Raw genomic sequence first — 57,209 nt, 5'->3', positions numbered from 1 at the left:
GAGGAGATCGACGCCCTCGAGGCGATCGCGATCCGGCCGCTGCCGTACCTGGTCACCACCCGCATGCTGGCCGCGGTGCTCGCGATCATCCCGCTGTACTCGGTGTCGCTGGCCGCCAACTACCTTGCGTGCCAGTTCATGTTCATGGTCCAGAGCGGCCAGGGCGAGGGCACCTACCTGTACTACTTCAACCAGTTCATCGTGTCGTGGGACATGGTGTTCTCGTTCATCAAGGTGATCGTCTTCGTGCTGCTGACGACGTTCATCCAGTGCTACTACGGATACTTCGCCTCTGGGGGGCCCGAAGGTGTGGGAGTTGCTGCCGGACATGCCATCCGACTCGCGATCATCGTCATCGTGTTCGCGAATCTGATCATGACCCTCGTGTTCTGGGGCACCTCGCCCGGAATCAAGATCTCGGGCTGAGGGGGAGCCGGTGAACATCGCGACCGATGGGCGCAACCCATCGCTGCTGCAGTACGTGCTGCGGGGCGTCGCCTTCCTGCTGGTCCTGCTGGTGATCTTCGTGCTGCTGTTCATGCGGTACCAGGGCACATTCAGCAAGACGGTGGCCGTGACCGCCGACCTCGTCGATGTCGGTGACGGTCTGACGTCGGGTGCCGACGTCCGGTACAACGGGCTCATCGTCGGCTCGGTGAAGTCGATCTCGGTCGCCGACACCGGCGAGACCGACGCGACGAAGGTGATCAAGAAGGTCGAGATCGACATCGTGCCCGCGCAGGCCGAGGGCATCCCGGCATCGGTGACCGCGCGGACCGTGCCGTCGAACCTGTTCGGCGTCAACTCGGTCGAACTGGTGCGGCCCGCCGAACCGGGCACCGAGCGGCTGTCGTCGGGCGATTCCGTCCCCGCCGACAAGTCTCTCGAGACGATCAAACTGCAGGACGCGCAGAACGAGTTGAGTGCCATCCTCGACGCGGTGCCGCCGGAGGAACTCGCCCAGGTGCTCGGTGTCATCGCCGACGCCCTCAAGGGCGGCGGTTCGGTGTTCGGTTCGTTCGTCGGCGTGCTGCGCAACTACTTCGACTCGATCAACGCGCAGTTCCCGCCGGGTGCACCCCCGGGGTTCGACAACTTCGACGCCGCGATCAGCGGCCTCGCGGAGTCCGCGCCGGAACTGCTCGACACCCTGGGGCGCAGCGTGATACCGGCGGTGACGCTCGCCGAGAAGCAGCGCGACCTCGCAGCACTGCTCTCCGGCAGCCAGGGACTGCTCGACCAGACGCAGCTGATGTTCGCCCGCAACGGAAACGGCGGTCAGCGACTCGTCACCGACCTCAACCGCATGCTCGGTGCCACCGTCCTCGAACCGAACTCGCTGCCGCAGGCGGTCATCGCGCTCAACAACCTGGCCGCCCGGGTGCTCACGGTCTTCACCGGGACCAACGGACACGTCAAGCTCAACCTCGGTGTGAGCTTCGGTGCGTTCGTGCGCTACACCCGGCAGAACTGCCCGGTCTACAACGGCGGCCCGTACGGGACCTTGCGCGGCCCGGGATGTGTCGGGCCGGGAACCGGTACCGGACCGACGATGTCGGGTCCGCTGCAGATCTACCCGTCCGACGGCATGCGCAAGAACCGGCCGGTGGGCATGGTGACCACCGACTCCGACAACAAGACCCTCGGTGCGGTGCGGCGCCGGGAGCCGTCGGCCGCCGACACGGTCATGCTCGGACCGCTGGTCCAGTCGATCGACGCGCGTGATGCTGCCACCGACCACGGAGGGGGACGATGAGCGCGGCCTCGGATTCGATCCGAAAACCGTTGATCGGCTTCCCGATCTTCGCCATCGCCGCGTTGCTCGTGTCGTATGTGATCTTCTCGACCCTGGAACGATCGGTGTCGGGATCGACGAACAAGTACACGACGTTCTTCACCGACGCCTCGGGTCTCTCCAGCGGCGACGACGTCCGGATGGCCGGTGTCCGCGTCGGCCGCGTCGACAAGATCGAACTCGACAACGGCCGCGCCCGAGTCGAATTCGAGGTGCAGAACGACCAGCAGGTCTACACCAACACCCGTGCCGCGATCCGCTACCAGAACCTCATCGGTCAGCGGTACCTCAACCTGACGCTGGTGGAGGGCCGGGACAGCAAGCCGTTGTCGCCCGGGTCGACACTGGAGTTGCCGTCCGAGGACTCCTTCGACGTCACCAAGCTGCTCGCCGGGTTCCAGCCGGTGTTCGAGACACTCGACGCCGAGCAGGTCAACGCACTCTCGCAGGGTCTTCTCGAGGCCTTCCAGGGCAATTCGGTCTCGCTGAGCTACACGGTCGCCGAGGTGGGCAGGCTCGCCGAGGACACCGCCAACCGCGACATCGTGATCGGCGCGATCATCAACAACCTGAGCACCGTGATGCGTGACCTGTCCCGCCAGGGCGGTCAGCTCGGCACGGTCATCGGGTCGATGTCCGATCTGATCGCGAACCTCAACTCGAACTCGGCGGCGTTCGGCAGTGCGGTCTCCGACATCGGACGCACCGCAAGCGGTTTCGCCGACGTCCTGAGCCGCAGCCGGGACAGCCTCGCCGCCGCCGCGACCGACGGACGGATCGCCACCAAGACGCTCATCCAGAACGGCTCCAAGCTCGACCGGATGGCCGTCGACGCGCCGGTCTTCCTCGGTCACTTCCCGCTGGTACTCGGAGAGGGTGCGTACCTGAACATCTATGCCTGTGACCTCGACGTCGCGATCGGTGACGTCCTGCTGCCGCCGGGGATCTTCAACAAGATCGGTGGCACGAATCATTCGGTGGTGTGCCGATGAACTGGTTCCGTAAGAACTTCCGCAGCAACACCCGGATCTGGTACGGCGTGATCGGCGCGGTCGTCATCGTCGCCCTCCTGCTGGGCGTGACGGCACTGGCGGGCGCGCATCTCGGCAAGAAGACGCTCACCGCGGACTTCGCCCAGGCCGGCGGAATCCGGCCCGGGGACAAAGTGCGGGTGGCCGGCATCGACGTCGGTGAGGTCACCGAGACCGAACTCGCCGGGAACCACGTCGCGCTGACGATGAAGGTCGACACCGACGTGCGGGTGACGTCGAACGGTATGGCCGAGATCAAGATGTCGACGCTGCTGGGTCAGCGCTACGTCGATGTGTCGCTGGGCGATTCGCCCGAGGAGGCACCCGACGGTCACATCGAGCGGACCGCGGTGCCCTACGACCTCAACCGCACCATCGAGGAGGGGGCGCCGATCCTGACCGGCGTCGACGACAAGACCCTCTCGCAGAGCATCCGCACCCTCAACCGTCAGCTCGCCGGTGTTCCCGCGATCACCGAACCGACATTCGAGGCCCTGACGCAGATGTCCGAGGTGATCACCAACCGCAAGGACCAGATCAACCAGCTGATCGCCGACACCAAGACGATCACCATCATCGTCAACGACAATCAGGCGCAGCTCGCGGTGATCGTCGGCCAGGGTCGCGACCTGACCCAGAAGATCGTGGCCCGTGAGGAATTGGTCACCCGCCTGCTCGACGGCATCGCCGAACTGACCGAACAGGCCAGTGCGGTGGCGGGTGAGAACGCCAACCAGTTCGCCCCGATCATGGCGAACCTCAACACGATCACGCAGGGTCTCGAGAAGAACCGCAACAACCTGCGCAAGCTGCTGGAGATCCTGCCCGTGACGGCTCGACTGACCAACAACGTCATCGGCGACGGGCCGTACGTGAACGGCTACCTGCCCTGGGGCATCTTCCCCGACAACTGGTTGTGCCTGGCCCGGGTGGTGGACGGATGCTGAACCCGCAGAGACTGCGTCGTTCGACGCTCCTCGTGTGCGTCTCCCTGCTCGGCATCCTGGGGCTGTCGGGATGTTCGATGATCCCGGGAAGCTGGAAGGCCGCATTCGGGCAGGCGATCGAGGTCACCGCGTACTTCGACAACGTCGCCGGCCTCTACGTCAGCAACGACGTCGCGGTGCTCGGCATGCCGGTCGGTCAGGTGACCGCGGTGGAGCCGCAGGGTGACCGGGTCAAGGTCACCATGACCATCGACAACGACGTGCCGGTGCCCGCCGACGCCACGGCCGCCATCGTCAACACCTCCATCGTGACCACGCGCCACGTCGAGCTCACCCCCGCCTACGAGGGCGGACCCAGGCTGGAGGACGGTTCGGTGCTGAAGGAGACCAAGGCCCCGGTGTCCGTCGGGGAACTGTTCGACGCCATCGACGGTCTCGTCGTGTCCCTGAAGGGCGAGGGCCCGGGCTCCGGCCCGCTCGCGGACATGATCGACATCACCTCGGGGATCGCCACCGGCAACGGCGAGGAGATCCGCGCCGCCCTCGACCAGCTGGGCCAGGCGTCGAACGTGGTGTCGGGCAACAGCGATGCACTCGTCGACATCATCGAGACCATCGAGGGACTCACCACCACGCTGGTGAAGAACTACCCGAAGATGACCGCCTTCTCGAAGTCGGTCAACGAGGTGTCCGAGCTGCTCGGCAGCCAGTCACCCGGTCTCGTCGCCACGCTGCGCAACCTCAACCAGACCCTGCAGAACACCACGGCCTTCCTGCAGAACAACACCAACACGATCTCGGTCTCCTTCGACCGGCTCGCCGCGCTGACCGCGAACCTGAGCGACTACTCACGGCAGGTGGTGGAGACCATCGACGTCGGTCCGCTGCTCTTCCAGAACCTTGGCAACTCGATCTCCGCCGAGCAGGGCACCTGGCGCGCCCAGGTCCTGCTGGACAAGTCGCTCGTCGACAACGAGCTGCTCGCCGAGTTCTGTGAGGCGATCAACCTGCAGAAAGACGGCTGCCGCACCGGCAAGCTGAAGGACTTCGGTCCGGACATGGGCATCTACTCCGCGATGCTGGAGCTGACGAAATGAGAGCGGTGACAAGCGCTTCCCTGGGTCGCACGGTCGCTGAACCGGCACGACGCCGCTCCCGCATGCGACGCGGCGCGGTGACGGCGTTGCTCCTCAGCGCGCTGATGGGGCTCACCGGTTGTGGGGTGCTGCCCGGGCTGACCGTCGAGCAGATCCCGCTGCCGGCCCCCGGTGGCATCGGCGACTCCATCAGGCTGACGGCGAATTTCGACAACGCCCTGAACCTGCCGACGCGCGCGAAGGTGAAGCTCAACGGCACCGACGTGGGGCAGGTCGACACCATCGTCGCCAAGGACTACTCCGCGATCGTCACGATGGACGTCAGCAAGAAGACCAAGCTGCCCGTGGGCACGGGCGCCGAACTCCGACAGGCGACGCCGCTCGGAGACGTGTTCGTGGCCCTGCTGCCGCCGCCCAACGCGCCGAAGGGTTTCATGGTCGACGGGGACACCCTGACCGGACCCACCTCCGCGGCGGCGACGGTCGAGGACCTGCTCATCAGCATGAGCGGTGTGGTGGACAGCGGCTCGCTGAACTCGCTCACGGTCATCCTGACCGAACTGAGTGCCGCGGTCGCGACCAACCCGTCGGACCTCAACGGCGCGATCCGCGGACTGACGACCGGTATTCGCAAGCTCAACCAGAGTTCGGCGCAGGTCGACCGGTCACTGGCGAACACCCGGATCCTGACCGGACAACTGGCCGACGGTCGTGCCCAGATCATGGCGTCGATCAACAAGCTCGGCCCCGCCCTCGAGTCGCTGAACGGTCAGATCGGCTCGATCCTGACCGCGCTGGACAAGACCCAGCAGGTGACCTCGGCGACCAATGACTTCCTGCGTACCGACCAGGACAATTTCGTCGAGATGCTCGGTCATCTGTCGACCGTCCTGGCCGGTCTGCGACAGGCGGCGGGTCCGCTCGGTTCGCTGGCCGACAATCTGCACACGTTGACCCCCAAGTGGATCAAGTCCACACCGGGTAGCGCGGCCGCGGTGTCGTCGAAGGTCTACTGGCTCAACCCGGGCGTCGGGTTCGATTCGGCGAGCAGGCTTCCCGAGCTCGAGGACATCGACTCGGGCTCGGCAGCGCTCCAGCAGACCCTCACCCGGTTGCTGGCCCGACTCACCGGAACCAAGGGGTGCTGCGGATGAGCGGCGTATTCGGTTTCCTGCGTAGAAATTCGGTGCTCGTCGGGAACATCGGGCTCGTGCTGGTCATGGTCGTCGGACTCGGTTACCTGGCGCTCGGCACGTTGCGGTGGGAACCGTTCGCGGACAAGTACAAGCTGACCGTCGAGTTCCCGATCTCCGGTGGTCTGCAGGAGACCTCGGGTGTGACGCTGCGCGGTGCGCGTATCGGCGAGGTCGACACCATCCGCGTGGAACCGGATTCGGTGACGGTGAAGGTGACGGTCGACGACCGGTACAAGATCAACCGCGACAGCACCGTTGCGGCGCTGGGGTTGTCGGCGGCGGGCGAGCAGTACGTCGACTTCCAGCCGACCACCTCCGAGGGGCCGTACCTGAAGGACGGCGACGTGATCAAGGCCGGCCAGACCAAGGTCACCGTGCCGTTCTCCGACCTTCTCGAGTCCTCCCTGGATCTCATCCAGCAGATCGATCCGGCCGAACTCCGCTCGGCGGTGGACAATCTGAAGGTCGCGCTGTATTCCGAGGACGGCTCCAACGATCTGGAAGTGCTGTTCGACTCGGGCGGCACGATCTTCGCGCGGCTGTACACCGCATTGCCCGAGACCACGAGGCTGATCCAGAACGCGGGCACCATCTTCAAGACGACCGCCGACATCCAGCCCGACTTCGGGAACACGGTGTCGTCGCTGAGCGACCTGATCAACAACGCCGCCGCCTCCGACAGGGAACTGCGCACCCTGCTCGATCGCGGCCCGTCGCAGATGACCAGCCTCGCCGGTTCGATCAATCAGCTCACCGATCCGGTGACCGACGTGATGAAGCAGTTCCTCGACATCGCCGAGCAGGGCGCGCTGCGAGCACCGGCTCTGGCGACGCTGATGCCGTCGATCCGGGACGCGAGCATCAAGAGCCTCACCATGTTCCACGACGGCGCGTGGTGGACTTTCGGTTCGGTGTATCCGCGGCCGAGCTGCAACTACCCGGTCACCCCGCGTCGGCCGACCAAAGTCCTCGAGCTGACCATCCCGACCAATCTGTACTGTGTGACCGAGGATCCGAACCAGCAGATCCGTGGCTCGGCCAACGCACCACGACCGCCGGGCGACGACACTGCCGGGCCGCCACCGGGTTACGACCCGAATGCCCGCACAGTGCCGCTCGACAAATGACGACCAGACAAGTTGCGTGACCTGTAGATGACAGACCGTGAGAATCCAGATCTCGACAAGAACACCGACGTGACCGCGGACAGCGCCACCGGCGAGGAGAGCGGCACGGACGAACTCGGCGCCGGCGCATCGGGAGCCGAGGAGAAGACCACCGCAGCGCGGCAGACCACGGACGCTGCCACGACTCCGCGCGGAAAGTCGGCTCGTCGCACCGGTTCCGGAGCGGCGGTCAGCGAGCCCGATCCCGAGCCCGGCCCCGCGGCCGCCGGCAAGAGGGAGTTCTCGCTGACGGTCACCGCGAGCGGGATCAAGCGCGCACTCGGTGCGTTGGTGATCGTCGTGCTGATCGTGGCCGGCGTGTTCCTCGGCTGGCGGACCTACACGCTGCAGAGCGAGGCGAATGCCTTCGCCGACGCAAAGACCGCGTCGGCGGATTTCGTCACCAAGCTGGTGACGACCCTCAACGCAGACAATGCGGGCAACTCCAAGGAGCTACTCGGTCCGCTGTCGACCGGTGAGCTGCGTCAGCGTCTCGAGCAGGAGCGCGCGGACACCGAGCAGAACGTCGAGTCGCTCAAGATCGAGGTCTCGTCGAAGATCAGTGTCGTCGCGGTCGAGACCGTGGACACCGACGCCGCCCAGACGGTCGTGATGGCGGAGGTGACCGGACGCAGCGTCAAACTGCCCAGCGGGGGAACCAGTCTCATGGTGTTCCGGCTCGACCTGAGCAAGGAAGACGGCAAGTGGCTGGTCTCGAAGGTCGACGGTCCGCCCGGTAGCCCGAGCGGTCAGATCGACCCGTCGCAGTCGTTGCCGGGGGCCGGTGGGGCACCCGCACCTGCGCCGACTCCCGCGCCGGCTCCCGCTCCCGCCGGCTGACCGACCGCGGGTTGCACTCCAACCGTGCGGGAACTCAGTCCCGGACGAGGATCGCGACCGAATGGTCGGCCCTGGCCGTGGCCAGGTCGACGGTCTCGTCGTAGACCGCACCGGTGCGGACATCGCGCCAGTGCACCCCCGAGGGCAGTCCGATGACGGTGTCGACCGCCGCGTCCGGGTCGAGACTGTGCGTGAACCGTGCGGTGATCACGACGACCTCGGCGACCTCGCCGGAACCGCGGGTGAATGCGACGGTGCGGTCGGAGGCCGGACCGTCGACGGGAAGGCGGTCATAGGTGCTCGTGGCACCGAACGCGTCCGGGTATCGGGCACGGACACCGAGCGCGGTCCGTACCAGCTCCGCTTTCGGGTGATCCAGGGATTGACCGAAGTCCACGGGCCGCCGGTTGTCGGGGTCGACGAGCGAGTCCTCCCACCACTCGGTGCCCTGATAGATGTCCGGGACGCCGGGACCGAGTAGAGCTATCGCCTTGCGCGCGAGGCTTTCCTGCCGCCAGGCGGATTCGGTCCGGGCGACGAGTTCACCGACCGCGCTCGCGATCGGTTCGGTGGTGACCTGGGTGATCCAGCGTTCGATCGCGGCTTCGAAGTCCTCGTCGACCTCGGTCCAGGTGGTACGAAGACCGGCCTCACGGGCAGCCTTGCGGGCGTAATCGACGATGCGGGTGCGCAACTCGTCGGTGACCACCCCGTCGGCGAGTTCTGCGCCGGGCCGGGGCCCGACGGCCGGCCACACCCCGAAGATGTTCTGCAGCAGGAAATAGCACGTCAGGTTGTCCGGGATGTCCGTGCCCAGCCAGACGCGTTCGATGAGCAGGGACCACCGCTCGGGCACCTGGGCGAGGAGGGCGATACGAGCGCGGACGTCCTCACCGCGTTTGGTGTCGTGGGTCGACGTCGCGGTCATCGCGAGCGGCCAGCGGCGGGACCGATCGATGTTGTGATCGTGGAAAGCGTTGAGCGACACCGACGGGTTCGCCGGATCGCCGCCGACCTCCTGCGCCGACACCAGGCGCGCGGTGCGGTAGAAAAGGCTGTCCTCGACGCTCTTCGCGGTCACCGCACCGCAGGTCTGCGCCAGGCGTGAGGTGGCCGCGCCCGGACTGCGTGTCGCCCGCACGATCGTGTCGAGCGCTCGTGTCAGCGAAGGCTTCTCGGTCGCGATCCGTACGGCTGTGATCTCCAGTCGCGGCCGTAGCGACGGATAGTCCGCCCGGTAGACGCCGAGGGAGGCGATCAGCTCGGCGCACGCCTCGGCGATGGCGTCGGCGTCGGCGGCGGGGTCGGAGTGGGTGATCGCGCGGACGAGTCGCCGGAGTTCGGTGGGGAAGGATTCGCGCAGAGTCGTCAGCTTGCGCTGGTGTTCCACCGATGCCATCCACTGCGCATCGCCGGTGTCACCGGTGAGGTGCTCGTTGAGTTCGGTGAGCTGGACGACGCCTGACGGAGCGACGAACAGGGCGTCGATGACGCGCATCTGGTCGTAGCCAGTGGTGCCCTCGACGGGGAGGGTCGGTTCCAGGGGTTCGTCCGGAGCGAGGATCTTCTCGATGTAGAGCAGTCGGTCGTCGCCGACATCGGAGCGGAGTCGGTGGAGGTACTGCTGGGGGTCCCAGAGTCCGTCCGGATGGTCGACGCGGACACCGTCGATGAGGTCCTCGGCGAGGAGTTCGCGCAGCCACTCGTGCGTGGCGTCGTAGACCGCGGGGTCCTCCTGCCGAAGGCCCGCGAGCTCGTTGACGGTGAAGAATCGGCGGTACCCGATCAGGCCGCTGTTCCACGGCACGAGCTTGTAGTGCTGTCGCGCATGGATTTCCGCGGGGGTGCCGTCCTCGGTGCCGGGTGCCACCGGGAAAGCGTGGTCGTAGTAGCGCAGGTTGCCCTGCTCGTCGATCTCGAGCGGACTCAGGTCACCGTCGGCGGCGACGACCGGGAGTGCGATCTTGCCGCCGGCACCGTTGTCGTCGCTGAGGTCGATGTCGAAGAACGAGGCGTAGGGCGAATGGACGCCGTGACGCAACAGGTCCGCGAACCACGGGTTGGCTAGAGCATCCGCCACGCCGGTGTGGTTGGGGACGATGTCGATGATGAGGCCGAGGCCGCGGTCGGTTGCGGCCCTGCGAAGCGCACGCAGACCGTCGACACCGCCGAGGAGGTCGGACACGGCCGGTGGCGGGAGCCAGTCGTAGCCGTGGGTCGACCCGGCCGAGGCGGTGCCGATGGGAGAGAGGTAGACGTGACTGACCCCGAGCTCGACGAGATGGTCGAGCGTCTTCGCGACGTCGGCGAACCCGAAGTCGGCGTTGAGTTGGAAGCGGTACGTGGCCCGAGGCGTCGGACGTGTGCTCATCGTGTCAGGACGTCTTCCGCAGGACGAGTACGGACCGGCCGCCGACCGTCACCGAATCACCGGACGCGGCAGTCAGATCCGAGTCGCCGGTCGGGTGGGTGGTGTCGAGTTCACCGGACCATTCGAGCCCGTACTGCTCCGGCGGGAGGTGGAAGTCGATGGGCTCGTAATGGGCGTTGAAGCAGATGAAGAACGAGTCGTCGACGACCCACTCGCCTCGTTCGTCCTTCTCGCCGAGTCCCTTCCCGTTGAGGAACACCGCGAGACTCTTCCCGAATCCGCTGTCCCAGTCCGCGCTGGTCATCTCCACGCCGGCGGGGGTGAGCCACGCGATGTCGAGGGACTGGTCGCCCCACCGGATCGGCTTGCCGCCGAAGAAGCGGCGTCGACGGAACACCGGATGCGCGGTGCGCAGGGCGATGGCCTTGCGGGTGAACTCCAGCAGGTCGGCGTTCTCCTCGGCGAGTGACCAGTCCACCCAGGACAATTCGGAGTCCTGGCAGTACACGTTGTTGTTGCCCTGCTGGGTGCGGCCGATCTCGTCGCCGTGGGCCAGCATCGGTGTGCCCTGCGACAAGAACAGGGTCGCCAGGATGTTGCGCTGCTGCCGGGCGCGCAGCGCGTTGATCTCGGGGTCGTCGGTCGGACCCTCGACGCCGCAGTTCCAGGACCGGTTGTGGCTTTCGCCGTCGCGGTTGTCCTCGCCGTTGGCCATGTTGTGTTTCTCGTTGTACGACACCAGGTCGCGCAGCGTGAAGCCGTCGTGTGCGATCACGAAGTTGATGCTCGCCAGCGGTCGTCGGCCGGTCGCCTCGTAGAGATCCGACGACCCGGTGAGCCGGGACGCGAACTCGCCCAGCGTGGACGGTTCCCCGCGCCAGTAGTCGCGGACCGTGTCGCGGTACTTCCCGTTCCATTCGGTCCACAACGGCGGGAAGTTGCCGACCTGATAGCCGCCTTCGCCGATGTCCCACGGTTCGGCGATCAGCTTGACCTGGCTCACCACCGGATCCTGTTGCACCAGATCGAAGAACGCCGACAGACGGTCGACGTCGTGGAGTTCGCGGGCCAGCGTGGAGGCGAGGTCGAAGCGGAAACCGTCGACGTGCATCTCCAGGATCCAGTAGCGCAGCGAGTCCATGATGAGCTGCAGCGTGTGCGGATGCCGTCCGTTGAGACTGTTCCCGGTCCCCGTGTAATCCATGTACATCTCGGGGTCGTCGTCGACGAGTCGGTAGTAGGCCGCGTTGTCGATGCCGCGGAAGCTGATCGTCGGGCCGAGGTGGTTGCCCTCGGCGGTGTGGTTGTAGACCACGTCGAGGATGACCTCGATGTCCGCGTTGTGGAACTCCCGTACCATCGCCTTGAACTCGGTCACCGCACTCGCGGGCTGGTCGGGCGTCGAGGAGTACTCGATGTGCGGTGCCAGGAACCCGAAGGTGTTGTACCCCCAGTAGTTTCGCAGTCCCTTGTCGCGGAGGACGAAGTCCTGCATGAACTGGTGGACCGGCATCAGTTCGATCGCGGTGACACCCAACGACTTCAGGTGGTCGATGATCACCGGGTGGCAGAGACCGGCGTAGGTGCCGCGCAGATGCTCGGGCACCCCGGGATGGGTGGCGGTCATACCCTTGACGTGGGCCTCGTAGATGACCGTCTGGTGGTAGGGCCGGTTGGGCGACCGGTCGTTCTGCCAGTCGAAGTACGGGTTGATGACCACCGAGACCATCGTGTGTCCCAGCGAGTCGAGCGCGGGCATCGGGTTCTCGGGCGCGGGCTGGTTCTCCGGAAGTGGTTCCAGCACAGTCGCTTCTGGGGCCGGTGCGCCGTCGGCGCCGGAATCCTCAGCGTCGGAATCCTCAGCGCCGGAATCCTCAGCGCCGGAATCCTCAGCGCCGGAATCCTCCGTTCCCGAATCCTCGGCCCCCGAATCCTCTGCTCCGGTGTCCCCGGTGTCGGTGTCATCGGCTCCGGTGTCATCGGCTCCGGCGGCGTCCGCGTCCGACGCCTCGGGCGACTCCTCCGTGTCGTCGTGCGTCGGCAGGGGATAGGAGAAGAGCGAGGCGTCGCCGTCGAAGTCGCCGTGAAAAGCCTTGCCGTACGGGTCGAGAAGGAGTTTGCTCGGGTCACACCTCAGGCCGCGGGCGGGATCATAGGGGCCGTAGACGCGGAAACCGTAGAACTGTCCGGGCACCACATTCGGCAGATAGCAGTGCCAACAATAGCCGTCGACCTCTTCGAGGCGGATGCGCCGTTCTTTGCCCTCGCGGTCGATGAGGCACAGCTCGACGGCTTCGGCGACCTCGGAGAACAACGAGAAGTTCGTCCCCGCACCGTCGTAGGTCGCGCCGAGCGGGAACGGGGTGCCCGGCCAGACGGGGATCGGCGCGGGTTCGGGTTCGACGAGCGCGTCGGCCTGAACCGGATCCTCCGGCATGGGGACCGGCGGGGTGTCGGTCGTGCTCGGGTCCGGGTGTTCACCCGTGGTTGGCGAAGCGGTAGTGCCCACCTTCGGAGACGACGTCATGGGTCGACACTAGTCGTGTTGCGTCAGGCGGTCATCTCGGACAGGGCATCATCGGGCAAAGCGGTCACGTCCACCGTTCGCGTGTCCGCGGGTGGACCGCGATGCGGAAGACACAGGTCATGGAACCAGTGGGCCGGTCCACGGCAGTTGGGCCTCCATCTGCCGGCCGAGTTCGTCGGTGAGACTCCGGACATACGTCGCCGAGAGGTGATGGGGATCCTTGTACACGGTGATGTTGCCGACGATCGCCGGGCAGAAGTCGTCGGTGCAGATGCCGTTCGACATGTCCAGCGGGTGGAAGTCTCGGCGGGTGGCGGCGAGTTCGCGCGCCGGGTCCTCTGGAGCGAGGACGGCAGCGCGCCGCGAACCACAGCTCTCCGCGTCGCCGCCGTCGGCGAGGCAGATCGGGGTGTCGATGGTGCCCTTGCCGTTCTTCGGCCACGGGGTGTCCCGCATGCCGAGCACCGGGATGCCGGCGTCGAGGAAGCGATCGAAGATCGGGGAGTAGTCCGGCGGCATCCAGTCGCCGGGCTGGTAGTCGCGCGGACGCGTCGAATTGGTGAAGACGGCGTCGGGTTTCTCGGAGATCACCCGGTCGATGACCCGCTGGCCCCAGTCGTAGCACTCGGGATAGGGGACGCCGCGCTGCTTGGGGATCTTGTTGGTCGACAGCGGGCAACCCATCTTCAGATAGGTCTTGACCTTGAACCCGTTGCGCTTGCCGAGGGTGTCGAGCGCGGAGATCCACATCTCCGCGTGGGAACCGCCGGCCAGAGCGATCGTGCGGGTCGCATTCGGGTCGCCGTAGACGCCGACGTGGATCTCGTTGTCGGTGAAGTCGCTCATGTACCCGTCGGTCGAGGTCTCCGGGAAGTCCTGGATCACCTCCAGGGCCGACGGCTGCGGGTCGAGCGCGGGGACGGGCCACCCGTCGAGCAGTGCGCGCGCACCCGGGTACGACCGCGGGTCGAGATTCTTGGTGTCGACGACGATGTTGTCGACGTGGTTCTCCCACAGCTTAATACCGACGCCGGCCACGACGGTGCCGAGCAGCAGGATCGAGGTCACCACCGACGTGTAGGAGAGCCAGCGCGACCGGCCGTCGCGGGTGCCTCGAGTGAGGGCCGACCGGTCACCGCCGCGGAGCGGGTCCTCGATGTAGCGTTTCGTGAGCCAGGCCACACCGATCGAGAACCCGAGAATCCCGACGCCCTCGAGGAAGTTCGCGTGGTTCTTGTCACGCCAGGTGAGATAGAAGATCAGGAACGGCCAGTGCCACAGGTACAGCGAGTAGGCGATGGTTCCCAGCCACACCGGCCAGGTGCTCGCCAGTATCCGGTTGACCGCGGGCATCGTGTCCGGCGCCGCGTGACCGCCTCGCGCCGGCTTCTGCAGCGCGGTCGCGCCGGCCCAGATGATGAGCAGTGTCGCGCCGACCGGGACCAGCGCCATCGGACCCGGGTACTCGTCGACGCCGTCGATCCAGAAGCCGCAGGTGATGATCAGTGCCAGGGCCACGACGGTCGCGGCGTTGCGCACCCAGTTCGGCACCCGCAAACTCGGCAGCCAGATCGCCAGAAGGCCGCCGGCGAGCGGCTCCCAGAGCCGCGAGATCGTGGAGTAGTAGTTGTACGGCTGGTTGATGGCCATCCCACGATGTGCCCAGTAGAACGACCCCAGCGCGACCACGAACACCGCGGCGCCGACGAGGAACTTGATGACGCGAGAGTCGGCGAACGGACGCGCGAACCGGGCGGCGACTTTCAGGAACCCGGCGAAGGCCAGCGCGACGAGCAGGGTCAGAACGAAGAACTGTCCCTGCATCGACATCGACCAGATGTGCTGCAGCGGGCTGTTCGCCGAACTCGCGGCCAGGTAGTCCTGCGAATTCAACGCGAGATACCAGTTCTGGTAGTACAGCGCGCTCGCGACGACCTCCTGCCCGATGTTGGCCCAGCGCGTCTGCGGCAGGACCACGACGGTGAGGACGGTGACGGCCAGGAGCACGGTGACCAGCGCGGGCAGTAGGCGCTTCAGCAGTCGCTTCAGTCGCGGCCACGGGTTGAGGGTGTCGCGGAAGGTGACGTTCGGCTTCTGGACGTAGATCGCATGTCGCAGTAGTGAACCGAGGAAGAAGTACCCCGACAGGGTGAGGAAGACGTCGACGCCGCCGGAGACCTTGCCGAACCACACGTGAAAACAGGCCACGAGGGTGATCGCGATACCGCGCAGACCGTCGAGGTCGGTGCGGTAGGCAGGGGTCGTCGGCGTCGAGGGGGCCGACTCCGGCGCCACTACTCGGGTCGTCGATGCCACAGGGAAGTCTTTCGGGTCGGGGACGGGCGGTTCGGCCGCGTAGCAATCTACCCGTCGAACCTGTGATTTCTCGATTCGCACCGCCCGGGACGGTCGGTGGACTCGGTCACGGGTCGGGGGATCTCACCGACGCGCACGGGTGCGTGCCCCGTCGAGGATGATCGTCAGCCCGTCCACGAATTCGCCGTCGAAGTCCCGGCCCGACGGTCCGGTGACGCCGAGGCGTTCCATCTGCGCGCGGGTCTGTTCCTCGATGGTCAGACCGATGACGAGCTGACAGACGGCAGTGCTGACGGCCTCCGCGTCGCGGAGCGACAACCCGCCGGCATGTCCGGCCGAGACGATGTCGGCGGTGATCGCCTTCGTGGACAGGCCGCTCGCCCAGCTCGACGACACGACCTCGGCACTGTCGGGCACATCGAGCAGGGCGGCACGCATCCCGGTGGCGAGCAGACGTAGCCGCTCGTCCCACGCCAGGTCGGTGGCCGGAATCGAGACGGCACCCAGGATGTCGTCGGCAAGTGCGGCCAACAGGGTCTGTTTGTTGGGGAAATGCCAGTACAGGGCGTTGGGACGCACTCCGAGCTCGGTGGCGAGCCGGCGCATCGACAGGTCGGCCAGGCTGTGCTCGCGCAGGATGTCGCGGGCAGCGCGGAGGACGTCGGTCCGGCTGTTGCTCACGCGGTCAGCGTAGTCACCGGTTCGACGCCGGCCCGCGCGAGCCACCTGTACACCGTCCAGGCCTCCCTGTACGGTGTTCAGGAATCCTGGACGGTGTCCAGGTGATCCCCGGGGTTGAAGAAGGAGGAGCGCGCCGTGGACCAGGGCGAGATCAGCCGTGTCGACGCGGAGCACATCTGGCATCCCTACGGGGCGTTGCCCGCGACGACCGACCCCCTGGTGGTGTCGTCGGCGTCGGGAGTTCACCTCGAACTCGCCGACGGGCGCTCCGTCGTCGACGGCATGAGTTCCTGGTGGGCGGCGATCCACGGCTACCGGCACCCGCGCCTCGATGCCGCGGCCGCGGTTCAGATGGGACGGATGTCGCACGTGATGTTCGGTGGGCTCACCCACGAACCCGCCGCCCGGCTCGCACAACTCCTCGTCGAACTCACCCCCGAACCGCTGCAGAAGGTGTTCTTCTGCGACTCGGGCTCGGTCTCGGTGGAGGTCGCGGTGAAGATGGCGCTGCAGTACTGGCGCAGCCGCGGCCAGTCGCAGCGCACACGCCTGCTGACCTGGCGTGGTGGTTACCACGGCGACACCTTCACCCCGATGAGCGTCTGCGACCCCGAGGGCGGCATGCACTCGATGTGGTCGGCGGTCCTCACGCGGCAGGTTTTCGTCGACGCTCCGCCCGCCGAGTATCGACCCGAGTACGTCGCCACGCTGGAGGCCTCGATCCGCGAGCACCGCGACGAGCTCGCCGCCGTCATCGTCGAACCGGTCGTCCAGGGCGCCGGCGGCATGCGCTTCCACGACCCGGCATATCTGTCCGCCCTGCGCGACATCTGCGACCGCCACGGCGTCCTGCTGATCTTCGACGAGATCGCCACCGGTTTCGGTCGGACCGGGACGCTCTTCGCCGCCGACGCCGCGGACGTCGCCCCCGACATCATGTGCGTCGGCAAGGCGCTGACGGGCGGGTACATGACGCTTGCCGCCACACTCTGCACCTCACACCTCGCCGAGGTCATCAGTGCGGGGGAGGCCGGCGGACTCGCCCACGGCCCGACCTTCATGGCCAACCCGCTCGCCTGCGCGGTGGCGGTCGCCGCCATCGAGTTGTTGCTGGAGACGCCCTGGGCCGAACGCGTGGCGGAGATCGAGAGAGGTCTCTCCGACGGCCTGGCGCCACTGCAGGAGCTCGACGGCGTCGTCGACGTGCGGATCCACGGCGCGATCGGGGTCGTCGAACTCGACCGTCCCGTCGACATGTCCGCGGCCACCGCGGCCGCCGTCGACGCCGGTGCGTGGCTGCGGCCCTTCCGCAACCTCGTCTACACGATGCCGCCGTTCATCTCCACGCCCGACGACATCTCGACGATCGTTCGCGGTATCTCGGCCGCGGTGCGGGCGACCCTCGGCGACGAGAACTCGACGACCACCGAACTCGTGGGAGCACGGTCATGACCATCACCTCGGGACAGCCCACGACCGGCCAGGCCGACGACATCGCCTCGGGTGGGGTGGCTTCGGGCGAGGTCGGACTCGCCTGGCTTGCCGGGGCCGCACGCGACCGCGCCGCCGCCGGACTGCATCGCGAGCCGCACGTCCGCCGAGTCGGTGCCGACGCGATCAATCTCGGCTCCAACGACTACCTCGGTCTGTCGACGCACCCCGACGTCGTCGCCGGCGCGCGGGCCGCGGCCGCGCAGTGGGGTGGCGGATCGACGGCGTCGAGGCTGGTCGTCGGCACCACGCAGGCGCACGTCGACCTCGAGACGGAACTCGCCGACTTCCTCGGTTTCCCTGCCGCACTTGTCTTTTCCTCCGGCTATCTGGCCAATGTCGGCGCGGTCACCGCACTCGCTGGGCGCGGCGCCGGGAGCAGAGCGAGCGGGCCGGATGACTCCGGCGATCTCATCGTGAGTGACACCGGTTCGCATGCGTCGCTGATCGACGGGTGCCGGCTGTCACGGGCACGGGTCGTCGTGGTGGATCGTGGGGATCATGAGGGCGTGCGGGCCGCCCTCGCCGAACGCACCGAGGAACGCGCACTCGTCGTCACCGACTCGGTGTACAGCATCGACGGCGAACCGGCCCCCGTCGCCGATCTGTATGCGGCTGCTCGCGCGCACGGTGCGGTGCTGCTCGTCGACGAGGCCCATGCCGTCGGCGTCCGTGGTCCCGGCGGGCGTGGACTCGTTGCCGAACAAGGACTTTCCGGCGCGCCGGACCTCGTGGTCACCACCGTGCTGTCCAAGTCGTTCGGATCGCAGGGCGGAGTGGTCCTCGGGCCGGAGATCCTACGGTCACACCTGATCGACTGTGCGCGTCCGTTCATCTTCGACACCGGACTGAATCCGGCGGCGGTCGGCGCGGCTCGGGCCGCACTGCGTGTCCTGCGTTCCGATCCCGCGCTACCGGACCGATTGCGCGGCAACGCCCGTCGCCTGGCCCGCGCATGCGGCGCCGAGGAACCCGCCGCAGCGGTGATCTCGATCATCGTCGGCGACCCGCAACGCGCCGTCGACGCGGCTGCGGCCTGCCGTGACCGCGGAGTGCTCGTCGGGTGTTTTCGCCCGCCATCGGTCCCGCCGGGCACCTCCCGGCTGCGCATCACCGTGCGCGCCGACCTCGATGCCGCGACCCTCGACCACGTCGCCGAGGTCGTCGACGCCGCACTGCGTGAGGTGGGTGCACGATGAGCGCGACGACACCATCACCGGAACGCGGACGCGTTCTCGCCGTCACCGGCACCTCGACCGACGTCGGCAAGACGGTCGCGACGGCGGCCCTCGCCGCCGCCGTTTGTGCGAACAGCGCCGTCGCCGTCTGCAAACCCGTCCAAACCGGCGTCGCACCAGGCGAACCCGGCGATCTCGCCGAAGTCGCGCGTCTTGCGGGTGAGGTGACCACGGTCGAGTCCTACCGCTATCCCGAACCGCTCGCCCCGGACACCGCGGCGCGACGCGCGGGGATGCCGCTCGCCGATCCTGACGTCATCGTGCGGGCGGTCGACGACCTCGCGGCCAAGCATGACCTGACCCTCGTCGAAGGCGCCGGCGGTGTGCTGGTGCGACTGGGGGAGTCCGCTACGATCCTCGACGTCGCCGCAGCGACACTGGCACCCGGGACGAACGACGGCGTCGTCATCGTCGTCGCACCGGGCCTCGGTGCGCTCAACCATGCCGAGCTGACCGTGAACGCCGTGCGCGCTCGAGGCCTCCGGCCCGCCGGACTCGTCATCGGGTGGTGGCCGCCGGACCCCGACCTCGCCATGCGCTGCAACCGATCCGACCTGCCGCGGATCACCGGCGTCCCGGTGATCGGCGTGCTGCCCGCGGGTGCCGCCGCCCTCGATCCCGCCCGGTTCCGCCGGACCGCGCCGACCTGGTTCGACCCCGACTGGCTCGCCGGCTCCCTCACCAACCATCCGGCATCGCTCGCCGGGACCTCATAGACCGTTTTTTCCAGCCCGCCCAATCAGTTCCAGTACAAGGAGTTCAGCCCGTGACACAGGCAACCGTCGACACCGCCCGCGACGCACAGACGTCCGACGACATCCTCGCCATCGCCCGCGAGCAGGTGCTCGAGCGCGGTGAACCGCTCGACCGCGACCAGGTCCTGGCGGTGCTGCGCCTGGACGACGACCGGTTGACCGAGTTGCTGCAGTTGGCCCACGACGTCCGCATGCGCTGGTGCGGACCGGAGGTCGAGGTCGAGGGCATCATCTCGCTGAAGACCGGTGGCTGCCCCGAGGACTGCCATTTCTGTTCGCAGTCGGGTCTGTTCGCCTCGCCGGTGCGCAGTGCCTGGATCGACATCCCGTCGCTGGTGGAGGCCGCCAAGCAGACCGCCAAGACCGGTGCCACCGAGTTCTGCATCGTCGCCGCCGTCCGCGGACCCGACAAGCGTCTGCTGAGCCAGGTCGCCGCCGGCATCGAGGCCATCCGCAACGAGGTCGACATCCAGATCGCCTGCAGCCTCGGCATGCTCACCCAGGAGCAGGTCGACCAGCTCCGCGACATGGGCGTGCACCGCTACAACCACAACCTCGAGACGGCGCGCAGCCACTTCCCGAACGTCGTCACCACCCACACGTGGGAGGAGCGCTGGGACACGCTGCGCATGGTCCGCGAGGCCGGCATGGAGGTGTGCTGCGGCGGCATCCTCGGCATGGGTGAGAGCCTCGAGCAGCGCGCCGAATTCGCCGCCGACCTGGCCGCACTCGAGCCCGACGAAGTCCCGCTGAACTTCCTCAACCCGCGTCCGGGTACGCCCTTCGGTGACCTCGACGTGCTGCCCGCGTCCGAGGCGCTGAAGTCGGTGGCGGCCTTCCGCCTCGCTCTGCCGCGCACGATCCTGCGTTTCGCCGGCGGCCGCGAGATCACCCTGGGCGACCTCGGCGCCAAGCAGGGCATCCTCGGCGGCATCAACGCGGTCATCGTCGGCAACTACCTGACGACGCTCGGCCGGCCCGCGGAGGACGACCTCGACCTGCTCAGCGACCTGTCGATGCCGATCAAGTCACTCAACGACACCATCTGAGGGACGCGATCGACGCTGGTCCTCTCCTACATCCTCGCCACGATCGGTAGCGTGTTCTCTCATGATCGACACCGTCCCGGGGCCGCTCGCCGAACCGTGCAGGTACGGCGTGTACACGGGCCTCGAACTGGAACTGCAGGCACCCGACGCCATCCCGCCGGCCGCGCGTCTGGGGCTTGAACCTCCGCGCTTCTGCGGGCAGTGCGGGCGCCGCATGGTCGTGCAGGTCCGACCCGACGGCTGGAGCGCCAGGTGCTCCCGCCACGGGACGGTCGACTCGGCCGAACTGGGTCGTCGGTGAGCGGTCCGGCGTCCGGGCGGCATGTCGCCCGGCCGGTCGCGACACTGCTCACCGCGACCGCGGCGGTGATCGTGCTCGGCGCGGTCGCCGGCGCGATCTGGGCGCTGGTGACACCGCCCACGACCGGCGTCGTCGTCAAGGGCCTGACCCGTGAGGACATCCCGACTGGATTCGACGCTGTCGGCGCCTTCGCGCTGATCATGTTCGCCTACGGTGGCATCGCCGCACTCGTCGCATGGGCGGCGGCGCGGCCGTGGCGCGGCGTCACCGGATTCCTCGTCCCCGCGCTCGGTACGGTGGCCGGGTCCGCGATCGGTGCGCAGGTCGGAATGTGGTTGGCCGGCCTGCGATTCGACGACGACATCGCCGGGCTCCCGCTCGAATCGGTGTACCGCGTGCTGCCCGAACTCTGGCTCGACGGCGGTACGCGCGCCGGACACAGCGCACCCTGGACCCTGCTCATCTGCGCGCCGTTCGCCTTCGCGATGGTCTACCTGGTCTGCGTGTTGTCCTCACGCACGGCGGACCTCGGCGTCGGCGATCTCGACGTCGATCACCGTGCCGGTGACGATCCGTCAGGGTCCGAGGTCACATCGGTGGACGCAGTGTCGCGAACTCATCCGTGACGCGTAACTCGTTGTCGGCGAAGGCATAGAGCGCCGGCGGCCGCCCGCCGGATCGCCCGGTCTTGCCGACGGTGCCGGTCGACACCACCACGGCGCGTCGACTCAGGATGCGTAGCAGGTTGGTCGTGTCCACCGCGTAGCCGAGTGCGGCGCAATAGATCTCCGACAGCTCCGACATCGGGAACTGCTTCGGTGCCAGCGCGAAGGCGATGTTGGTGTAGGAGAGCTTGGCGGCCAGCCGGTGCCGGGCGGTGTCGATGATCTCGGCGTGGTCGAAGGCCACCGGGGGCAGTGCGTCCACGTCGAACCAGGCCGCGCCGTCGGGAAGGGTCACCGGGCTGTCCGAGCGGACGAGGCCCATGTACGTCGAGGCGATCGTGCGGATGCCGGGAACGCGTCCGGGATCGGAGAAGACCGACAGCTGTTCGAGGTGAGCGATGTCGCGGACGTCCATCTTGTCGGCGACGAGGCGTCGAGCGACGACCGACAGCTTCTCGTCACCGGCGACGTCGCCGCCCGGAAGAGACCACCGGCCGGGCTCGGCGTCGGTACCGGCCCGAGAGAGCAGGACGCAGAGCGCGGGGCGGACGTCGGAGCCGTCGGCAGAGGGCGGAGTGCGGACCTGGAAGACGACGCTGAGGACCTCGACCCGCAGAACGCCGGAGCCACTGAACGCTTCGGGGCCACTGAACGCTTCGGGGCCACTGAACGCTTCGGGGCCGTTGACCACTTCTGGGCCGTCGGAGCTGGAGGGGTCGGACCCGGCGGCTGGCATGGCGTCGATTGTATGGGTCAGACGCCCGGCGACCGGCCAATCGGAGACGTCAACACGCGCGCCGCGCCGTCGGTGATCGCGATGGTGTGTTCGCTGTGCGCGCCGCGAGAGCCGTCGAACGATCGGATCGTCCAGCCGTCGGCGTCGAACTTGACCCGCTCGGAGCCGAGCGTGAACCAGGGCTCGAGCGCCAGCGTCAACCCGGGCTGCAGTTTCATTCCGCGACCGGCCTTGCCGATGTTCGCGACATGCGGGTCCTCGTGCATCGTGCGGCCGAGTCCGTGGCCACCGAACTCGGTGTTGACGCGGTATCCGTACGACTTGGCGATGGCCCCGATCGCCGCGGAGATGTCGCCGAGCCGGGCGTCGGGCCGGGCGGCGTCGATGGCTGCTTCCAACGCTTCCTCGGTTGCCTGTACGAGTCGCCGGTCCTCGGGGCGGGGCGTGCCGACGATGACGCTGCGGGCCGAGTCGGCCACCCAACCGTCGATCGAGACCGCGATGTCCATGGACAGCAGATCGCCGTCGGCCAGGACGTAGTCGTGGGGCAGCCCGTGCAGCACGGCGTCGTTCACGGACAGGCAGATGACGTTGCGGAAGGGGCCGCGGCCGAAGGACGGGGAATAGTCCCAGTAGCAGGACTGCGCGCCGCGTTCGGCGATGAGGTCACGGGCGCGCTGCTCGAGATCGAGCAGGTTGACGCCGACATCGGCTCGTTCGGCGAGGTCGGCGAGCAGATCGGCGATGAACGCACCGGTCACCCCCATGGCACCTATCTCGGATGGTGACTTCAGCTCGACCATTCTCGTTCCCTTCGCGATCGGATGAGTGGACTGGTATAGAAATACCAGCAATCGGTATATGTATACCGGAGATCCGCTAGGCTCTGTGCATGGTCCGCAACCCGTTGACCCCGGAACAGATCGCCGCCGGCCGCCGTCTGGGCGCGCGGCTGCGCGAACTCCGCGCCGACCGGTCCCTCGGTGAGGTCGCCGTCAGCGCCGGCATCTCTCCGGAGACGCTGCGCAAGATCGAGACGGGCCGGATGCCGACTCCCGCGTTCGCCACGATCGCTGCACTCGCGCGGTCGCTGAACACCTCCCTCGACGACCTGGCCCTGGTGTTCACCGACACGGTCCTCGACGCCGCCGGACTCGACTCCGCGGTGGTGCGCGCCGGGTGACCCCGCGCCCGTCGGACCTCACCTACGAGGAGGTCGGTGCGACCGCCGGAGAGCTACCGGCGGGCTATCACCATCTGCGCCGCTCGCGTGTGATCGGTGCCGGCGAGGGATGTTTCGACCTGGCCGCGCAACGAATCCTGAACTGGGACATGCATCGTCGTGCCGGAGTGGGCGTCGATGCCTCGACCCCGCGTGCCGCGGTCGGCTCGGTGGTGACGATGCGTCTGGGGCTGGGTCCGGTGGGCATCTCCGCCGCGTGCCGGGTCATCGAGGTGATCGACTCGGTCTCGAGCGATGCGGGGACCGAACGCGGCTTCGCGTACGGCACCTTGTCGGGGCATCCCGAGATCGGGGAGGAGCGGTTCTGGGTTCAGCGACTTCCGGACGATTCCGTGATCGCGCACGTCGTCGCCTTCTCCCGGCCAGGTCGTTGGTTCACGCGGATCGGCGGCCCGATCGGGCGAGTGGTGCAGTCGCGGATCGCCGAACGCTACCTCGATGCCCTGATGTGCGCCTGAGGGTGCGTGATCTGCCGCGAGGGTGACGGGAATGAACCCGGTGTGGTGAATGTTACGATGCATAGTGTTTTCGACCATGAGTCGAAAACCATGCCTCGGACACACGGCCCGTGCTCCGGGGACCCGATGACCCGGGGTCGTAGACGCCCCCCGGGACAGCCAGAGGAGTGGCAATGAGCATCACCAGTGATCGCCCGGCGGCCGTGACCGCGCCAGCAGCCGGGCTCCTCGATGCCGAATGGTTCGACGCACCGGGTGGCTACGCCGGTGTGGAGCCGACTCAGGAGTGGGCGGACGAGGTCCGACGCCTCGCACGTGCCCGCAACGCGACCCTGCTCGCGCACAACTATCAGCTTCCCGCCATCCAGGATGTCGCCGACCACGTCGGTGACTCTCTCGCCCTGTCGCGTATTGCGGCCGAGGTCGACTCCGACGAGATCATCTTCTGCGGCGTCCACTTCATGGCGGAGACCGCCAAGATCCTCAGCCCCGAGAAACGCGTCCTCATCCCGGACGAGCGCGCCGGTTGCTCGCTGGCCGACTCGATCACCGCCGACGAACTGCGCGCCTGGAAGGCCGAGTTCCCCGATGCGGTCGTGGTGTCCTACGTGAACACCACCGCCGAGGTGAAGGGTCTGACCGACATCTGCTGCACCTCGTCGAACGCCGTCGACGTCGTCGCGTCGATCGACCCCGATCGCGACGTCCTGTTCCTTCCGGACCAGTTCCTCGGTGCGCACGTCAAGCGTGAGACCGGCCGCGACAACATCCACATCTGGGCGGGTGAGTGCCACGTGCACGCCGGCATCAACGGTGACGAGCTGGCCGATCAGGCCGCGTCGCACCCCGATGCCGACCTTTTCATCCACCCCGAATGCGGTTGTGCGACCTCGGCTCTCTACCTGGCGGGTGAGGGTGCCGTGCCCGAGGATCGAGTCAAGATCCTGTCGACCGGCGGCATGCTCGACGCTGCTCGCGAGACCGGCGCCAAGCAGGTTCTCGTCGCCACCGAGGTCGGCATGCTGCACCAGCTGCGCAAGGCCGCGCCCGGGGTCGACTTCCAGGCGGTGAACGACCGCGCGTCGTGCCCCTACATGAAGATGATCACGCCGGCTGCGCTGCTGCGGTGCCTGCGTGAGGGTCGCGACGAGGTGTTCGTCGACACCGACGTCGCGGAGAAGGCCCGGAAGAGCGTCGAGCGGATGATCGCGATCGGTAACCCGGGTTCGGGCGAGTGACCGGAAGCTCTGCGGTGAGTGACGGTTTCATCGGTCAGGCGTCGGCCGGCGGCGCGCTGGAACTGGTTGTCGACGACGAGATCCGTGCGCTGATCAGGACCGCGCTCGACGAGGACCTGCGGTACGGACCGGACATCACGACCGCGTCGACCGTCCCGGCCGGCTCCGTCGTCGACGCCGCGATCGTCAGTCGTGCACATGGCGTCATCGCCGGCGTTCCGGTGGTGATCGCGGTGTTCGACGAGGTCATCGGCGAGGGCAATTTCGAGGTGACGGACGTTGTCGCCGACGGCAGTGTCGTCCAACCCGGCGACACCGTCCTGCGCGTCCACGCTCCGACGGCCGCTCTGCTGACGGCCGAACGCACTGCGCTGAACCTCATCTGCCACCTGTCCGGGATCGCGACTGCGACCCGGGCGTGGGTCGATGCGGTCTCCGGTACGTCCGCTCAGATCCGTGACTCGCGTAAGACGCTGCCAGGTCTGCGTCTGCTGCAGAAGTACGCGGTGCGCGCCGGTGGCGGAGTCAACCACCGGATGGGTCTCGGCGATGCCGCCCTGATCAAGGACAACCACGTCGTCGCCGCCGGTTCGGTCGCGGCTGCGTTGGAAGCCGTTCGTGCGGCGGCTCCGGGTCTGCCCGTAGAGGTCGAGGTCGACTCGCTCGCCCAGCTCGACGAGGTCCTTCCCCTCGAACCGCAGCTGGTGCTTCTCGACAACTTCGAGCCGTGGGAAACCCAGATGGCCGTGCAGCGACGCAACACTCGTTCGCCGCATACCAAGCTGGAGAGCTCCGGCGGCCTGACCCTCGACGTCGCCGAGGACTATGCCCGTACCGGCGTCGACTACCTCGCCGTCGGTGCACTGACGCATTCGGTCACGGTGCTCGACCTCGGGCTGGACGTCCCCGCGCCGCAGGTCTGATCGACGGTCAGCCCGCGGCGTCGTAGGCCTCGCCGAGCCACCGGCGGACCTCCGCGTCCACGTCCGCCCTGGCACGCATCTCCAGATGATGCATCCACACGTGCGGTGACGGGTGCGCGACCTCCTTGAAACGAGCAGAGTCGACGCGGTGCCGAAGGGCGATCGACAACACCGCCGGCACATCGGATCGCACGTACATGCCGGGGCGCCACACGTAGGCGAAGCCGGTCCGGCGTCGGAAAGCTATCTGGCTCTTGGTGACTCGGACAGCGATGTCGTCTCCCAGATCACGGATGGCTTCCTCGACCGCGCCATGGATCGACAGGCCCTCCGGCGAGCCTGCGAAGAAGTCCTCGACGTCGTGCGGGGTGTCCGTGGTCATGCTTGCTCCAGAATCGCACGTGATCTTCGAAGGCGGTCCACCATTTCTTCCCGAGCGTGATTCTCAGGCGCGCGGGTATGCGGCGGCGAGCATTATCGAGGCGAGGGTGGCTTCGGCGTCGGAGGCGTTGCGTAGGTCGATGATCTGGCGCAGGTGCAGGCGCGGCTGATCGCCGGACGCCGTTGTGGGTCCGTGGATTTCGGTGCGCACCTGTTCAAGGTGCTCGGCGAACCGTCGGGGTAGGTCGGGTCGCCGGTTGATGCGTTCGGGATTCGGGGGTGCGCCGGGTTCGGCGTTGAGCCGCCAGACGCAGCGGCCCTCATCGGGTCCTTCCCGCACCATGCGGGTGGTGTATTGTCCGGGTTGATCGCCGACCATGCGGTTGTGTTTCGGGCATGCGGGGGCGAGGTCGGTGATGTCGGTGAGGCCACCGAGACCCCAATCCAGTTGCGCGTGGTGCATTTCCACGTGTGCGGCGGATAGGTCGCAGTCGGGTGTGGAGCAGGCCTCGCCGTCGGGACGGGCGAAGGACACCAGTCGCTGTTCGCGGGTGGCCAGGCGTTTGCCGCGCCCGAAGTACAGCGGGACGGCGGTGGCGTCTTTGAACACCGCCAGCCAGGATTGGGCGTCGGCGGCCATGTCGATTAGATCGGGGATGGGGATCAGGGTGCCGGTGGCGGTGGTGGCGAACCCGGCTTCGCGGATCAGATCGTTGAGGTCGGCTTTGACGATCACCTGTATCGGCAACCCGCGGTGACTCTTGCCGAGCAGGCCGTCCTCGAGCACAGCCTTCAGCAAGGCGTTGAACGCGTCGTGGTTGCGCTGCGCATCGCTGCGATCATCACGTGCGGCAGCGGCTTCGACCATCTCGGGGTCGGCATTCTCGATCGACCCGTGCGGTGATTCGGGGTCGTCGGGGTTGTTCATGCCGGGTTTGGCCCAGACCGCGAGCAGCATGGTGATCCGCGCGAGGAGTTCGGGGGTGAGGTCGGCGGACATCTTGGCGGTGCCGTCGGCGCGTTGCCGGTTGACCGACAGTTTGCGACGGCGTTTGCGGTCGGTGTCGTCGGCGAGTGTTCCGTCGGGGTCGAGGTGGGCCAACAGGCGGGCGCCGAGGGCGGTGATGTCGGCGGGGGTGTGGTCGACGGCGATTTCGGTCATCTGTCGTTCGGCGGCGAGCTTCACGTCGTGGTCGACGGCGTGCGGGATCTGGTCGAGCACGTCGAGTACCGCCCGGATGTGGGAGGTGTTGATCTTGCCGTCGGCCAATGCCTCTGCCAGAGCGGGGTGTTCGGGTTCGAGTGGTTCGCCGGTCGGGCTGAGGTGGGTGGCGGTTGCGTGGCGTTGTTTGGTGCGGCGCATGGGGTCGGCCACGCGCAGGCGGTGGGTCATGAACTGGGTGATGCTGCGGTGCCCGGTTTTGTGGGGCAGGTCGCGGTCGGCGATCTCGACGATCTGCCGGTCGCCGGCGAAAGTGAGTCGGGCGATGGCGCGTTCGGTGTCGGCGGCGACATCGACCAGTTCGGCATCCGAGCACTGCGTCAGGTCGACGGTCTGTAGTTCGGCGGTGATCCGATGGAGTTCACTCACCAGTTCCTTTGCGCGCGAGGGCGGGCCGTCGGCGACACCGGACTCGGAGATATCGGTCAAGACGGTCACCCCCGGAACTCGTTGATGCGAATGTGTGTTCGACTGTACGCGCAATCACGCTGCCGTGCAACGACTATCGCCGCCATTCCAGCCATCCCGCATTGTCGGTGGTGCGTGATATGGGCATCCCCATCCGGGTCGGAGGTGTCCGACCAGTGGCTCGAGAAAAATGACCCTTACGGTATACCGGTAGGGGGTATATAGTCGACGGCATGAGTGCAACGATGACCCATTCCGGGCGTGAAGCGAAGATGCACGAAGGTCACCAGCATGCTGGTGGCGAACACGGCGGTCACGCCGACCATGTCGGGCAGTTCCGCCGACTGTTCTGGATCATGCTGGTCCTCGCGGTACCGACGGTGGCGTTCAACGAGATGTTCGCCCATCTGATCGGCTACTCGTTACCGCATCACGGGTGGGTCATGTGGATCTCACCGGTGCTGGGCACGGTCATCTATCTCTGGGGCGGTCGCCCGTTCCTCATGGGCGCGGTAGGAGAGATACGTTCCCGCGCCCCGGGGATGATGCTGCTGATCGGGCTGGCCATCACCGTCGCGTTCGTGGCGTCGTGGGGTGCGAGTCTGGACCTGCTGTCCGCCGAGCTGAACTTCTGGTGGGAGTTGGCGCTCCTCGTCGTGATCATGCTGCTGGGGCATTGGGTCGAGATGCGTGCGCTGGCACAGACGACATCGGCTCTCGACTCGCTGGCCGCGTTGCTGCCCGACAAGGCAGAGAAGGTCGACGGCGCCGGAACGGTCGCCGTCGCCGTCGACGAGCTGGTGGTGGGCGATGTGGTGCTGGTCCGGCCGGGCGCTTCCATCCCGGCCGACGGTGAGATCCTCGACGGTGCCGCCGACATCGACGAGTCGATGATCACCGGTGAGTCGCGCCCGGTGCGACGATCGGTCGGGGAGCACGTGGTCGCCGGGACGGTAGCCACCGATTCGGCGGTTCGGGTGCAGGTCACCGCAATTGGTGACGACACGGCGCTGGCCGGGATCGAACGGCTCGTCGCTCTGGCCCAGGCCTCATCGTCGCGTGCCCAACGACTTGCCGATCGCGCCGCCGGGTGGCTTTTCTGGTTCGCCGTCGCGGCGGCGGCTGCCACCGCCGTGGTCTGGACCGCGGTCGGAATGCCGGACTCGGCGGTCGTACGTGTGATCACGGTGCTCGTCATCGCCTGTCCACACGCGCTGGGTCTTGCCATCCCCTTGGTGGTGTCGATCGCGACAGAGCGTGCCGCGCGTGGGGGAGTGCTGATCTCCGACCGGCTCGCCCTCGAGAGCATGCGGTCGGTCGACGCCGTTCTGTTCGACAAGACCGGGACCTTGACCCGCGGAACCCCGACGGTCCGCGACGTCGAACCCGCCGACGGCCGCACGGCCGACGAAGTCCTGGCGCTGGCCGCGTCGGCGGAGGCCGACAGTGAGCATCCGCTCGCTGTCGCGATCGTCAAGGCCGCACGAGATCGGGGATTGATCGTCTCGCCGGCACAGGATTTCGCTTCGTCACCGGCCGTGGGTGTCTCGGCACGAGTGGACGGAGTCGTCGTGGCGGTCGGCGGGCCGAGATTGCTCGACAGTTACGCGGCTGTGGAACTCCCGGTCGCCGGGACCTGGCGGAACGACGGGGCGATCATCCTGCACGTCGTCGCCGACGGTGAGGTTGTCGGCGCCCTCGCGCTGACCGACGAGGTGCGTCCGGAATCGCGGGACGCCGTCGACGGCCTGCGTCGGCGTGGGATCGAGGCGGTGATGGTCACCGGGGACGCCCGTGCCGTGGCCGACGACGTGGCTCGCCATCTGGGGATCGAGCGCGTCTACGCGGGTGTCCGGCCCGAGGACAAGGCCGAGAAGGTGGCCGAATTGCAGCGCGAGGGCAAGCGGGTCGCGATGGTCGGGGACGGGGTGAACGACGCTCCGGCACTTGCGCAGGCTGACGTGGGTATTGCCATCGGCGCGGGTACCGACGTCGCCATCGCCTCCGCGGGTGTGATCCTGGCGTCCTCGGACCCTCGGTCGGTGCTGTCGGTGATCGAACTGTCGCGGGCGAGCTACCGGAAGATGGTGCAGAACCTGTGGTGGGCAGCCGGGTACAACCTGATCTCGGTTCCGCTCGCCGCGGGCGTCCTCGCGCCGGTCGGATTCGTGCTGCCCATGGGCGTCGGCGCGATCCTGATGTCGGTGTCGACGGTCGTCGTCGCGCTCAACGCTCAATTGCTCCGCCGACTCGATCTGTCCCCAGGTGGGCAACCGTCCCGGTGAACTGCGACTGATGAACTGACCGAGCGCTTCCTCTGAGGGCCCGGACCCGCTGTCCACCGGCGGGATCCGGGCCCTTCGTCGTCGGCCGGGATGGCTCCGACCGCAGGTTCGCCATCCGAAATGACGAGATTACTCAAGTGATGTCACTCACATGGGGTCATTTGTCCAAGGTGTGCACCCGTTTAGTCGGTGATGAGACCCGTTGTGTGGCAGTGGGTTTCGATTTCATATATGACAGCGGGCGTTTCGGATGCCGAAACCGCAATTGTCGATTCCTGGAATCGTGCCGCAAGACGCGCAAATTGATATTTGCTGGCCGGTGACACGACGAGAAATAGGAGGTTGAAAATGTCTCGTCTTCGGGCACCCGCCCCGTTCCTACTCATCGATGCGAAGATTTGTGACATCTACTCATGAATTGCAGCTTCCCTACCCACGCCACACCTCACGCATGTGGCACATCAGCAAATGTGTCGCGGCGTCGTCGAGGCGGCACCATCAAACAATTGTCGTCGGCCTTGATCGGGGTGACCATGACCGCGAGCGTCGTGGTGACCGGATTCGGCGGCGTCGGCGCTGCGCTCGCGTCGCCGACCGTTCCCACTTTCAATCTGTTCATTCCCGGGACATGGGAAACGGATGCTGCTGCTGATCCGACCCGCGCCACCGGCGCGCTGGCAGCGGTCGCCGACTCGATCTCGCGCCGCCACGGCGACTCGGCCACCATCTACTTCCTGCCGTACATGGCGCGCGCCTTCGACAACGGGCGGACATACGGTGACAGCAAGGCCACGGCGATCGCGAATGCATCGCGGGTGCTCGCCGACCGTGCGGAGGCCGACCCGGATCTGAAGTTCACGATCAGCGGCTACAGCCAGGGTGCCGACGCCGCCGGCGACCTGGCCGAGGCCATCGGCAATGGCGAAGGACCGATCCCTGCCGACCGGGTTCTTGCAGTCGGTCTCCTGGCCGACCCGGGTAACGGAACCGCCGGTCAGGAGACGGTCGGCCCGACGGCTCGCGGCACGGGGATCGCCGACCCGCGCCCGAGAGGGATGGGGGACCTGTCCGGCAGGGTGACGAGTATCTGTGCCCCGGCCGACCTGTACTGCTCGATAGACAAGCGACGGCATCCCGTCCTGGGGAAGATCGGCACGGTTCTCAGTGAGGGGGCGGAGGAGGTTGCGGACGCGGTCGAGACCGCCATCGACGTCATCGGCACGATCACGAGGATCGACTACGCCGCACTCGGGGCCGAGATCGGCCGATTGCCGCAGCTCATCGGGATGGGAGACCTCCGTCGGGCCCACCGGGTGGCGGGCCGTCTGAATACTCGGATGCGTCCGTTCGTCAAGCTCGCGGACATGGTTGACTACGCGCGAACGGCACGGGTCCTCGACCTCATCCCGGACCAGACCGGTCTCGCGAAGGTCGGCGCCTCGATCTGCCGGGTGCTCGATCGCGTCGACTTCGTGCGTGCCGCGGACCTCGTCGGCGAGGTTCAGGAGCTCACCTGGACTGCGGCAGGGGCGGTGGGGGCACGAGTCGGTGCCGCGTCGCTGCCCACATCCGAGGTCTCGGTCGAGCAGGTCCTGGGCCTGGGGAAGGAGTTGGTGTCGCTGGTCTCGGACTCGTCGGTCGAGGTATCCGGCAACGGGGTGAACGACGGCGCGTCGGACACCGGGGTGTTGTCCGAGCTGATCTCGCCCGAGTTCAAGAAACTGGGTAAGGAGCTGGCCGCGATCATCACGAGGCAAGCTCTTACCGACCCGGCGTCGTTGATCCGTGACGCCGTCACGGCGAAGGACTTCTACTCGGGCAACGTGCACACGAACTACGCGAAGTTGGTCGTGGACGAGGTCGGTCGCAGCGCGATCGGTTGGCTCGGGGTATGGCTCGCGGAGGCCATCGACAAGGCCGGCTCGAAGTCGCGAGCCGGTTCCGGCTAGGGATCGGCACGGGCCGGAGGCGCCCGCGTGGGCCCTTCGGCCCGATCTTTCGGGGCCTTTGTCTCGATTTCACCCATGGTCACGGAGATGGATCACAACGTTTTATTGCCTCTTCTTCATTGTGCGTTGTCATCATTGCAATGGGTGTTGTCGCAAATTTTGGGCCACTGACGAACTGGGTCGAATGTCCATTGGGTGATTAGTTCGAACGATCTACAAAAAGGGCGACAGATGTATCCGAAATAGTGGAACGAATGACCTAGATGCGGTGATCGACTTCACGTGGCTATTGTCGAGAAACCGGCAATAACAATCGCCAGACGATCTAAATTTCTCCTCGGCAGCAATGGGCTGCCTTCCTGCAGAACGATGGACGGAAGATGACTGACAACCAGACCCCCACCAGTGCCCCTCTGGCCGACGAGCGCAACCGAAAGAACCGGAAGCGCAAGGCCATCCTCGCCTCGGGCGCGGTCCTCGGCATCGGCGCCGTGGTCACCCTCGCCGCGTGGAACGACACCGTGTTCAGCAACGGGACGTTCGGTATCGGCGACACCGCCTGGAACGTGCAGGGCAGCGTCAACGGGACGGACTTCCTGGAGTACGAGACCAGCCCCGGTGGCACCGTCGCGTTCCCGGTGGAGCTCGGGGTCGACCCGGCAAACCTGATGCCCGGTCAAACCACCAAGGGCAGCTTCTGGCTGAAGGAGACCAAGGGCAACCTGGCTGCCGACATCACCATCCATCCGTCCAACGCCACCAACACGCTCGGGCAGGCGTTGCGGGTGACCGTCAAGGACGGGACCACGAACTTGATCAGCGATCAGCCGCTGAGCAGCACCACGGCCGCGACCACCTTCCAGGTCGCGGCGGGCGCCACCAAGAAGATCGACTTCGAGGTGACCCTCCCGGCGAATGCCAACCCGAACGCCATCGCTGACACCAGCGTGAATGCGATCTGGGAAATGAGGGCACAGAGCGTCGGGGGCTGATGAACCGGCCCCGAGCCGGCGGAGCGCTCCCCCTCGGCCTCCGCCGGCCGGGGCCGACTCGCCCGCAACCGATCTCGGGTCGGCGCGACCCGCAAACACTTCAGAGAGACAGTCCGATGACGACGACCGCGACCCCACGACCCGACCAGTCCCCGGAGACCGGAATACGCGAGTCGTGGAACGTGACCGACCCGAGGCGGATCGGGACACCCGATTCGAACGCGGCCTGGCCGTCGACTCCTCGGATGTTCATCCCCGCGTCGGACGCGGTCACCCAGCCGCTTTCTCCCGTCACACCCCCGGCGACAGCGGTCCCGGGGGAGCCTGCCGAAACACCGGTCGCCGCATCCGTTCCCCGGCCCGGCGCGCACTCGGCGATCGCCAAGCTCGGAGATTGGGTGCTGAACATCCTCGCGGTCTTCGGCGTGCTGTGCATCGCGCTGACCATCCTCGCCTTCGTCGGCAATTACACGATCATCCTGTTCAAGACCGGCTCGATGGATCCGACGATCCCGCAGGGGTCGGTCGCTGTCGTCCACGAGATTCCGGCCACCGAGGTGAAGGTCGGCGACGTCATCACCGTCGATCGTGAACCCGGCCTGAAGCCGATCACCCACCGCGTCATCGCGGTAGAGCAACTGGGCGGCGGCGAGGCGCTCATCTCGATGCAGGGCGACGCCAATCCCAATCCTGATCCGGAGCCGTACCGCGAGAGCACGGTGCGCAAAGTCGTCTGGCACATACCGGGTCTCGCGAAGCAGGTCGTCTGGTTGTCGAATCCCTACGTTCTGGGCGGCATCACCCTGGGCGCCGCGCTCCTCGTGCTGTGGGCGTTCTGGCCGAGAGCCGAGACCGCTCGACGCAGACACTGACCGGCACCTCACCGGCACACCACAACCACGGAAACACAACGGCGTATGAGCATGCATCTCACCAAGCGCAGCAAGATCCTTGTCGCCACCGTCGGCGTCGTCGCGATCCTCGGCGTCATCGCGCAGGCCACCGGCGTGCTGGCCGCGTGGAACGACAAGGTCTGGGGGAACTCGAGTTTCACGCGGGCTGCCAATCTCGAGGGGTATGCCCGGTCGACGACCGCACACGCATACACCAATCGTGCGATCACCAGTGGCGAGTTCACGGCGACGAACGCCACCCACACCCACGTGAATCCCGGCTCCACCCTGATTCCCAGCGCGACCGGCTGGACCCATGCCTCGAGTACCGGAATCCTGCTGCTGGGAACGGTGGCGGCGGACGGCCGGTCGTCGGCGACGTACACGATGAACGGCAGTGTCGTGACGGCCACCGCTGCGTCGAACGCCAAGAACATCGAGCTCTTCCCGACCGGCTTTGCCTCTGTGCTGAACACCGACAACAGCCAGTATTCGGCCTCGGTGAGCTGCTCGTCCAGCAACTGGGGCGGGACCGTCTCCACCAATGCAGTGGCCCCGGCCGGAGGCAACTTCCGGGTCGGGCTCACCAACTCCTACGCTGTTCCGGCCGCGAACCAGACCACCACCATCGATTCGCTCGCCGTCGGGTTTCGAGTGCAGGGAACCCTCAAGAGCGTGGTGACCACTACCGCGAAACATGCACTGTCCACCCTGATCCTCGACGTGGACATCAAGACCGCGATCACACAGGCCACCGTGTGGACGGTCACTGTGCAGTTCGTCCGCGCCGAGTGCGGCATCGGTGAACCGCTTCCGAGCGCCGGCGTCCAGACTGCGGCGGCACGGATAGCCCGCCTCGCCCCGAGTTCGTCGAGCACAGCGCCCTCGGAGTCGGCGGTGAGTTCCAGTGCGGAGAGTTCGGAACCGGCGAGTCCCGACAGTGAATCTGCGTCCTCGGGGTCGGAGAGTTCCTCGGCAGCCGACTCGGAGTCCAAGGGTTCTTCGTCGGCGACACCCTCCGCCGGCGAGAGTGCAGATGCCCCGGTTCTGAAGGAGGGGCCGACGACACCGACCGACGTCGACGTAGGGAGTAGTTTCCCGGTGATCGCCACCGACGGCACCGATCTCGGTACGGCGACCTTCCAGAAGATAGAGTCCACCGCACCGTCGGACGGGGCCCGGGCGACGATCGCGGTCAAGATGACGGTCACGACATCCGACGCCGAGGGCGACGGACGGTTGTCGTCGATCGCCTGGGACGACTTCGCCCCGCTGGTCGGGGGAGTGCAACAGGCGGCCGGAGAAGCCGCTGCCGAGGGGCCGCCGCTACCGGCGCAACTCGAGCCGGGTGGGACCTACACCGGATGGGTGGCGTTCACGGTGCCGAGCGCTGCGGGTAGCGCCATCTGGAAGGTCTCGGGCACATCGGGATTCACGTTCGTCCTGCCGGAGCCCACGGTCCCGGTGACGTCGACGACCTCGCAGCCCGCACCCGTTGCCGAGGCACCGGAGACGGGCGCACCGGAAACGAGTGAGCCGGCCGCCGACGCACCGGAGGCCGACGCGTCCGTGCCCGAGGACTCCGACCCGGTACCCACCCCGGAGAAGACCAGCTCAGGGTCGGGTTTCGACGATTCGTCGGCCTCTTCCGGAAGTGAGTAGCCCGCCTCTGATCCCGTTGTGTCTTTGCCCGCCAAGCGGGCCGAAACACAACGGGATTCGCTATCACAATGAGTTGTCTCCAGGATGGTCTGTCTGCACCAACCCGGCGAGAGCGCTTGCCAGATAGTCGTCTTCGGCCTCGTTGCCGGGCAGGTCGAGTGCGCGTCGGTAGGCGTCGGCCGCACCGTCATGGTCGTCCAGCTCTTCGAGCGTGAGCGCGCGTGCGACGTGGAACGGGCGATACCGGTCGAGAGCGGGGTTCGACGCCAGGCGGTCGAGCATCGCCAGTCCGCGCGTCGGACCGAACGCCCGGCCGACGGCGACGGCTCGTCCCACCCGCACAACCGGTCCCGGGTCGTGGGTTTCCAGCATGCGATACAGAACCGCGATCTGCGCCCAGTCGGTAGCGTCTGAGGTCGCCGCCTCGGCGTGGACCGCAGCGATTGCCGCCTGGACCGTGTACGCGCCCGCGCCCCGTTGTGCGGCAGCCGATTCCGCCAGCATCGTTCCTTCCTCGATGAGCCGTGCATCCCATCGGGTCCGGTCCTGGTCGGACAACGGAATCGGACGACCCGAAGGCTCCACCCGTGCCGGCCGCCGCGACTCGGTGAGCAACAGCAGCGCGAGCAGCCCGGACGTCTCGGCGCGGGGGAGTAGGCCATGCAGAGTCCGCGCGAGCGAGATGGCCTCGACGGTGATGTCGTCGCGGATGTGCTCGCTGCCCGTGGACCGTGCGTAGCCTTCCGAATACGTCAGGTACACAACTAGTAAGACGCCACCGAGTCGTTCAGGTAGGTCATCGGGACGCGGCGGATGGAAGGGGACACCGAGTGTTCTGATCCGGTTCTTCGCGCGCACCAGCCGTTGCTGTGCGGTGGGAACCGGGATCAGGAGTGCGTGCGCGACCTCGGGTGTGGTGAGACCGGCGACGAATCGCAACATGAGAGCGATCCGATCGTCGACCCGCAGCACCGGGTGGGTGTAGGCGAAGAACATGCCGAGGCGTTCGTCGGGTAGTGGCATCGGCACGGTGTCGGCCGGGTCACCGAAGTCGGCCGGAATGGGTGCGCGATCCGAATCGGTCTGCAGCTGCGCGAGTTTCCCGGCGAGCACGTTCTCCCGCCGCAAGGCGTCGAGCACCCGACGTTTGGCAGTCGTCGTCAGCCACGCCTCCGGCGACTCGGGGACGCCGGTCCGCGGCCAGGTCACCAACGCCTGTGCCAGAGCATCCTGCAAGGCGTCCTCGGCACGATCGAGGTCGCCGAATCTCTTGGTGAGAGTGGCGATGACGCGCGTGCGGACGTCGCGGTCGACAGCGGCCACCGCTCGACGGGTCACGAACTCCGCGCCCGTCGAGCGGTCCGATGGTCCGGTCACGGCTCAGTACGGTGCGAGCGGCCGGATCTCCACGTGCCCTCCCGGCGCCGAACCAGGGCTTCGACGGGCCCAGTCGATCGCCTCATCGATGTCGGCGACGTCGATGACGTACACGCCGCCGACGAACTCGCGCACCTCGGCGAACGGACCGGACGATGCCACGACACGTTCGCCGCTCCCATCCGTGTGCACGACTGCGCGTTCGTCCTCGAGGGCGAACGAGCTGACCACGACGCCGGCCTTGGTGATCTCCTCGTCGAAGGCGAAGAACTCTTCGGGCGTGGCGCCGCCGTCCTCGCCGCACGCCGGGGCGTCGACATGTCCCATGAGCAGCAGTGCGTACTTCATCGTTCCTCCAGTCATCTGCCGCCGGACCGGAGTGGCCCGACACCATGGTGACGTACGGATGACTCGGATATCGACAGCCGCAGACAACTGGTTATCCCGACGGACTGGCTCCCGACGCGGTGACCTGTGAAACGAAAAGTGGGAGGTCCGAAAACGGACCTCCCACTCGTCGGGGTGGATGACGGGACTCGAACCCGCGACAGCCAGGATCACAACCTGGTGCTCTACCAACTGAACTACATCCACCATCGGCGCCGGAAACCTGGGCTTTCACCCGGGCCTCAGAGCCAAGAACACTCTAGCGGGTCGATGCCTCAGAACTCCAATCGGTTTTCTGACCTGGGCTTTCAGGTGGGCCCGAGGTCCTTGACGATGTTCGCCAACGCGTCGACGTCGGGGCCGGGCGTCGGCACGAACGCCGCCGCGCGGTAGTAACGGAGCTCGCGGATCGACTCGCGGATGTCGGCGAGTGCGCGGTGGGCGAGGCCCTTCTCGGGCTGGCCGAAGTACACGCGCGGGTACCAGCGGCGGCACAGTTCCTTGATGGAACTGACGTCGACCATCCGATAGTGCAGGTAGGCGTCGAGTTCGGGCATGTCGCGGGCGATGAAACCGCGGTCGGTGGCGATCGAGTTGCCGGCCAGCGGGACGGCTCCGGGCGTCGTCACGTGTTTGCGGATGTAGTCGAGGACCATCTTCTCGGCCTCGGCGAGAGTGACGGTGGACTTGCGTACCTCGTCGGTGAGGCCGGAGTCCGCATGCATCTTGGTCACGACGTCGGGCATCGACGCGAGAGCCTCGTCGTCGGCGTGGATGACGACGTCGACGCCGTCACCCAGGATGTTGAGGTCACCGTCGGTGACCAGGGCCGCGATCTCGATCAGCTTGTCCGATTCGAGTCGGAGGCCGGTCATCTCGCAATCTATCCACACCAGTTTGTCCTGCACCCGACAACCTTAGCCAACCGTCACGACAAGCCCGCGTGAGACGCGGAACAGCGAACCGACCCGGGCTATCGTGTCCCTCGTGACCGAAGCCCTCAGCCCTGCTCAGACGATCGCCGCCGGCTACGCCTTCACCTCGACCGCGCTCGAACTGGGGACGGTGTCGGTGGACGGTCAGGTCGATCCCACCGCCTCGGTCCGCATCCCGCTCGCGATGATGAACCGGCACGGCCTGGTCGCCGGGGCCACGGGTACCGGCAAGACGAAAACGCTGCAGTTGCTGGCCGAACAGCTCTCCGCCAACGGGGTGCCCGTGGTGATGGCCGACATCAAGGGCGACCTGTCGGGACTGAGTCGCGAGGGCGTCAGCAGCGACAAGATCGTCGAACGCGCACAGCAGACCGGCGATGCCTGGCGGCCGGCCTCCCATCCGGTGGAATTCGTCTCGCTCGGGTCCACCGGCATCGGTGTGCCCATCCGGGCGACGATCACGTCGTTCGGTCCGATCCTGCTCTCGAAGGTGTTGGGACTCAACGACACCCAGGAGTCCACTCTCGGGCTCATCTTCCATTGGGCGGACAAGAAGGGCCTGCCGCTGCTCGACCTGAAGGATCTGCGGTCGGTCATCGCCTTCCTCACCGGCGACGAGGGCAAGGCGGAGCTGAAGAACATCGGCGGGGTCTCCCGCCAGACCGCGGGCGTGATCCTGCGTGCGCTCACCAATCTCGAGGCCGACGGCGGCGACACCTTCTTCGGTGAGCCCGAGGTGGAACCCGCCGACCTGATCCGGCTCGCGGCCGACGGCCGCGGCATCATCACGCTTTTCGAACTCGGTGCGCAGGCCGCCCGTCCGGCGCTCTTCTCGACGTTTCTCATGTGGATTCTGGCCGACCTCTTCGAGTTCCTGCCGGAGGTCGGCGACCTCGACAAGCCGAAGCTGGTCTTCATCTTCGACGAGTCGCATCTGCTGTTCGACGACGCGTCCAAGGCGTTCGACGACCAGGTCGTGCAGACGGTGAAGCTGATCCGTTCGAAGGGCGTGGGCGTGTTCTTCTGCTCTCAGCTGCCCACCGACATCCCCAACGAGGTGCTCTCGCAGCTCGGCGCCCGTATCCAGCATGCGTTGCGCGCCTTCACCCCTGACGATCAGAAGGCGCTGAGGAAGACGGTCAAGACCTATCCGGTGTCGGAGATCTACCAGCTCGAGCAGGTCCTCACGTCGCTGGGTACGGGCGAGGCCGTGGTGACGGTGTTGTCGGAGAAGGGTGCGCCGACGCCGGTCGCGTGGACGGTGGTGCGCCCGCCGCGTTCGTCGATGGATGCCATCGGGGCGGAGGCGATCACGGCTGCGGCCACGACGAGTCCGTTGTACGCCAAGTACGGGCAGTCGATAGATCGCGAGTCGGCCTACGAGATGCTCGCCGCGAACACCCTGTCACCCGGGGAGTCCGCCGACGCGCCGGCCCCCGTGCCGGTACCGTCACCCGCCCCTGCACCGAAACGGGCTCCGGCACCGACACAGGCACCGAAGCCGGCACCCGAGGAGCCGGACATCATCACCGAGGTGCTGACCAGCAAGCCGGTCCAGAGCTTCCTCCGTTCGGCGGCCAGTGCCGCGGGACGCGAGTTCAGTCGCGCGATCTTCGGTACGGGTCGACGTCGCCGGCGGTGAGGAGTCTCGCTACTCGGCGCTGAACTTCCGGTAGAAACCGCCGACGATGGGTGCGACCACGGCGCGCGGGGTGTATCCACCGGCGACCGACATCGCTTTGGACAGCGTTCCCGGCACGATACGCATCTTGTTGTGCGCCAACGCGTCCAGGCTCATCTCCGCGACCTTGGCCGACGAGTGCCAGAGGAAGTCGGGGACGACCTTGTCCACGATCGACGCCTCGTCGGGCGACGGGGTGTGAGTGCGGACGGGTCCGGGTGCGAGAAGCGTGACGTGGACGCCCTGCGAGGAGACCTCGCCGCGCAGCGACTCGCTGAAGGTGTTGACGAAGGCCTTCGTCGCCGCATACGTGGCGTTGTTGGGGATCGGCATGTTGCCGGCTGCCGAGCCCACCATGAGGATGCCGCCGGAACCGCGCTTGACCATCTGGGGGAGCACCGCGAGGGTCAGGTCGTGAACGGCGTTGACGTTCAGCAGGACCTGGGCCCGTTCGTATTCGGCGTCGAGGTCGGCGACGGGGCCGAAGGTGGCGATGCCGGCGTTGTTGCACAGGATCGAGATCTCGCGGCCGGCGAATTCCGCGGCGAGGACCGCGACATTGGTGGGGTCGGACAGATCGACGGCGCGGACCTCGACGGCCACCTGATGCGCTGTGCGCAGCTCGCCGGCGAGTTCTTCGAGGAGGTCGCCGCGACGGGCGACGAGGATGACCGAATGGCCGCGGGCGGCCAGTGCCCGGGCGAGCTCGCGGCCGATGCCCGACGAGGCTCCGGTGACGACGGCGCGGGCGTTTGCTGAAGGCGGCGGTACCGGCATGGGGCAATCGTAGCCGTCGCTGTGCTCCGGCCCGGAAAGCCGGAGCACAGCGACGTCGATGTCGTGCGAGGTCAGTCGATACCGGCGGCGACCTCGGTGCCCTGCCGGATCGCGCGCTTGGCGTCGAGCTCGCCCGCGTAGTCGGCCCCGCCGATCACATGGGTCGTGACCCCGGCGAGGGTCAGCGGATCGATGAGCTCGCGCACCGATTCCTGGCCGGCGCAGATCACCACGTTGTCGACCTCGAGGATCCGGGTCTCCTTCACGTTGCCCTCGTCGTCGCGGAAGCTGAGGTGTAGTCCCTGGTCGTCGATCTTGTCGTAGGTTGCGCCGCTGATCTGCTCGACGCCCTTCATCTTCATCGTGGCGCGGTGCACCCAGCCGGTCGTCTTGCCGAGCGTCTTGCCCTGCTTACCGGACTTGCGCTGCACCATGTAGACCTGACGCACGGCGGGCAGGGGACGGGGCTTGGTGACGAAACCGGGCTTCTCCGGATCGTCGGTGACGCCCCATTCCTGTTCCCATTCCTTCAGATTCAGCGTCGGCGACTCGTCGGTGGTGAGGAATTCGCTGACGTCGAAGCCGATACCGCCGGCACCGATGACGGCGACGCGCTTGCCGATCTCGCGGTGGCCGAGCACGGCGTCGGCGTAGGACATCGCCATGGGGTGGTCGACGCCGGGGAAGTTCGGGATACGCGGCACGACGCCGGTGGCGACGATGACGTCGTCGAATTTCTCGGCGATGATCGTGTCCGCGTCGACCCGGGTGTTGAGTCGGACGTCGACGCCGAGGACCTCGAGTTTGCGGGTGAAGTAGCGGATCGTCTCGTTGAACTCCTCCTTGCCCGGGATGCGGGCGGCGATGGAGAACTGGCCGCCGATGGACTTGCCGCCCTCGAAGAGAGTCACCTTGTGGCCGCGTTCGGCGCTCGCCACGGCGGCCGACAGGCCGGCCGGTCCGGCGCCGACGACGGCCACCCGCTTGGCCTTGCGGGTCGGGCTGAGGATCAGCGTGGTCTCACGCCCGGCGCGCGGATTGACCAGGCACGACACCTTCTTGCCGACGAAGGCGTGGTCGAGGCAGGCCTGGTTGCAGCCGATGCAGGTGTTGATCTCGTCGGCGCGTCCCTCGCGGGCCTTGTTCGCCAGATGCGGGTCGGCGAGGAACGGGCGGGCCATCTGGATGGCGTCGACGCGGCCGTTGCCGAGGATCTCCTCGGCGAACTCTGCGGTGTTGATGCGGTTGGCGGCGATCAGCGGGATGGACACCTCGTCGCGGAGACGCTCGGTGAACTTCACGAATGCGCCACGCGGGACCGAGGTCACGATGGTGGGGACCTGTGCCTCGTGCCAGCCGATGTCGGTGTTGATCGCGTCGACGCCGAACTCCTCGGCCTTGCGTGCCATGAGGGCGATCTCGTCCCAGGTCTGTCCCTTGCGGATCAGGTCGGCGACGGACTGGCGCAGGATGATCGGGAAGTCGCGGGGAACCTGACGCCGGATCTCCTTGATGACCTCGACCAGGAAGCGCTGCCGGTTCTCGGTGTTGCCGCCCCACTTGTCGGTGCGGTCATTGGTGTGGGGGCAGAGGAACTGGTTGATCAGGTAGCCCTCGCCGCCCATGATCTCGATCGCGTCGTATCCGGCCTTGCGCGCCAGCTTCGCCGACTGGCCGAAGGACTTGATCACATGCCGAATGATCGGCTCGGTCATGCGCAGGTGCTTGAACGGGTGGATCGGCGAGGGCTCCTTGCCCGGCGCGACCTTGAACGGGGTGTACCCGTAGCGTCCGGCGTGGATGAGCTGCATGGCGATCTTGCCGCCCTCGTCGTGCACCGCCTTGGTGACGCGCTGGTGACGCTTCCAGTCGACGACGTTGGTCATCTTGCCGCCGGCGAAGGCGAGCAGACCGGTGCGGCTGGTGCCGAAACCGCCGGTGATGATCAGTCCCGCACCACCTTTGGCGCGCTCGGCGAAATAGGCGGCCAGTTTGTCGGTGTCCCAGAGCCGATCCTCGAGACCGGTGTGCATCGACCCCATCACGAGACGGTTCTCGATGGTCATGCCGCCGATCTGGAGCGGGGTGAACAGATGCGGATAATGCGGATTGGGTTGTGCCGTGTGGGCTGACATGGCGCGACCTTTCATCTCGGTGTCGTCGTATCGCTTCGGGTGGGTGTTGCTTTCGTGCAGTTGCCGTCGGGTGACGTGATCACCTGCCGGCGAGTTCGCGTTCGAGTGCGGGGATGACCTCGTCACACCACTCGATGTAGCTCTCCTCCTGGCGGATGCCGCCGCGCAAGACGAGGTACCGGTGCAGCTTGCGGCCCGTGAGGGTATCGGGCTCGGGGTAGTAGTCCGCCTGGAAACCCTTGTACAGCTTCAGCAGCGCGAGGTGTTCGTCGCGGTGTGCCTTGAACTCGCCGATGATGGCGGCGAGGTCGCCGAACTCCGCGGCGCGAAGCTTCACGCCGATGTCGCTGCGCAACGGTTGCCGGGGAGTGGGACTCATCGCCCACTGCGCCAACGCATCCCGGCCGGCGTCGGAGATGGTGTAGACCTTCTTGTCCGGACGGCCGTCCTGGCTGATCGACTCGACGCTGACCAGTCCGTCGTCGAGGAGCTTTTTGAGCGTCCGGTAGATCTGCTGGTGGGTGGCCGACCAGAAGTAGCCGATGGACCGGTCGAATTGCTGACCGATCTCGTAACCCGTGCCGGGCCGCTCAGCCAGCGACACGAGGATCGCATGTTCGAGCGCCATGTGGGCACGCTAACACTGCAACAGTGCACTATGCAACAAGGTGTATATGAGTCTTGTTGCATATGCGCGGGGGGCGTGGCCGGGGTGAGGAGAGCGGGCGAGCCGTGAGTACCGCAAACTATTGCGCATGACCGAACCGGGGACGAGATCCCAGAACTTGCTGTCGTGGACGCTCACGACGAACACCGTGGTGGCACCGGAGGAACGCCTGACGTGGCCGCGGACCGTGAGCATCGGACTGCAGCATGTGGTCGCGATGTTCGGCGCGACCTTCCTGGTGCCGGTGCTGACCGGGTTCCCGCCGTCGACGACCCTGTTCTTCTCGGGTGTCGGCACCATCCTCTTCCTGCTGATCACCCGCAACCGGCTGCCCAGCTACCTCGGCTCGAGCTTCGCGATCATCGCCCCGGTCACGGCCGCGGTCGCCTCCGACGGTGCGTCGTCGGCTCTCGGTGGCCTCGTCGCCGTCGGCGCTCTACTCGTCATCATCGGCCTGATCAGCCACTTCGCCGGTGTGAAGTGGATCGAGACGCTGATGCCGCCGGTGGTCACCGGCACGATCGTCGCATTGATCGGACTCAATCTCGCTCCGGCCGCGAAGAACAATTTCGTCGCCGACCCCGTCCTCGCGACCATCGTGCTCGTCCTGCTCGTGGCGTCGGCGGTGCTGTTCCGCGGGTTGCTGGGTCGTCTCGCGATCTTCCTCAGCGTCGCCGTCGGTTATCTGCTGGCACTCCTGCTCGACTGGGTCGACTCCGACAACGACTACATCGACACCTCGGGGATCGGCGACGCCGCGTGGATCGGCCTGCCCGACTTCCAGACCCCGACCCTCGACCTCGGCGTGCTGCCGCTGTTCCTGCCCGTGGTCCTGGTGCTCGTCGTCGAGAACATCGGTCACGTGAAGTCGGTCGCGATGATGACCGGCAAGGACTACGACGACACGATGGGCCGTGCGCTCGCCGCCGACGGTCTGGCAACGATGCTCGCGGGCAGCGGTGGCGGGTCGGCGACGACCACCTACGCCGAGAACATCGGCGTGATGTCGGCGACCAAGGTGTATTCGACGGCGGCCTACTGGGTGGCCGGTGCGGCCGCGATCCTGCTCGGCCTCTCGCCGAAGATCGGTGCCGTGATCGCCGCCATCCCGCCGGGCGTCCTGGGCGGCGTCACCACCGCGCTCTACGGTCTGGTCGGCATCATCGGCGTCCAGATCTGGGTGACCAACAAGGTCGACTTCTCCAAGCCCATCAACCAGTTCACCGCCGCGATTCCGCTCATCATCGGCATCGCCGACTACACCTGGCAGATCGGCGATCTGGTGTTCGCGGGGATCTCGCTGGGTTCGGTGGCCGCACTGGTGATCTATCACTCCATGCGGATCATCGGTGGCTGGCGGGGGACGGTGGTTCCCGACAAGAGCTGATCGACCGATGGACGGCGGTCACCACGGGAGTCGCAGTGGTATGTCGGGGATGGGGCCCGGCAGGTCCACGTCGCCGTCGGCGCGGTCGTTGAGCAGATACAGCCACCACAGCGGGGCGAACGCGGCACCGGGTGGAGGTGGCGGGAGCTCGGGCACATCGGGCTTTCGCGGGACATAGAGCTCGGGCGGTTGACCGGTGATGACCTTCACCATGTTCCGGAAGGCCGTCGAGTCCGGGTCGTTCCAGTAGCCGCCATGTGTCTTGACCCCGCTGTCATACCGGCGGCCGTCGATCTCGACGGTGCCGGTGTCCAACCGCCGCACGCCGGGTGCGGAATCGGGGTCGGAGCCATGTGGATTGCCGGGTAGGGATTGCGCATAGTGGATCGGATCGCCCGGGAAGGTCAGTGAATAACGTTCGACGCCGCCCGGGTGGGGCAGATCGTGCACTCCGGTGCCGGCCGACGACGCATAGATGACGCGATCCGGTGTCAGTCCGAGTTGTTCGGCCGTGCCGACGACCGATCCGCCGTACGAGTGGCCTATGTAGGTGGTGCTCGCCCCGGGCGCATGGTGGGCGATCTCGGCGTCGAGTTCGGATCCGAACAGTGCGAGCCGATGCGCCATGGCGGCGGCGAAGGCCGGACTCGTGGCGGCGCGAAGATCTCTCGGCAGATCACCGTCGAGGTAGAGGAACACCGGCCCGTTGGTCTGGGCGGCGAGTTCGGCTGCGGCACGACGGTTGTCGCCGCCGGCGGTGTCGACGGTGGTGCCCGTTCCCGGGACGTACGTGGCGACGTTCCTGATACCGGGACGCAGAGATCCGATCATCTCGACGGTGCGACCCCGCGGTGTGTTCACGAAGGTCACGAACTGCCGCTCGACCAGGCCGTCGTCACCGGCGTGAGGCACCGGAGCGGTCGGATCGCTTGTCTGCGTCAACATGTCTCGCAGCGTTCGCGCTCGACGGCCCTCGCCCCGGCCGGCCTGGATCTCGTCGACGAGGGCGTTGCGGATGTTGATCTCGTTGGCCTGAATGCGGAGGTCGAAGGGAACGCCCGGAAGGTTGCCCATGACATGTGGATTCGCCTGCACCAGGCGGCGAACGTCGTCGGGTGCCATTCGTTCGAGAACGGTGCGGATCTGGGAGGGCGTCAAGCTCTCGAGGGTGCGTACCGCGGCGTCGGCGTCCATCGTTCGGTTGCCGGGCAGGGTGACCTCGGGTTGGCCGTCGACCATCGATGCGAGATCGGCGGCGAACCCGACGAGTCGGGCGCCGTAGCGTTCGTCGAGGGTGTCGATCGTGGTGAGTCCCGAGTCGATGCTGTCGGTGAGCTCGGCGGCGGTCAGGTCGCGAAGGGGATCGGGATGGGTGACGGTCCCGTCGTCGGCGACGAGGAACCCGTCATCGGTCGCGGCGTCGACGAGTCGCAGGACGTGATCGCGGGCGTGGGTGAGATCGGTCCCGGCGTCGGAGGCCTCGTCGGCGATCATCTGCAGGACGTTGCGGACCTCGCCGGCGTGATCGTGCTCCTGCCAGATCCGTCGATGTGCGGCGTCGTGGGTTCGGCCACGCCAAGCCGCGGCGGAATCGAACCTCGCGACGGCGCGGTCGAGTCCGGTGTCGAGGGTCTCGGCGGTGACTGCGGCCGCCGTTCCCGCGTCGCAGAAGGACTGCGGGTTCCACCTGCGTAACGCCGAGATCGTCGGGCGCATCAGCGATTCCGGAGCGAGTCGAGCTTCGACGCGGCTCGGGTGTCGGTGGTGATCGTCGTCGACACGAAGGCGTCGAGGATCTCGCTCATCGCGATCAGACGGTTTCCGATCGACTCGGCGGCGCGTCGTGCGGGTTCGGCCGTGTCGCGAAGTGCATGCGCGACCCGACTCGACGAGCCCCGGGCGTCGCCGATGGCCGCGGTGTCGATCGCGTGGACGGCGATGCCGTTGGCGCGCCACGAGGTGACGACTCCCTCGATCTCGGCCGGCGACACCCCGAAAGTGTCGTCGGGCGTCCGGTTTCCGCGGTCGGGCGATGGAATCCGAAGTGGGAGAGTGGGAATGGTGAACGGGAGCGTCATGATCCTCCGTGGCGTGATCCTCGAGGACTGCGACCACCCGGAGAGGTGGTGCGATTCTTGGACGCGCGGCGCGCCTCGCCGGTTCCGAAAAGGGTTTCGCCGCGAAAGTGTCCGGGGGCTACGTTTGGGGACACTCAGCCACACCGGACGGGAGACACCGATGCCGCAGCAGGCCTGGCGTACGAGAGCGGAGCGGGCTGACGACGTCGCCCGCGTCCACGAGATCAACGCCGACGCCTTCGAGAGGCCGGAGGAGGCCGAGCTGGTCGACGTACTGCGAGCCGACCCGGCGTGGATCGACGGACTGTCCATGGTCTCCGTCGACGACGACGATCGACCGGTCGGCTACGCACTGTTGACGCGGTGTCACATCGGTCACGCCCCGGCGCTCTGCCTCGCGCCCTGCTCGGTGGTCACTGCGCACCAGCGCACGGGTGCCGGTTCGGCAACGATCATCGCGGCCCTCGACGCCGCGCGTGCGATGGGGGAGAGCACCGTCGTTGTGCTCGGTCACGCTGACTACTACCCGCGTTTCGGCTTCCGACGAGCCGTCGACCACGGCGTCCGGCTGAGCATCGAGGTGCCCGAAGAGGCCCTGATGGTGCTCAGCCTCGACGGCAGCGACGTCCCGTCCGGGACGGTCCGCTACGCGGCTCCGTTCGGACTCTGAGCGACCCCTGGTAGTGCAGAGAAGGTAGTACGAAAAGAGCAGTTAACAGACTGTTTTCGGGGACTATTGTCAGATTCGTGCCCCTGCACGACGTCGATCCGGCGATGAAACGGAGCTTCGTCTACCGGGCCAACGAGCGATTCGGACGGTCACGGTGGGGCAGAGGCTATGCCCTCCGCTACGGCCACCGGCTCGATCCGCACATCTATCGAGCCACCGGGGGGCGCTATTTGTGGATCATCGGCGCGATGGCCACCGCTCCGCTCGTGACCACCGGCGCCAGGTCGGGGCTGAGGAGAGAGGTTCAGCTCGCGTACTTCCACGACGGGCCGGACGTCATCCTCATCGCGTCGAACGGCGGCGGGGACAGGCATCCGCACTGGTATCACAACCTGAAGGCACACCCGGAGTGCGAGCTCGGAGACGAGAGATTCCGCGCTGCCGAAGTCATCGACACCGACGAACGCGATCGCCTCTTCGGACTCGCCGACCGTGTCTTCTCCGGCTACACCGAGTACCGGGTGAAGGCTGCATCGATCGGCCGTCAGATTCCGATCTTCCGGCTCGAGCCGCGCTGACATCCGCACGGAGGACGTGACTCCGACCGGAGGTCGGCACAAATGTGATGGTGCCCCCGGCAGGACTCGAACCTGCGACCTAGGGATTAGAAGGCCCTTGCTCTATCCACCTGAGCTACGGAGGCTGACCGGCGCACGTGGCGTCGGGCACATGGAGTTTACGACATGACTCCACACCCGCTGCAGGTGTGCCGCACACCACGGCGTCACCAGGTCGGACGGTGTGTCATCCGTGCCCGGACCTACAGTTGAGTAATGACCCGCACGTCGACGTCCGCCTCGCCGGATCAGAATCGCGACGCGATGAACGAACCGCGCGGCGTCGTCTCCGCGGTCCTCTGGGCGTTGGGATGGCTCGCCGCGATCGTGGCCGTCGCCGTCACCGCCGTGTCCGCGTCCACCGCCCTCAAGCTGACCGGCGTCCCCGACCCGGGGCCGCTCACGACCTACGGTCTTCCGACGCTCACGGCGATCGGTGAGTTCGCGGCCGCGATCGCCCTTGGGTGTGCAGTGTTCGCCGCGTTCTTCGTGCCACCGCAGTCCGACCACGTGCTCGACGTCGGCGGCTATCGCGCCATCCGGATCGCAGCCTCATCGGCACTGGTGTGGTCGGTGTGCGCGCTGCTGCTGATGCCGCTCTCGGCGTCGGAGGTCAGCGGGTCGCCGCTGTCGGAGGCGATCAAACCGGCCAACCTGATCAATGCATACGGCCAGGTCGCCGAGGTGCGCACCTGGTTCTGGACGGCGGTGTTCGCCCTGGTCGCCGCAGTCATCGCGCGGATGGTCCTCAAGTGGGGTCCGACGGTCGCGGTCATCGTGTTCATGATCTTCAGCCTGATGCCGTCGGCGCTCGCCGGGCACTCGTCGTCGGGCGGCAACCACGACATCGCCACCAACAGCCTCATCCTGCACCTGGTCGGGGCGACGCTGTGGCTCGGTGGTCTCGCCGCCGTCGTGGTCTATGCGCTCGCGTCGGGCCGTTGGCGTGCACTGGCTGTTCGACGCTTCTCCCGGGTCGCCTTCTGGTGCATCATCGTCGTCGGCCTCAGCGGCGTGATCAACGCCGCTGTCCGCGTGCCCCTCGATCAGCTCTTCTCCGACACCTACGGTCAGCTCGTCCTCGCCAAGGTCGCGGCGCTCGTCGTGCTCGGAGCTCTCGGTGCGTGGCACCGCCGCGTGACCATCGCGCAGCTCGAATTGGAGGAACGGCCCTCGCTGTTGGTGCGGTTCGGACTCGTGGAGTTGGCCGTCTTCGCGGCCACCTTCGGTCTGGCGGTAGGCCTGAGCCGGACCCCGCCGCCGGCCCTGGACACTGCGAACGTCTCCGCGGTCGAGAACACCATCGGCTACGACATCGACAGTCCGCCGACCTTCGCCCGGTTCTTCACCGACTGGCGTTTCGACCTCATCTTCGGTCTCGCCGCCATCGTCCTGGCACTCGTGTACATCCGCGGCGTCGTGCGGTTGAAGCGCCGCGGCGACGACTGGCCGATCGGCCGCACCTTCGCGTGGCTCCTCGGATGTCTGCTGCTTCTCCTGGCGACCTCGTCGGGTCTCGGTCGATACGGCCCGGCGATGTTCAGCATCCACATGATCGCCCACATGCTGATGTCGATGATGATCCCCGTGCTGCTGGTCCTGGGCGGTCCGGTGACCCTGGCACTCCGCGCGCTGCCACCCGCCGGCCGCGGCAACCCACCCGGGCCGCGCGAGTGGATTCAGGCAGGTGTCCACTCGGCGCCGTCGCGCATCCTCACGCACCCGCTGATTGCGGCCGTCATGTTCGTCGGCAGCTTCTACATCCTCTACCTCGGCGGCCTGTACGAGGCGGTGGTCCAGTACCACGCGGCACACCTGCTGATGAACCTGCACTTCCTGCTCAGCGGCTACCTGTTCTACTGGCTCGTCATCGGCATCGACCCCGCGCCCCGTCAGGTGAAACCCGTGGCCAAACTGGGGATCGTGCTGGGCTCCTTGCCTTTCCACGCCTTCTTCGGGGTGGCACTGATGATGACCACCGCCGTCATCGCCGAGAGCTACTACCGCGGCCTGCACCTGCCGTGGACCTACAACCTCTTCGACGACCAGCGCGTCGGCGGCGGAATCGCCTGGGCTGCGGGCGAGATCCCCCTCGTCGTCATCATGCTGGCGCTGCTGGTCCAGTGGCAGCGCAGCGACACCCGCCAGGCCAAACGCTACGACCGCAACGCGATCCGCGACCACGATGCCGAACTCGAGAGCTACAACGACATGCTCAAGGAACTCAACAAGCGCGGCTGACTCGTCACGGTCCTCAGCTCGAGCCGGTCGAGACCGCACAGACGGATGCCCCGGCCTGGACCAGCGCGGCGACGTGGAGCGGATCGAAACCGATGCCGGCGGCGGTGCGCGTGGTCGCGACGGTCAGCTCCGGAGGGCATCGGAGGGTCGTCACGAGGCCGTGGGTCGCCGCGAGTTCGTCGACGATCGCAACATTGAACTCGTTGATCGCCGCCCGGACCGGACCGAGATCCGGTGTCGCGGGTGGGGCCGTCTGCCCGGGTAGCCGCCACTGGGCGAACAGCCCGCGCTGCACGGTCTTGCTCGCCTCGATCTGGTCGCGGAACACGCCGCGTACGTAGGCGGGGTCGAGGTCCCGATCGAGGGCCAGCTGCGACACGGTGTCGAGGACGATCTGTTCGCGTGCCGGATCGTCGATGGCCGCGCCGGACGCCCACTTCGTCGCGGCCACAGTGTCCGCCAGGGCGAGGCGGCCGGCGATCGCGTCGGTCAGTCCGGACAACCCGGGGGCCGGTGCCGCCGCGGACAAGGGCGGCGCAACCAACATCGTGGCCGCCGCGATCAGACCCACCAGGAAGACTCGTGCTCGCATTTCGCGATCCTATGGGCGAAACGCCAGAGGCACCGGCGATCTGTGGGTAACCCGAAGAGAGTTCTCCACAGCCCGATCGGGTCCCCGTCTCCGACCCTCGTCCGGCGAGATGCTGATGCGGCCACACTTCCCGTGGCCGACACCAGTAGGAGACGACCATGTTTGAGACGTACACGACTGTCATAGGAACCGTTGTGTCCGAGCCCCGCCGACGCCAGACCACCACCGGCGAGGACGTGATCTCGTTCCGCGTGGCCTGCACCTCGCGCCGCATCGACAAGCGCACCGGCGAGTGGATGGACGGGCCGACGCTGTATCTGACGGTGAGCTGCTGGCGCCGACTCCTCGCCGGCGTCGGCCTTGCCATCGCGAAGGGTCGCCCGGTCATGGCCCACGGTCAGATCAAGACCAACGAATATCCCGCGGCCGACGGTTCGCGCCGCTCCGACCTCGAGATGACCGCCGTCGCAGTGGGACTCGACCTGAGCCGCTGCATCGTCACCTATCGGGGCACGCCGTCGTCGGAACGGGTCGTCGAGGCCGCGGCGCCGGTCGACGACCGGCGGGCGACGGAAACCCCGTCGGCTGCATGAGACCTCAGGCGGTCCGGTTGCGGACCAGTCGCCAGTGGTTGTGGCCGTCGGCGCGCCGGTAGGACAACTCGTCGAGGATCTGGATGGCGATGGCGAGCCCGCGGCCACGCTCGGCGACGTCGTCGGGCAGGCTCACCGCGTCGAGATCGACGCGGGCCGGGTGACCATCGTCGCTGTAGCGACCCTCGATCCGGTCCGCGGCGACCTCGAGTTCGAGTCGCAGGCTCACCCGGCTGCCGTCCCGGGCGTGCTCGATGATGTTCGCGCCGATCTCGGCCAGGGCCAGTTCGAACTGCATGGCGTCCATGTCGTCGATCGGGCAGGCGCGCAACAGATCCGCGAGCAACTCGTGAATGTGCTCGAGGGTCTCGTCCGAGGTGACCTCGTCGAGAACCCGCCTCCCGCCGGTCTCGGTCATGAGAGTGACCCGTCGGCTCTCACTCGGGACCGAACGCGGTGTCCGCGGACTCGTGAACGCGCAGAACCCGATTGAGATTGGTCAACTCGAGAACGGTGACGACCTGTTCGGTGGGAGCCGCGATCCGCAGGTCGCCACCAGCCTGTCGCGCGATCTTCAGGCCGGACACGAGGGCACCCAGACCGGACGAGTCGATGAACTCCGTACCGGACAGATCGACGACGATGCGGGAAGATCCGGCGCCGACGAGTTCGTGCAACTGATCGCGCAGCTTGGGGGCGGCGACCATGTTGAGCCGTCCCTCCGGCCTGATCGCCACGGCATCGCCGTCGACGGCACGACTCGCGAATCTCGTCATCACTACCTCTCGGTTTCAGGGTCTGCGTCGGGGCCGCGGTAGCGCACCGCCATGATGACCACGCTCAGGATCACCAGATCGAACAGTACCCAGAACAGGTTGACTCCGACCCCCAGAACGGAGATGGCGCCCCGCCACAGCTGCACGATGCCGATCACCGACGCCACCACGAGCAGCACCATCGCCGCCAACTGCGGACGAACCAGATGCCAGGGCAACGCGTCCTGGGACTGCTTGGTCTTCGGTGTCACGGCAAAGCCCAGCGGCTTGTTCAGATAGACATTGCGGAATGCGGTGGTGCAGGACCTGATCCAGACCGGGAACAACGCCAGACTGTACTGCTGCCCACGCCAGGTCGGGGTCCCGCGGGCCACCACGAGGAACAGCAGCTGGTTGACCAGCAGGAAGGGGATGAGCCGGAGGAAGAAGTCCCAGCTGTATGCCTGCACGGGGAGGACACCCAGCACGAGGTACACCACGGGTGCGGCGATGTAGGCGATCGCCGCGAAGCCGGCCAGGTAGCTCCACATCGTCGCCCAGTACATGAGTCGCTGGGTGATGGTGAGTCCCTTCTGGACCAGCGGATTCTCGCGCAACATCACCTGGATGGTGCCCTGGGCCCACCGAAGCCGTTGGGTGAGCATCGTTTTCAGGTCCTCAGGGGCGAGACCGTACGCGAGGTTCTCGTGATGGTAGGCGGAGTTCCAGCCGAGGGCGTGTAGCCGCATACAGGTCGCCATGTCCTCGGTGACCGAGATGGTCGCGAGCGGCAGCATCGGTTGCGCCTCATCGGATCTACCGACATCGACGGCGGCCACCAGTGCCCGTATCGATTCGATGGCACCGAGCGGGGACCATTCGCGATCGGCGAGCACCGCGAGGGCGTCGTAGTCGAGCGACCCGGCGCCGGCTTCCTGCTCGCTGAACTCGGTGAGGGCCTCGATCGCCTCGAGGTCGGCCCGCATCGCCTCGACGTCGGCGTCGACGAGTCCTCGTGCGGCCTCGTCCACGCGCGCCTGGAAGCGATAGGTCACGTCGGCCAGTGGTTCACGCTTCTTCAGCGCACCCCGCGCTTCCCGGACCGCGGCATTCACCTCGTCGAGCGCGGCGAGTGCGGTCGGGTTGTCACCGATCCGCCGGCGGGTCTTCCGCAGCACGGTCCGCGCGGTCCGCAGAGCGCGGTCGACGCCGTCCTCGACGGCTCTGACGTACTGGGTGATCCCGAGTTGCATCAAGGCCTCCCGACGCAGGACCGCGTTGGAGCCGCAGAAGAACGCGGCGTTCCAGCCGTCCTTGCCCTGCTGGATCGGGCCGTAGAAGAGGGGTGCTTGCGAACCCAGCGGGTCCGACGGCGGCACGTTGACGAAGTACTGCGGGGTCTGGACGAGCGCCATCTTCTCGTCGTGGAAGTAACCGAGTGTGCGGTCGAGGATCTGGGGTTCGGGAACCTGGTCGGCGTCGAGGATCAGGATGAACTCGCCCTCGGTCTGCATCAGGGCGTTGTTGAGGTTGCCCGCCTTGGCATGTCTCGGTTTGTCCAGCCAGCTCGACGACCGGGTCAGGTACTTCACCCCTGCCTGCGCAGCCTCGGCGGCGAGATCGGCGCGGTCACCGTCGTCGAGGATCCATGTGGTGTGCGGATAGGTGATGGCCTTCGCGGCGAGGGCGGTCTTCATCACGAGTTCGATGGGCTCGTTGTAGGTCGTGATGAAGACGTCGACGGTGGCCCCCGCCGGAGGAGGCGGTGGATCGGGGCGGTGCTGCAGCTTCCACATGGTGAGTCCGAAGAGCAGCGAGTCGATGAGGCTGTAGGTCTCGGCGACCACCAGGGGAACGGCTATCCACCAGGCGTCCCAGTTCACCGAGGCGAGCCAGCGCCACACGATGTAGTTGAGCCCGAGTATCGCGGCGACGACGATGAGCAGCCGTAGCCACGGCGACGGGGCGGTCCGGGCGAGGGTGGCCTCCTCGATGCTCTCGCTCATCCGGCCTCGTCGCGCCGGACCGCGATCAGGGTCACGTCGTCGACCGCAGGCCGGGCGGCGACGAGATCGTCGACCCTCGCCCGGACCTCCGCGGGAGTGCCTGCGGCGGAGAGCAACCGGAGCAGTTCGGTCGCGTCCTCGTCGACGAGATCCAGGACGCCGTCGGAGGCGATCACGAGCATGTCGCCGGGGGCGAGGTCGACGGCGGCCGACCGCCAGGTGTCATTGGGCAGGATGCCGATCGGGAGGCCGCGGCCGCGCAGGATCGTGCACCGTCCGTCGCTGCGGCGCACGGTCGCGAGTCCGTGCCCACCGTCTATGTACTCCACGTGGCCGTCCCGGGTGCGCAGACGGGCGTGGAACAGGGTCGCGTACGTCTCCGTCCCGGCGAAGTCGTCGGCGAGCTGGTCGGTAACGGTGCCGACGACCTCGCCGAGATCGGGCCCGGGGGCCTCCGTCCGGGCGGCGTCGAACGCCCGTGACGTAGCGCGCATCGCCGACTTCACGGTGGCGGTGACGATCGCGGCGGCCAGCCCTTTGCCCATGACATCGGCGACGGTGAACACGAGTCCGTCACGGCAGCGGTAGTGGTCGTAGAAGTCGCCGCCGACCGCGAAAGCCGGCAGGCACATCGCCTCGATCGAATAACCGGGCACCGCGCCGAGCGGCGGTGGGAGCAACCGCCGCTGGACCTGCGCGGCGCGTTCGAGGTCGTCGGAGTTCTCGATCTCGCGCTGTGCCCACGCCGCGAGCTCCCGGAACGCGGTGAGCTGGTCGGCGGTCAACTGCCGGGGCCGGGTGTCGTACACGCAGAAGGTCCCCACCGGGTGGCCGCCGGGCCCGTACAGCGGATACCCCGCGTAGAACCGGATCCCGCCGTCGGCGGCGATCTGGGGGATCTCGGCGAAGCAGGGGATCGCGGAGACGTCCTCGATCACCAGCGCCGGCTCGGCGGGCTGGGAGTACGCCCGCGCGACCGTCACCTGGCAGACCGACTCCTCACGCGGCTGGTCCTGGATGTCGATTCCGTCGACCGCCTTGAACCACTGGCGGTCCCGGTCGAGGAGCGAGACGGTCGACATCGGTACCCCGAACACCCCTTGGCCATGCGGGTGATCTGCGCGAACCGGTCCTCGGGCTCGGAGTCGAGCAGATTGAGCTGTTCCACCGCACGCAGGCGTGCCTCCTCGACGGCGGGCTCGATGAACGCATCGGCCGCATCGATCCCGTGGCCACCGGCCCCCGCTGTGTCCGCACCCGCCGCGTCATACCGCACGTCCGTCACCGAAGCCCCACTTTCCCGAGCGCGCGCGCCATCGCCTGGCCCGCTGCTGCTGAACTCGTCAAACCCCAATCCGCTTCCTTGTCGTGGTCGAACCAGACGAAGCCGGTGACGCCGTCGGCCTCGTCGAGATAGCTGACCAGATCGGCTATCCAGTCCGCCTTGGAGCCGCCTGCCTCGGCGCACCCGACTTCGGTGACGAGGACGGGTTTGCCCGGGGCGAGGTCCCGCAGCTGGTCGAGAGACGAACCGAACAGTTCTTTCGGCGACGTCCATCGGTGGCCGGGTACCGAACCCCAGTTGTATCCGTCGACGCCCAGCACGTCGACGTAGTCGTCGCCGGGATACCAGCGGGACAGGGGAGCGTCGGAGATCGGGACGTTGGGCGCCCACACCCACTTCACGTTCGCCGCGTTCTTCGACGCGAACAGGTCGTGGACGTGCCGCCACGCCGCGATGTACAGCTCCGGCGGGGTCCCGCCCGCCGGACTCCACGGGTACCAGTCGCCGTTGGGTTCGTGGGCGAACCTCAGGTACACCGTCGAACCCCAGGCGACGAGTTCGTCGGCCCAGCGGTACAGGTAGTCGTCGTGCGTCCCGTCGACGATCGACGACATCGAGAACGCGGACCGGTCGTAGGTGCCGTCACCGAGGTGCCGCCAGGGTTCCCAGGTGACGATCGGCTCGGCCCCGGAACCGACCACGGCGTTCAGCGCGGCGATCGGCGGGATCGCGGTGAAGTCCTCGAAGAACATGTTGACCGTGGGGGCCACTCCGGTCACCCGGGTGACCGCGGCGACGTCGGCGGGCTCGAGCGGACCGTTCGGCGTCGTGACCCCGAACCGCAGGCACGGACCGGGCGGGCCGTACAGCGGGGAGATGGTCGACGGGCACTCCCGCGGGGCCGCGGAACAGGCGCCGACCGCACCCAGAGAGGTGACGATCACACCCACGACCACAACCACGGTCCATCTGCCCACCGAGTGCATGACACTCCCATGGCGCTGCCCCCCAGTGCCGCACGTGTGCTCGCCGGCGCTGCACCCACACCCGTCGCCGGCACCAGCCGACGAGGATCATTGTTGCGACAAACCGCGCATCGCGCGCGGCATCCGGCCAAATGCGCACCGCAGGACCCGCGGCGGGGTCACCGGGCGGCGAGCCCACCGGGGC

The 57,209-nt window shown here is 67.2% G+C and carries 51 protein-coding genes, 2 tRNA genes and 1 pseudogene (1 of these 54 only partly in view); 29 read left to right on the top strand and 25 right to left on the bottom strand.

Going from position 1 to position 57,209, the window contains the following annotated elements; all coding sequences use genetic code 11:
• The 8 genes in view from IHQ52_RS18220 to IHQ52_RS18185 are tightly spaced (at most 27 nt apart) and all read left to right on the top strand, a layout consistent with a single transcriptional unit that may run on beyond the window.
• On the top strand, window positions 1-426 hold the 3' portion of the coding sequence (locus IHQ52_RS18220; protein WP_096274084.1) for an MlaE family ABC transporter permease. It extends 441 nt beyond the left edge of the window; the window shows 426 of its 867 coding nt (coding positions 442-867); its start codon lies beyond the left edge, outside the window; its stop codon occupies window positions 424-426.
• 10 nt (window positions 427-436) lie between these two features.
• Window positions 437-1,756, top strand: coding sequence for an MlaD family protein (locus IHQ52_RS18215; protein ID WP_096274082.1), 1,320 nt, complete (start codon window positions 437-439; stop codon window positions 1,754-1,756).
• Window positions 1,753-2,787: an MCE family protein gene (locus tag IHQ52_RS18210; RefSeq protein WP_006438543.1), complete on the top strand. Its 1,035-nt coding sequence runs from the start codon at window positions 1,753-1,755 to the stop codon at window positions 2,785-2,787. The genes IHQ52_RS18215 and IHQ52_RS18210 overlap by 4 nt, the downstream gene beginning before the upstream one ends.
• Window positions 2,784-3,773, top strand: coding sequence for an MCE family protein (locus IHQ52_RS18205; RefSeq protein WP_006438544.1), 990 nt, complete (start codon window positions 2,784-2,786; stop codon window positions 3,771-3,773). The genes IHQ52_RS18210 and IHQ52_RS18205 overlap by 4 nt, the downstream gene beginning before the upstream one ends.
• Entirely contained in the window at window positions 3,767-4,870 is a 1,104-nt protein-coding gene (locus tag IHQ52_RS18200) for an MCE family protein (RefSeq protein ID WP_006438545.1), read from the top strand. The genes IHQ52_RS18205 and IHQ52_RS18200 overlap by 7 nt, the downstream gene beginning before the upstream one ends.
• A complete protein-coding gene (locus IHQ52_RS18195) occupies window positions 4,867-6,024 on the top strand; it encodes an MlaD family protein (protein ID WP_210737803.1) in 1,158 nt (385 codons plus the stop codon). Before IHQ52_RS18200 ends, IHQ52_RS18195 begins: the two co-directional genes overlap by 4 nt.
• The gene (locus IHQ52_RS18190) at window positions 6,021-7,193 is read left to right on the top strand and encodes an MlaD family protein (RefSeq protein ID WP_096274968.1); all 1,173 of its coding nucleotides are present in this window, start codon (window positions 6,021-6,023) and stop codon (window positions 7,191-7,193) included. Before IHQ52_RS18195 ends, IHQ52_RS18190 begins: the two co-directional genes overlap by 4 nt.
• Before the next feature lie 27 nt (window positions 7,194-7,220).
• Complete coding sequence (locus IHQ52_RS18185; RefSeq protein WP_024500342.1) at window positions 7,221-8,072, top strand: hypothetical protein; 852 nt, start codon at window positions 7,221-7,223, stop codon at window positions 8,070-8,072.
• Between the two features lie 34 nt (window positions 8,073-8,106).
• On the opposite strand, the gene treY is transcribed toward IHQ52_RS18185, so the two are convergent.
• From treY to IHQ52_RS18165, 4 genes are all read right to left on the bottom strand, one after another.
• Window positions 8,107-10,443 carry a malto-oligosyltrehalose synthase gene (gene treY / locus IHQ52_RS18180; protein ID WP_096274080.1) on the bottom strand — a complete coding sequence of 779 codons (2,337 nt, stop codon included), beginning with the start codon at window positions 10,441-10,443 and terminating at the stop codon, window positions 8,107-8,109.
• Between the two features lie 4 nt (window positions 10,444-10,447).
• Complete coding sequence (gene glgX, locus IHQ52_RS18175; protein WP_024500340.1) at window positions 10,448-12,970, bottom strand: glycogen debranching protein GlgX; 2,523 nt, start codon at window positions 12,968-12,970, stop codon at window positions 10,448-10,450.
• A gap of 117 nt (window positions 12,971-13,087) precedes the next feature.
• Window positions 13,088-15,265: an acyltransferase family protein gene (locus tag IHQ52_RS18170; protein WP_024500339.1), complete on the bottom strand. Its 2,178-nt coding sequence runs from the start codon at window positions 15,263-15,265 to the stop codon at window positions 13,088-13,090.
• Between the two features lie 144 nt (window positions 15,266-15,409).
• Window positions 15,410-15,967, bottom strand: a complete 558-nt coding sequence (locus tag IHQ52_RS18165; RefSeq protein WP_006438552.1) for a TetR family transcriptional regulator — start codon at window positions 15,965-15,967, stop codon at window positions 15,410-15,412.
• 135 nt (window positions 15,968-16,102) lie between these two features.
• Here IHQ52_RS18165 and IHQ52_RS18160 point away from each other — a divergent pair, with 135 nt between their 5' ends.
• The 6 genes from IHQ52_RS18160 (at window position 16,103) to IHQ52_RS18135 (ending at window position 21,427) form a co-directional block, all read left to right on the top strand.
• Entirely contained in the window at window positions 16,103-17,419 is a 1,317-nt protein-coding gene (locus IHQ52_RS18160) for an adenosylmethionine--8-amino-7-oxononanoate transaminase (RefSeq protein WP_024500338.1), read from the top strand.
• The gene (locus IHQ52_RS18155; protein WP_024500337.1) at window positions 17,416-18,657 is read left to right on the top strand and encodes an 8-amino-7-oxononanoate synthase; all 1,242 of its coding nucleotides are present in this window, start codon (window positions 17,416-17,418) and stop codon (window positions 18,655-18,657) included. Before IHQ52_RS18160 ends, IHQ52_RS18155 begins: the two co-directional genes overlap by 4 nt.
• Window positions 18,654-19,412 carry a dethiobiotin synthase gene (gene bioD / locus IHQ52_RS18150; protein WP_024500336.1) on the top strand — a complete coding sequence of 253 codons (759 nt, stop codon included), beginning with the start codon at window positions 18,654-18,656 and terminating at the stop codon, window positions 19,410-19,412. The genes IHQ52_RS18155 and bioD overlap by 4 nt, the downstream gene beginning before the upstream one ends.
• 50 nt (window positions 19,413-19,462) lie before the next feature.
• Entirely contained in the window at window positions 19,463-20,500 is a 1,038-nt protein-coding gene (bioB, locus tag IHQ52_RS18145) for a biotin synthase BioB (RefSeq protein WP_024500335.1), read from the top strand.
• A 61-nt stretch (window positions 20,501-20,561) separates the two neighbouring features.
• Window positions 20,562-20,801 (top strand): biotin synthase auxiliary protein BsaP, encoded by a 240-nt coding sequence (gene bsaP / locus IHQ52_RS18140; RefSeq protein ID WP_006438557.1) that lies wholly within the window; start codon window positions 20,562-20,564, stop codon window positions 20,799-20,801.
• Window positions 20,798-21,427, top strand: coding sequence for a DUF2567 domain-containing protein (locus IHQ52_RS18135; protein ID WP_024500334.1), 630 nt, complete (start codon window positions 20,798-20,800; stop codon window positions 21,425-21,427). The genes bsaP and IHQ52_RS18135 overlap by 4 nt, the downstream gene beginning before the upstream one ends.
• On the opposite strand, the gene IHQ52_RS18130 is transcribed toward IHQ52_RS18135, so the two are convergent.
• Complete coding sequence (locus IHQ52_RS18130) at window positions 21,390-22,202, bottom strand: NUDIX hydrolase (RefSeq protein WP_024500333.1); 813 nt, start codon at window positions 22,200-22,202, stop codon at window positions 21,390-21,392. The genes IHQ52_RS18135 and IHQ52_RS18130 overlap by 38 nt on opposite strands.
• 17 nt (window positions 22,203-22,219) lie before the next feature.
• Entirely contained in the window at window positions 22,220-23,005 is a 786-nt protein-coding gene (gene map / locus IHQ52_RS18125; RefSeq protein WP_024500332.1) for a type I methionyl aminopeptidase, read from the bottom strand.
• 89 nt (window positions 23,006-23,094) lie between these two features.
• On the opposite strand from map, the gene IHQ52_RS18120 reads away from it, so the two are divergent.
• The 4 genes from IHQ52_RS18120 (at window position 23,095) to nadC (ending at window position 26,064) form a co-directional block, all read left to right on the top strand.
• On the top strand, window positions 23,095-23,385 hold the full coding sequence (locus tag IHQ52_RS18120; protein WP_024500331.1) for a helix-turn-helix transcriptional regulator: 291 nt from the start codon (window positions 23,095-23,097) through the stop codon (window positions 23,383-23,385).
• On the top strand, window positions 23,382-23,903 hold the full coding sequence (locus IHQ52_RS18115) for a DUF1990 family protein (RefSeq protein ID WP_024500330.1): 522 nt from the start codon (window positions 23,382-23,384) through the stop codon (window positions 23,901-23,903). The genes IHQ52_RS18120 and IHQ52_RS18115 overlap by 4 nt, the downstream gene beginning before the upstream one ends.
• Before the next feature lie 173 nt (window positions 23,904-24,076).
• Window positions 24,077-25,141: a quinolinate synthase NadA gene (gene nadA / locus IHQ52_RS18110; RefSeq protein WP_024500329.1), complete on the top strand. Its 1,065-nt coding sequence runs from the start codon at window positions 24,077-24,079 to the stop codon at window positions 25,139-25,141.
• Window positions 25,142-25,155: 14 nt separating this feature from the next.
• Window positions 25,156-26,064: a carboxylating nicotinate-nucleotide diphosphorylase gene (nadC, locus tag IHQ52_RS18105; protein WP_024500328.1), complete on the top strand. Its 909-nt coding sequence runs from the start codon at window positions 25,156-25,158 to the stop codon at window positions 26,062-26,064.
• Window positions 26,065-26,071: 7 nt separating this feature from the next.
• Here the strand turns inward: nadC and IHQ52_RS18100 are convergent, their stop codons facing one another.
• Window positions 26,072-26,446, bottom strand: a complete 375-nt coding sequence (locus IHQ52_RS18100; protein WP_024500327.1) for a DUF5655 domain-containing protein — start codon at window positions 26,444-26,446, stop codon at window positions 26,072-26,074.
• 63 nt (window positions 26,447-26,509) lie between these two features.
• Window positions 26,510-28,096 carry a DUF222 domain-containing protein gene (locus tag IHQ52_RS18095; protein ID WP_191835010.1) on the bottom strand — a complete coding sequence of 529 codons (1,587 nt, stop codon included), beginning with the start codon at window positions 28,094-28,096 and terminating at the stop codon, window positions 26,510-26,512.
• A 224-nt stretch (window positions 28,097-28,320) separates the two neighbouring features.
• Here IHQ52_RS18095 and IHQ52_RS18090 point away from each other — a divergent pair, with 224 nt between their 5' ends.
• The 3 genes from IHQ52_RS18090 to IHQ52_RS18080 all read left to right on the top strand — a co-directional run bounded on the left by IHQ52_RS18090 (window position 28,321) and on the right by IHQ52_RS18080 (window position 33,301).
• Window positions 28,321-30,360 carry a heavy metal translocating P-type ATPase gene (locus tag IHQ52_RS18090; protein ID WP_375295610.1) on the top strand — a complete coding sequence of 680 codons (2,040 nt, stop codon included), beginning with the start codon at window positions 28,321-28,323 and terminating at the stop codon, window positions 30,358-30,360.
• Between the two features lie 533 nt (window positions 30,361-30,893).
• A complete protein-coding gene (locus IHQ52_RS18085) occupies window positions 30,894-32,309 on the top strand; it encodes a cutinase family protein (protein WP_232513096.1) in 1,416 nt (471 codons plus the stop codon).
• Window positions 32,310-32,689: 380 nt separating this feature from the next.
• On the top strand, window positions 32,690-33,301 hold the full coding sequence (locus tag IHQ52_RS18080; protein WP_024498579.1) for a SipW-dependent-type signal peptide-containing protein: 612 nt from the start codon (window positions 32,690-32,692) through the stop codon (window positions 33,299-33,301).
• 100 nt (window positions 33,302-33,401) lie between these two features.
• Here the strand turns inward: IHQ52_RS18080 and IHQ52_RS18075 are convergent, their stop codons facing one another.
• Complete coding sequence (locus IHQ52_RS18075) at window positions 33,402-33,554, bottom strand: hypothetical protein (RefSeq protein WP_157753380.1); 153 nt, start codon at window positions 33,552-33,554, stop codon at window positions 33,402-33,404.
• On the opposite strand from IHQ52_RS18075, the gene IHQ52_RS18070 reads away from it, so the two are divergent.
• Together IHQ52_RS18070 and IHQ52_RS18065 are read left to right on the top strand one after the other, a co-directional pair.
• Window positions 33,547-34,173: a signal peptidase I gene (locus IHQ52_RS18070; RefSeq protein ID WP_238063702.1), complete on the top strand. Its 627-nt coding sequence runs from the start codon at window positions 33,547-33,549 to the stop codon at window positions 34,171-34,173. The genes IHQ52_RS18075 and IHQ52_RS18070 overlap by 8 nt on opposite strands.
• Before the next feature lie 45 nt (window positions 34,174-34,218).
• Window positions 34,219-35,856, top strand: a complete 1,638-nt coding sequence (locus IHQ52_RS18065) for a hypothetical protein (RefSeq protein WP_006437130.1) — start codon at window positions 34,219-34,221, stop codon at window positions 35,854-35,856.
• 63 nt (window positions 35,857-35,919) lie between these two features.
• On the opposite strand, the gene IHQ52_RS18060 is transcribed toward IHQ52_RS18065, so the two are convergent.
• The 4 genes from IHQ52_RS18060 to orn all read right to left on the bottom strand — a co-directional run bounded on the left by IHQ52_RS18060 (window position 35,920) and on the right by orn (window position 38,528).
• A complete protein-coding gene (locus IHQ52_RS18060; RefSeq protein ID WP_182156439.1) occupies window positions 35,920-37,233 on the bottom strand; it encodes an RNA polymerase sigma factor in 1,314 nt (437 codons plus the stop codon).
• A 3-nt stretch (window positions 37,234-37,236) separates the two neighbouring features.
• A complete protein-coding gene (locus IHQ52_RS18055; RefSeq protein WP_006437132.1) occupies window positions 37,237-37,581 on the bottom strand; it encodes a YciI family protein in 345 nt (114 codons plus the stop codon).
• A 173-nt stretch (window positions 37,582-37,754) separates the two neighbouring features.
• Window positions 37,755-37,827, bottom strand: a tRNA-His gene (locus IHQ52_RS18050).
• A gap of 101 nt (window positions 37,828-37,928) precedes the next feature.
• Complete coding sequence (gene orn / locus IHQ52_RS18045) at window positions 37,929-38,528, bottom strand: oligoribonuclease (RefSeq protein ID WP_006437133.1); 600 nt, start codon at window positions 38,526-38,528, stop codon at window positions 37,929-37,931.
• Window positions 38,529-38,598: 70 nt separating this feature from the next.
• Between orn and IHQ52_RS18040 the strand changes: the two genes are divergently transcribed.
• The gene (locus tag IHQ52_RS18040; protein WP_006437134.1) at window positions 38,599-40,197 is read left to right on the top strand and encodes a helicase HerA-like domain-containing protein; all 1,599 of its coding nucleotides are present in this window, start codon (window positions 38,599-38,601) and stop codon (window positions 40,195-40,197) included.
• Between the two features lie 9 nt (window positions 40,198-40,206).
• Here IHQ52_RS18040 and cmrA read toward each other — a convergent pair whose 3' ends face one another.
• The 3 genes from cmrA to IHQ52_RS18025 all read right to left on the bottom strand — a co-directional run bounded on the left by cmrA (window position 40,207) and on the right by IHQ52_RS18025 (window position 43,776).
• Window positions 40,207-41,013, bottom strand: a complete 807-nt coding sequence (gene cmrA, locus IHQ52_RS18035) for a mycolate reductase (protein ID WP_182156441.1) — start codon at window positions 41,011-41,013, stop codon at window positions 40,207-40,209.
• A gap of 71 nt (window positions 41,014-41,084) precedes the next feature.
• On the bottom strand, window positions 41,085-43,148 hold the full coding sequence (locus tag IHQ52_RS18030; protein ID WP_182156443.1) for an NADPH-dependent 2,4-dienoyl-CoA reductase: 2,064 nt from the start codon (window positions 43,146-43,148) through the stop codon (window positions 41,085-41,087).
• Window positions 43,149-43,227: 79 nt separating this feature from the next.
• Entirely contained in the window at window positions 43,228-43,776 is a 549-nt protein-coding gene (locus IHQ52_RS18025) for a PadR family transcriptional regulator (RefSeq protein ID WP_006437137.1), read from the bottom strand.
• Window positions 43,777-43,903: 127 nt separating this feature from the next.
• Here IHQ52_RS18025 and IHQ52_RS18020 point away from each other — a divergent pair, with 127 nt between their 5' ends.
• Window positions 43,904-45,202 carry a uracil-xanthine permease family protein gene (locus tag IHQ52_RS18020; protein ID WP_006437138.1) on the top strand — a complete coding sequence of 433 codons (1,299 nt, stop codon included), beginning with the start codon at window positions 43,904-43,906 and terminating at the stop codon, window positions 45,200-45,202.
• An 18-nt stretch (window positions 45,203-45,220) separates the two neighbouring features.
• On the opposite strand, the gene IHQ52_RS18015 is transcribed toward IHQ52_RS18020, so the two are convergent.
• Window positions 45,221-46,918, bottom strand: a complete 1,698-nt coding sequence (locus tag IHQ52_RS18015) for a hypothetical protein (protein ID WP_182156445.1) — start codon at window positions 46,916-46,918, stop codon at window positions 45,221-45,223.
• Entirely contained in the window at window positions 46,918-47,280 is a 363-nt protein-coding gene (locus IHQ52_RS18010; protein ID WP_006437140.1) for a hypothetical protein, read from the bottom strand. Before IHQ52_RS18010 ends, IHQ52_RS18015 begins: the two co-directional genes overlap by 1 nt.
• Before the next feature lie 160 nt (window positions 47,281-47,440).
• Here IHQ52_RS18010 and IHQ52_RS18005 point away from each other — a divergent pair, with 160 nt between their 5' ends.
• Together IHQ52_RS18005 and IHQ52_RS18000 are read left to right on the top strand one after the other, a co-directional pair.
• Entirely contained in the window at window positions 47,441-47,950 is a 510-nt protein-coding gene (locus tag IHQ52_RS18005; protein WP_040004835.1) for a GNAT family N-acetyltransferase, read from the top strand.
• Window positions 47,951-48,027: 77 nt separating this feature from the next.
• Complete coding sequence (locus IHQ52_RS18000) at window positions 48,028-48,528, top strand: nitroreductase/quinone reductase family protein (RefSeq protein ID WP_006437142.1); 501 nt, start codon at window positions 48,028-48,030, stop codon at window positions 48,526-48,528.
• Window positions 48,529-48,576: 48 nt separating this feature from the next.
• Here the strand turns inward: IHQ52_RS18000 and IHQ52_RS17995 are convergent.
• Window positions 48,577-48,653 (bottom strand) — tRNA-Arg (locus tag IHQ52_RS17995).
• 130 nt (window positions 48,654-48,783) lie between these two features.
• On the opposite strand from IHQ52_RS17995, the gene IHQ52_RS17990 reads away from it, so the two are divergent.
• Window positions 48,784-50,808, top strand: a complete 2,025-nt coding sequence (locus IHQ52_RS17990) for a bifunctional copper resistance protein CopD/cytochrome c oxidase assembly protein (RefSeq protein ID WP_006437143.1) — start codon at window positions 48,784-48,786, stop codon at window positions 50,806-50,808.
• A 13-nt stretch (window positions 50,809-50,821) separates the two neighbouring features.
• Here IHQ52_RS17990 and IHQ52_RS17985 read toward each other — a convergent pair whose 3' ends face one another.
• Window positions 50,822-51,400, bottom strand: a complete 579-nt coding sequence (locus IHQ52_RS17985; RefSeq protein WP_006437144.1) for a chorismate mutase — start codon at window positions 51,398-51,400, stop codon at window positions 50,822-50,824.
• Window positions 51,401-51,558: 158 nt separating this feature from the next.
• On the opposite strand from IHQ52_RS17985, the gene IHQ52_RS17980 reads away from it, so the two are divergent.
• On the top strand, window positions 51,559-51,993 hold the full coding sequence (locus IHQ52_RS17980; RefSeq protein ID WP_006437145.1) for a single-stranded DNA-binding protein: 435 nt from the start codon (window positions 51,559-51,561) through the stop codon (window positions 51,991-51,993).
• 4 nt (window positions 51,994-51,997) lie between these two features.
• Here the strand turns inward: IHQ52_RS17980 and IHQ52_RS17975 are convergent, their stop codons facing one another.
• The 5 genes and pseudogenes from IHQ52_RS17975 to IHQ52_RS17955 all read right to left on the bottom strand — a co-directional run bounded on the left by IHQ52_RS17975 (window position 51,998) and on the right by IHQ52_RS17955 (window position 57,025).
• A complete protein-coding gene (locus IHQ52_RS17975; protein ID WP_006437146.1) occupies window positions 51,998-52,411 on the bottom strand; it encodes an ATP-binding protein in 414 nt (137 codons plus the stop codon).
• A gap of 19 nt (window positions 52,412-52,430) precedes the next feature.
• Window positions 52,431-52,769, bottom strand: a complete 339-nt coding sequence (locus tag IHQ52_RS17970; protein ID WP_040004836.1) for an STAS domain-containing protein — start codon at window positions 52,767-52,769, stop codon at window positions 52,431-52,433.
• A 2-nt stretch (window positions 52,770-52,771) separates the two neighbouring features.
• Window positions 52,772-54,754 (bottom strand): glycosyltransferase family 2 protein, encoded by a 1,983-nt coding sequence (locus IHQ52_RS17965; protein WP_006437148.1) that lies wholly within the window; start codon window positions 54,752-54,754, stop codon window positions 52,772-52,774.
• Window positions 54,751-55,979, bottom strand: a pseudogene (locus tag IHQ52_RS17960) (PP2C family protein-serine/threonine phosphatase). The gene IHQ52_RS17965 and the pseudogene IHQ52_RS17960 overlap by 4 nt, the downstream one beginning before the upstream one ends.
• Window positions 55,980-56,035: 56 nt before the next feature.
• A complete protein-coding gene (locus IHQ52_RS17955) occupies window positions 56,036-57,025 on the bottom strand; it encodes a glycoside hydrolase family 26 protein (protein ID WP_006437150.1) in 990 nt (329 codons plus the stop codon).
• Window positions 57,026-57,209: the final 184 nt, after the last annotated feature.

This window comes from Gordonia amicalis (assembly GCF_022059885.1).
Lineage (GTDB): Bacteria > Actinomycetota > Actinomycetes > Mycobacteriales > Mycobacteriaceae > Gordonia > Gordonia amicalis.
This window is presented reverse-complemented; position numbering and strand designations above follow the sequence as displayed.

Bases quoted from the DNA above. Each gene is read 5' to 3' on its own strand.
- IHQ52_RS18210 (WP_006438543.1), top strand. From the start codon at position 1,753: ATGAGCGCGGCCTCGGATTCGATCCGAAAACCGTTGATCGGCTTCCCG.
- IHQ52_RS18205 (WP_006438544.1), top strand. From the start codon at position 2,784: ATGAACTGGTTCCGTAAGAACTTCCGCAGCAACACCCGGATCTGGTAC.
- IHQ52_RS18200 (WP_006438545.1), top strand. From the start codon at position 3,767: ATGCTGAACCCGCAGAGACTGCGTCGTTCGACGCTCCTCGTGTGCGTC.
- IHQ52_RS18195 (WP_210737803.1), top strand. From the start codon at position 4,867: ATGAGAGCGGTGACAAGCGCTTCCCTGGGTCGCACGGTCGCTGAACCG.
- IHQ52_RS18190 (WP_096274968.1), top strand. From the start codon at position 6,021: ATGAGCGGCGTATTCGGTTTCCTGCGTAGAAATTCGGTGCTCGTCGGG.
- IHQ52_RS18185 (WP_024500342.1), top strand. From the start codon at position 7,221: ATGACAGACCGTGAGAATCCAGATCTCGACAAGAACACCGACGTGACC.
- treY (WP_096274080.1), bottom strand. From the start codon at position 10,443: ATGAGCACACGTCCGACGCCTCGGGCCACGTACCGCTTCCAACTCAAC.
- glgX (WP_024500340.1), bottom strand. From the start codon at position 12,970: ATGACGTCGTCTCCGAAGGTGGGCACTACCGCTTCGCCAACCACGGGT.
- IHQ52_RS18155 (WP_024500337.1), top strand. From the start codon at position 17,416: ATGACCATCACCTCGGGACAGCCCACGACCGGCCAGGCCGACGACATC.
- bioD (WP_024500336.1), top strand. From the start codon at position 18,654: ATGAGCGCGACGACACCATCACCGGAACGCGGACGCGTTCTCGCCGTC.
- bsaP (WP_006438557.1), top strand. From the start codon at position 20,562: ATGATCGACACCGTCCCGGGGCCGCTCGCCGAACCGTGCAGGTACGGC.
- IHQ52_RS18130 (WP_024500333.1), bottom strand. From the start codon at position 22,202: ATGCCAGCCGCCGGGTCCGACCCCTCCAGCTCCGACGGCCCAGAAGTG.
- map (WP_024500332.1), bottom strand. From the start codon at position 23,005: ATGGTCGAGCTGAAGTCACCATCCGAGATAGGTGCCATGGGGGTGACC.
- IHQ52_RS18120 (WP_024500331.1), top strand. From the start codon at position 23,095: ATGGTCCGCAACCCGTTGACCCCGGAACAGATCGCCGCCGGCCGCCGT.
- nadA (WP_024500329.1), top strand. From the start codon at position 24,077: ATGAGCATCACCAGTGATCGCCCGGCGGCCGTGACCGCGCCAGCAGCC.
- IHQ52_RS18100 (WP_024500327.1), bottom strand. From the start codon at position 26,446: ATGACCACGGACACCCCGCACGACGTCGAGGACTTCTTCGCAGGCTCG.
- IHQ52_RS18090 (WP_375295610.1), top strand. From the start codon at position 28,321: ATGACCCATTCCGGGCGTGAAGCGAAGATGCACGAAGGTCACCAGCAT.
- IHQ52_RS18085 (WP_232513096.1), top strand. From the start codon at position 30,894: ATGACCGCGAGCGTCGTGGTGACCGGATTCGGCGGCGTCGGCGCTGCG.
- IHQ52_RS18080 (WP_024498579.1), top strand. From the start codon at position 32,690: ATGACTGACAACCAGACCCCCACCAGTGCCCCTCTGGCCGACGAGCGC.
- IHQ52_RS18070 (WP_238063702.1), top strand. From the start codon at position 33,547: ATGTTCATCCCCGCGTCGGACGCGGTCACCCAGCCGCTTTCTCCCGTC.
- IHQ52_RS18075 (WP_157753380.1), bottom strand. From the start codon at position 33,554: ATGAACATCCGAGGAGTCGACGGCCAGGCCGCGTTCGAATCGGGTGTC.
- IHQ52_RS18065 (WP_006437130.1), top strand. From the start codon at position 34,219: ATGAGCATGCATCTCACCAAGCGCAGCAAGATCCTTGTCGCCACCGTC.
- IHQ52_RS18055 (WP_006437132.1), bottom strand. From the start codon at position 37,581: ATGAAGTACGCACTGCTGCTCATGGGACATGTCGACGCCCCGGCGTGC.
- cmrA (WP_182156441.1), bottom strand. From the start codon at position 41,013: ATGCCGGTACCGCCGCCTTCAGCAAACGCCCGCGCCGTCGTCACCGGA.
- IHQ52_RS18030 (WP_182156443.1), bottom strand. From the start codon at position 43,148: ATGTCAGCCCACACGGCACAACCCAATCCGCATTATCCGCATCTGTTC.
- IHQ52_RS18025 (WP_006437137.1), bottom strand. From the start codon at position 43,776: ATGGCGCTCGAACATGCGATCCTCGTGTCGCTGGCTGAGCGGCCCGGC.
- IHQ52_RS18020 (WP_006437138.1), top strand. From the start codon at position 43,904: ATGACCGAACCGGGGACGAGATCCCAGAACTTGCTGTCGTGGACGCTC.
- IHQ52_RS18015 (WP_182156445.1), bottom strand. From the start codon at position 46,918: ATGCGCCCGACGATCTCGGCGTTACGCAGGTGGAACCCGCAGTCCTTC.
- IHQ52_RS18010 (WP_006437140.1), bottom strand. From the start codon at position 47,280: ATGACGCTCCCGTTCACCATTCCCACTCTCCCACTTCGGATTCCATCG.
- IHQ52_RS18005 (WP_040004835.1), top strand. From the start codon at position 47,441: ATGCCGCAGCAGGCCTGGCGTACGAGAGCGGAGCGGGCTGACGACGTC.
- IHQ52_RS17990 (WP_006437143.1), top strand. From the start codon at position 48,784: ATGACCCGCACGTCGACGTCCGCCTCGCCGGATCAGAATCGCGACGCG.
- IHQ52_RS17985 (WP_006437144.1), bottom strand. From the start codon at position 51,400: ATGCGAGCACGAGTCTTCCTGGTGGGTCTGATCGCGGCGGCCACGATG.
- IHQ52_RS17980 (WP_006437145.1), top strand. From the start codon at position 51,559: ATGTTTGAGACGTACACGACTGTCATAGGAACCGTTGTGTCCGAGCCC.
- IHQ52_RS17975 (WP_006437146.1), bottom strand. From the start codon at position 52,411: ATGACCGAGACCGGCGGGAGGCGGGTTCTCGACGAGGTCACCTCGGAC.
- IHQ52_RS17970 (WP_040004836.1), bottom strand. From the start codon at position 52,769: ATGACGAGATTCGCGAGTCGTGCCGTCGACGGCGATGCCGTGGCGATC.
- IHQ52_RS17965 (WP_006437148.1), bottom strand. From the start codon at position 54,754: ATGAGCGAGAGCATCGAGGAGGCCACCCTCGCCCGGACCGCCCCGTCG.
- IHQ52_RS17955 (WP_006437150.1), bottom strand. From the start codon at position 57,025: ATGCACTCGGTGGGCAGATGGACCGTGGTTGTGGTCGTGGGTGTGATC.